Source organism: Arthrobacter sp. B6 (assembly GCF_001663775.1).
Lineage (GTDB): Bacteria > Actinomycetota > Actinomycetes > Actinomycetales > Micrococcaceae > Arthrobacter.
This window is the reverse complement of record NZ_KV467169.1, coordinates 57,416-114,558: the sequence shown is the minus strand read 5'-3', so window position 1 is coordinate 114,558 and position 57,143 is coordinate 57,416. Positions and strand designations below refer to the sequence as shown.

Here is a 57,143-nt window from a genome sequence, read left to right as displayed (position 1 = left end):
CAGCGCACGGAGCCAGTAAGTCACATCGTTCAGTGACACGTAGAAGTGTGTGGCGATCAGGTCGGAACCTGCTGCCGCCCACATCACGCAGTACCAGACGAAGCCTGCCACACCGATGGCTGTGCGCGTAGGGGCGTTGCGCGGACGGTCCAGCACATGGTGTTCGCGGTTGTCCTTGGTGATCCAGCTTTCGATCCACGGGTACATGAACATCACCGTGAACAGGATGCCCGCGGGCACCAAGGCCGGCAGCAGGACGTTCAGGGACAGCGTGTAGCCGAAGATGACGTACTCAAAATGGAAGTCGCCGATGACACCCGGCATCAGGCGCAGGGCACCGTCAACAAACCCGATGTACCAGTCAGGCTGGGTACCGGCCGACACAGGCGAGGGGTCGTACGGGCCGTAGTTCCAGATCGGGTTGATCGTGAAGAAGGCAGCCATGAGGGCTATGACGCCGAAGACGATGAAGAAGAAGCCGCCGGCCTTTGCTGCGTAGACAGGACCCAGGGGGTAGCCGACGACGTTGCCGTCGTTGCGGCCGGGGCCGGGGTACTGGGTGTGCTTGTGCACAACCACCATGAAGAGGTGCAGCACGATCATCAGCAGGATCAGTGCGGGAACCAGAAGGATGTGGAGCATGTAGAGGCGGCCTATGACGGCGTAGCCCGGGAACTCTCCACCAAAGAAGAAGAAGGAAGCGTAGGTGCCGATGACGGGAATTGACTTCATCACGCCGTCGATGATGCGCAGGCCGTTGCCGGAGAGCAGGTCATCGGGGAGGGAGTATCCGGTGAAGCCTGCAGCCATCGCGAGGATGAGCAGAACGCCGCCGACAACCCAGTTCATTTCACGCGGTTTGCGGAACGCTCCGGTGAAGAAGACCCTCAGCATGTGCACAGCAATCGACGCCACGAACAGCAGTGCTGACCAGTGGTGCACCTGGCGCATGAAAAGGCCGCCGCGGACATCAAACGAGATGTCCAGTGACGAGCTGTAGGCGACGGACATTTCCACGCCCTTCAGGGGAACATACGAACCGTCGTAGTTTGTATGCGCCATCGAGGGATCGAAGAAGAAGGTCAGGAATGTGCCGGAAAGCAGCAGGATAACGAAGGAGTAAAGTGCCACCTCGCCGAACATAAACGACCAGTGGTCCGGGAAGACCTTGCGTCCGAACTCCCGCAGGATTCCAGAGCCTCCAACACGTGCATCCACAAAATCGGTGACGCGTCCGGCTTTAGTCGTGGCGACGAAGGCGGGGGCTTTAGCTGTTGATGATGCGCTCATGCTCATCACGCTCCCAGTAACTCGGTCCAACAGGTTCTTTGAAGTCGCTGGTAGCGACCAGGTAGCCCTCGTCATCAACTGCGATCGGCAGCTGGGGGAGTGGCCGGCTGGCCGGGCCAAAGATCACTTTGCACTCTTGGGTGAGGTCAAAGGTGGACTGGTGGCACGGGCACAGCAGATGGTGCGTCTGCTGCTCGTAAAGAGCGACAGGGCAGCCAACGTGGGTGCAGATCTTGGAATAGGCAACAATTCCGTTGTAACCCCAGTCTTCGCGGCCCTCGGAAGGGTTCAGCGATGCGGGATCGAGGCGCATGAGGAGCACAACGGCCTTGGCCTTTTCGTTGAGCTTTCCCTCATGGAGATCATTGAGGCCCTCGGGAATAACGTGGAAGGCGGAGCCCAGGGTGACATCGGATGCCCTGATGGGTGTTCCGTCGGGGTCCCGGGTAAGGCGCTTGAGTTGACCGTCCACAGGTGCCCACATGGTGTGTGCCAGTTTCCTGTCCGGGCGCGGGCCGAGGTCACCGAAAATGGCCAGGGCAGGAAGGGGGGCCAGTGCCACAGCCCCAAGGAGGGTGTTGCGGATCAGCGGGCGGCGCTTGATGCCCGTCTCGTCAACGATGTCGTCGACAATGCGGACCGCGGCCTGCCGGTCGTCTTCCGTGCGGATCGCGTGGCGTTCCTCGGAGACTTCGTGGTCCGGCATCAAGGCTTTGGCCCAGTGAACGATGCCTGTACCGATGCCCAGCATGGCAAAGGCGGTACCTACGCCCAGCAGTGCATTTTGAAGCCGGATGGTGGCGATGCCGGCGCCTTCACCCAGGTCGATGGCAAAATATGCCACCAGGAAGATCAGTGTGCCAACGACGGAGGTGCCAAAAAGTAGGGCGACCTGCCGTTCTGCACGCTTGGCGGCCTTCGGGTCCGTGTCAGCCAGGCGCAAACGGTGCGGAGGAAGCCCAGGGTCCTGGAACTTCTCCACCTCATTCTGACCAGCCGTAGCTACGGTGCCCGAGTGGTTCGGACTGCCGTCACTATGGTTGCCCATAATTCGCCTCATCCTTCTCTCGTCCCGGCATTTGCCGAGTTAGTTTTTCAATTTCAAACTGCTGACGGATCAGCAGGAGTTCTGTGGTTTTTTGCGACGCGCCTACGACGTGCGGGACGTCAGCCAGATCGTGAACGCGATGATGACGCCAAGTCCTGCAACCCAGACAAACAGGCCCTCAGATACCGGACCGAGGGCCCCGAGGTCCGCCCCGCCCGGGGAGCCATTGGATTCAATCTGCTTGAGGAAGGTGATGATGTCGCGCTTGCCTTCAGGGGAGACGTTGGCGTCACTGAAGACCGGCATGTTCTGCGGGCCGGTGACCATGGCCTCGTAGATGTGCTTTTCTGATACGTCTGCCAGAGCAGGTGCAAACTTGCCACGCGTGAGGGCACCACCGGCTGCGGCGGCGTTGTGGCACATTGCGCAGTTCACACGGAAGAGTTCGCCGCCGACTGCGGCGTCACCCTGGCCATCAAGCAGGCCCTCTTCAGGAATCGCCGGGCCGGCTCCCAGGGAAGCTACGTACGCTGAAAGCTGGTGGGTCTGCTGATCGTTGAACTGGGCCGGCTTCTTGTAGGCCTGCGGTCCGTTCATCTGCATCGGCATACGTCCGGTTCCGACCTGGAAGTCAACCGCTGCAGCGCCCACACCGACGAGCGAAGGTCCGTCCTGAGTGCCGCTAGCGCCCATGCCGTGGCACGTCGCACAGTTAGCTTCGAAGAGCTTCTCGCCCTCGGCGGTGTCATTGGCGCTGTAGCTCGTGGTGGAAGCCTTCGCCTCATTGACGGTGGTGGCAACGGCGTAGAGCCCACCCGTGACGAGTAGCCCCATCAGGAGCAGCGCTATTGCTGCTAGTGGGTGACGCCGCTTTTGCGAGAGTGCCTTCACGTGGTGGTTCCTTTATTCGATCGTGCGCCGGCTCCGTGAGCCGCTTCTTGAAATTCTGCCTCTTGTAGAAAAAGAATCAAAGCTTGACTACTTGAGTACGTAGATGACCAGGAAGAGGCCAATCCACACGACATCCACAAAGTGCCAGTAGTAAGACGTGACAATCGCGGACGTCGCTTCGAAGTGGCCGAACTTCTTCGCCGCGAACGCGCGGCCCATGATGAAGAGGAAAGCAATGAGGCCACCGATGACGTGGAGGCCGTGGAAGCCCGTGGTGATGTAGAAGGCTGAGCCGTAGGCGTTGGACGACAGCGAAACGTGCTCAGAAACCAGCATGGCGTACTCGGTGGCCTGGCCGGCAACGAAGAACGCGCCCATGAGGAAGGTCAGCGTGAACCATTCGTTCATGCCCCACCGGGCGAACTGGAAGGGACCGCCGGTCTTGCGGGGCTGCAGCCGTTCGGCGGCGAAGACACCCATCTGGCATGTAAAGGAACTTGCCACAAGGACGATCGTATTAGCGAGCGCAAACGGGAAGTTGAGCTTGGCCGTCTCTTCCGCCCACATCTGTCCGCTCGTGGAGCGAAGTGTGAAGTACATGGCGAAGAGACCGGCGAAGAACATCAACTCACTGGACAGCCACACTACGGTTCCAACAGAAACCATATTGGGGCGGTTCAGCGTGGGGTGCGCCGGGGTACTGGGGGCATGGGTCGCAGATGTCACATAGACATTATGTCTATAAAAGTCCGTACATCCCAACGCAAACCGCCTTTTGGGAGGACTTTTTCTACAAAGACGCGAAATCACTGGGAAAAGTTCCCGGAGGGGTTCACATTGGTCAGGGCGAGGCGTCGCTCGATAGCATCAGGGAGTGACTTCACTCGCATCCGCACCGGCGGCAGGCAATACCTGGCCGCGGCTCATCTCGGCTCTCATTAGTGGCACGGACCTCACCGCAGACAGTACTGCGTGGGCCATGGACACCATTATGTCGGGGGAAGCGACACCCGCCCAGATTGCCGGGTTCCTGGTTGCGCTCAGCGCCAAGGGTGAGACGGTGGAAGAGCTGTCCGGCCTTGTCGAGGCCATGCTGGGCCGCGCGAATCCCGTCGACATTTCCGGTGAAAAGCTGGACATCGTGGGCACCGGAGGCGACCAGCTGAACACAGTGAACATCTCCACGATGGCCGCGCTGGTGGCGGCCGGGGCAGGCGCCAAAGTAGTCAAACACGGCAACCGCGCGGCATCGTCGTCTTCGGGCTCCGCCGATGTTCTGGAGGCACTGGGCGTCAGGCTGGATCTGCCCATCAGCCGGGTTGCCCGGAACGCCGAGGAGGCGGGAATCACCTTCTGTTTCGCCCAGGTGTTCCACCCTTCCTTCCGCCACACGGCAGTGCCGCGGAGGGAGCTGGCCATTCCCACGGCCTTCAACTTCCTGGGTCCGCTCACCAACCCGGCCGGAGTGCAGTCCTCGGCCGTCGGTGTGGCAAACGCCAGGATGGCACCGCTGGTGGCAGGCGTCCTGGCACGGCGCGGCAGCCGCGGCCTCGTTTTCCGGGGCAATGACGGTCTCGATGAACTGACCACCACCGGGCCGTCCACCGTGTGGGAAATCAGGGACGGCGCGGTCACTGAACTGAAGTTTTCGCCCGGAGATCTGGGTATCCGGCGCGCGACGGTGGAGGAGCTTCGCGGAGGAGACGCGCAGGTGAACGCCGCCGTCGTGCGTGATGTCCTGGCGGGCCATCCCGGAGCGGCGCGTGATGCAGTCCTGCTGAACGCCGCAGCAGGACTGGTGGCGTTTGACCTCTCGGCGGACGGTGACTTCCTGGAGCGTATGGGTTCAGCACTTGAGCGTGCAGAGGCCTCGGTGGACTCGGGCGCAGCGGCCGCAGTTCTTGACCGCTGGGTATCGCTTAGCCAGGGGTAAAGGAACCCTCGCAAGCAGGAGCAGGGCCTGGCTTCCAGCCGGGTCCTGCGTATTTAACGTCCGTTGCTACTGCTCGAAGCCCAGGGCGAAGGCGGCGTCGAGATCATGCTGGGAGTACGCGCGGAAGGCGATGTGCGTGGTGGTATGAACTACTGCAGGAACCTTGGAGAGCCGGTCGGCGATGACATCGGCCAGGTCTTCATGCCTGGCAACCCTGGCTACCGCAATCAGGTCCCATTCTCCGGTTACCGAGTACACCTCGCTGATGCCCTGGATCGCGGAGATCTCCTCGGCGGTTTCAGGAATGCGGGCGGCGTCGGTTTTGATCAGAACGAATGCGGTGATCACTTTCAATCCTTCCGGATCTGTTGCGCCGTAGCAGTGCCCGGCAAGACTGTTTAGTGCTGCCAGCCTATTACACGGACCCGTTGCAGGGCTGCGTTTCCCGCACGCGTCAGGACGTTCGGCTCCGGCGCTTCAATACCAGCAGTGCCCGGTAGCCAAACAGGAACAGTCCCAGGCTCAGCAATGCAACTATCACAAAGGCGACCACCACTGTCTGTCCTGTGAGTGCCCGGAGGATCATGCCTCCGGCAACGGCGCACAGCCACACCACTGCCCCCGCCGAAAGTGACAATGGACGCCGCCGTACCTTGCCCGACAGCCACGCGAGGGCCGCGCCTGCCAGGAAGGGCCAGGCAGTGAGAAACACGCCTGTGACGATGTCACCCCGTTGGTGTGCGTCCCTTCCAATCGCCGCAAAAACCAGGATGAGGACCGCATCGGCCAAGGCTGCGGCAATGACGGACTGGCGACCGCGGGACGTGGAATGCTGCTGGGTCTCGGAAGTCATGGCTTCGAGCCTAGCGTTGCGGCGCCGCCGATGGGGAACCCAGCAAGGACTTTGGAAGTATCAGCGTGATGGCCGGCAGGCTTCTCCGGCCGTTGTGCCGGATATGCCCCCGGACTAGGCTCAAGCCGGGAGGGAGCACCATGCAGAAAATTTCGACTTGCCTGTGGTTCGAGAGCCAGGCTGAAGATGCTGCCGAGTTCTACGTCTCAGTCTTCGATGATTCACGAGTCCTGAACGTCGCGCGCTATGGCGCGGGCGGTCCGGCGCCGGAGGGACAGGCAATCACCGTTGAGTTCGAGATCGAAGGACGCAGGTTCCTGGCGCTAAACGGGGGATCGCCGTCCAACTTCACCGAAGCGATATCTTTTGTTGTTGACTGCCGGGACCAGGAAGAAGTTGACCGTTACTGGGCGGCGTTGACCGACGGCGGCGCCGAGAGCCAGTGCGGCTGGTTGGTGGACCGTTATGGCATCTCCTGGCAGATCGTGCCTTCCGTCCTGGGATCCCTGATCGGCGGGCCTGACCCGGAGGGAGCCCAGCGTGCCATGCAGGCCATGCTCGGAATGCGCAAGCTTGAAATCGCTGTTCTGCAAAGTGCATATGAGGGGTGACGGCGTGCCTGCGGCATGCCCATGTTCAAGCCATTACGGAACTGCATCCTGCTCGGAGCAGCAGCCGGCATAGCTGTGGGCCACCCGAAACCTAAGGAAGTGTTAGGAACCTCGGGAAAGCCTCTCCTGTGCCGCCAGTCACAGGTACTTTGGCTGGAGTCCTCTGTTTGGAGGAGCCACTACATGTCGAGGAGGAGCCATGGGCAACGACGCCATGGACAGCACGATTCCAGGTAAAGAACCTGTGGTGAAGGCGAATCAGCAGCTTCTGTCCGGAGTCAGCCACGCTGACCGTATAGACGACGACGGCGGCCGGCCCGCCAAATGGCGCATCATCGGGCCCGGTTTGGTCGTGGCAGCCACCGGCGTGGGGGCGGCTGACATGGTGGCCACGCTGGTGGCCGGCTCACGGTACGGTTACGGCCTGTTCTGGGCGGTCATCGTTGGTGTGGTCCTGAAGATCATCCTCGTTGAAGGCGCCGGCCGTTACACACTGGCAACTGGAAAGACGATCTTTGAGGGATGGCGGTCCCTCGGCAAATGGACCACCTGGTACTTCGGTCCGTACATCATGATCTGGGGCTTCGTCTACGGAGCCACGGCCATGTCCTCCGCAGCCTTGCCCCTGGCGGCAGTCTTCCCCATCCTGCCGTTGTGGGCGTGGGCCATCCTGATGGGCCTGGCCGGTTTCGTGATGGTGTGGTGGGGTAAATACGCCACATTTGAAAAGATTACCGCCGCGTTGGTGGGCATGATGTTCGTGACTGTCGTGGGCCTGGCCATTATTGCCGCCCCGAATATCCCGGAGATGCTCACCGGTCTGATTCCGATGATCCCATCAACCGACGGAGCCATCTTCTATACGCTCGCGCTGGCCGGGGGAGTGGGCGGAACGATAACGCTCGCCGCTTACGGGTACTGGCTGCGCGAGAAGGGGTGGTACACGCCGAAGTGGATGAAGGTCATGCGGATAGACAACTCCATGGCCTACGTGATGACCGGCATCTTCGTGGTTGCCATGCTCATTGTGGGCGCAGAGGTTGTCCGCTCCGCAGGGGTTTCCCTCAGTGCCAGCGACGAAGGCCTGCTGGATCTCTACGGCGTCCTGAAAGCCGAGTATGGCGACGTCGTCGGGACCGGGTTCCTGGTGGGCTTCTGGGCCGCATCCTTCTCCTCCATCATCGGCGTCTGGAATGGTGTCTCCCTGATGTTCGCCGACTTCTGGGGCAACATGCGGGGCAAGGAATCGGGCCACCCCGACACCCGCGTGGGCGGAAAGTACTTCAGGTTCTACATTTTGTGGCTGACCTTCCCGCCCATGATCCTCTTCGCACTGGGTCAGCCCATCGGTCTCATCCTGGCGTATGGCGCGCTGGGTTCGCTGTTCATGCCCTTCCTGGCGCTGACCCTCCTGGGCCTGCTCAACGGCAAGCGGATCCCCAAGGCCTGGGCAAATAAGCTGCACACCAACATCGCGCTGGGAGCCTGCGCGCTGCTGTTCGTCATTCTGGGTGTCCGGCAGTTCTGGACTTCCCTTTCGCCGCTCTTCGGCGGCTAGGGACTTGCACTCACAAGGGGACGCTTCCTCCGGCGAGGGCACTTCGAACCGACGTCCAGGATTTCAGGACTTCCAGCACCCCGGGGTCGCGCTCAGCGAGGACCGCCTGCTGGTAGGAGTCCTCGAGAAGCGTATCCACGGACACCCTGCGTCCGGTGGCTGCACTCAGGACGGCAGCTTCGACCATGGCCAGGCTCATGATGTTCTCGTGGACTATTCCCATCGGCGTGCATCCCGTGCGGAGAGCTGCCACGAAGTCCCGCAACGATCCGGCGATGTCCTGGCCCGGATCATCGCTGGAGCCCGAATCCGAAGCAAGCGAGGAAGCGGGGGCGTGATCGCCGTCCCACAGGACTGTGCCGTGCTCGCCGCTGATGCGCCACGACGCATTCCACGAGGTTTCCTGGCCCGGACTGCACCAACTGCCGCTGAACACGAAGCGTTGGCCTCCCGTCATTTCGAAGATGGCCGTGGAGCCTGCATCCCCGCGGTACCAGCTCCAGGAAGGGTTGTACTCCTCACAGAACACGGAGACGGGATCGGCGTCGACCAGGAACCGGGCCATGTCGAATTGGTGGATCGCCATGTCCAGCAGCAGCGGATGGTCCATGGCGTCCCGGAAGCCGCCAAAGCGCGGTGCCTTGAAGAACTCCGTGGAAACGATGCCCACACGGCCCAGGGAAGAGGACAGTCGCTTCGCTTCGAATAAGTGCCGGTTATAGCGGCGGGACTGGCTGACCATGAACAGCTGGCCGTGGAGTTCCGCGGCGGCCGCCAGCGAAAGCCCTTGGGCCACCGTGGACGCCACAGGTTTTTCGCCCAGGACGGGCAGTCCAGCGGCGAGTGCCTCGGTGGTGACGGGATGGTGTGCAGCAGGGACGGTGACGTTGATGACCGCCTTGGCGCCGACGTCGGATGCCAACCCTGCTGTACCGGCGCCTATCGGGAGGTCGGGACGCCCCAGCGCGGCTGCAGCCGCTCGGGCGGCGTCAAGATCCAGGTCGACGATGCCGGCGAGCTCTACCGAGGCAGACTCTTCCACGGTCCTAAGCCATGCGCGGCCCATGCCGCCGGCGCCGACGACGACGACGCGAAGCGGAGTGCCGTCGTCGGGGATGGTGGCGAAGGGGGTGCTCACGCGTTGGCCCCCTGGTAGCTCTTGCCGTTGAAGAAGTCGCCCGTCTCGTACCGCAGCAGTTCGGGGACGGCCCGTTCCGGGCGGTCAGTGACCGCCCATTCCACGGCGTTTGCGATGACCCTGCGGATGTCCTTGTGGTGGTAGACGGGGTAGTCCTGGTCGCCGGGGCTGAAAAAGAAGATTTTGCCGTGTCCGCGGCGGAATGTGCAGCCGGAACGGAAGACTTCGCCCCCGCTGAACGAGCTGATGAAAACGAGTTCTTCGGGCGTGGGGATGTCGAAGAATTCGCCGTACATCTCCTGCTGGGGAATTTCGATGGGGTGCGGCACGCCCTTGGCGATGGGGTGGGTGGGGTCCACGGTCCACACAAGTTCCCGGTCCTGCTCGGACCGCCAGCGCAGGGTGCATGACGTTCCCATGAGTTTGGTGAAGATCTTGGACCAGTGCCCGGAGTGCAGCACAATCAGGCCCATGCCTGCCAGGACATGCCGGTGGACGCGCTCTACGATCTCGTCGTCGACGTCCGCATGGGACATGTGCCCCCACCAGGTCAGGACATCAGTGGTGGCGAGCACTTCCTCGCTAAGGCCGTGTTCCGGTTCGTCAAGCGTTGCAGTCCGGATCTCGACGGCGGCCCCCAGGTTCTCCTCGATGCCCGCCTTGACGGCTCCATGCATACCTTCGGGGTAGAGCCGGGCAACCAGTTCGTCGCGCTTTTCGTGCCGGTTCTCGCTCCAGACGGTGACGCGGATGGGGTTGTTGCTTTCGGTCATGGTTCTCTCCGTTTGGGTGTGAAAGCGGTCTATTTGACCGCGCCGCCGGTGGTACCGGCGGCAATGTATTTCTGGGCTGCGACGAGCAGGACGATGGCCGGGATGGAGGCGAGTACCGCCGTCGCCATCACGGAACTCCAGTCGTTCACGTAGGCGCCGATGTACTGGAAGATGCCCAGTGTGACCGGCCGGACGGCCTCGGTGGTGGTCAGGGTCAGGGCGAACAGGAAGTCGCTCCAGGCGAACAGGAACGTGAACAGGCCTGCGGTGATGAGGGAGTTCCGGCTCAGTGGCAGCACGATCGACCAGAACGCCCGGATGTGTCCGGCGCCGTCCACGCGTGCAGCTTCGATGACGGAGGCCGGCATGCCGTTCATGAACGCCCGGATGATAAGGATGGCGAACGGGATGCCGTGCGACGAGTCCGCAAGGATGAGGCCCGGAATGGAGTTGAGCAGGCCGAGATCGTTGTACGCGGTGTAGAGGGCGTTGGCCACTACGATGCCCGGGATCATCTGGCTGATAAGGATGGCAAACAGGACAACGCCTGCGCCACGGACCTTGAAGTAGGCCAGGGCGTAGGCCGCGGGAGCCGCGATGGCCAGGCTCAATGCCACGCTGCCGAGCGAAATGACCAGGCTGGTTCCCAGGTTGCCGCCCTGCTCACTGATGGCAGTGGCGTAGCCGGTGAAATCGGGATTGAGCGGCAGCCATGATGTCTCGAGGGTGGTGCCGTTCGGCTGCAGGGACGCGTTGACCATCCAGTAGACCGGGAACAGCATTACGGCCAGGAAGAAGATTGCCAGTGCCGTGGAACCCCAGTTCCTGCGGTCGTGTGCTGCTGCCGTCGTGCTGCGGGCGGGTGCCTTCAGTTGGGTTGACATTGCTTCCTCACTCATCCACTGCGCGTCGGCTTGCCCGCAGGTACAGGACCGCGAACACCAGGGAAATGATCACCAGCACGTTTCCCAGGGCCGCGCCTTCGCCGAACTGGAACTCGTGGAAGGAAAGGTTGTAGGACTGGGTGGCGATGGTCTGTGTTGAGTTCGCCGGGCCACCGTTGGTAAGGCCCAGGATGATGTCCAGCACTTTGACCGTGTAGACGACGCCGAGCACCAGCACGACGCTGACCACGGGCCGCAACATGGGCCAGGTGATGTGTCGGAAAGCTTTCCACCCGGTGGCCCCGTCCAGGGAGCCGGCCTCATAGAGCTCGTCCGGTATCTCCTGCAGGCCGCCGTAGAGGATGGTCAGGTTGAACGGGATGCCGATCCAGATATTTACCCCTATGACAGCGATCAGCGCCAGCGAGGTGCTGGTCAGCCATGGAATACCGGTATCGATGATGCCCAAGTCGCCCAGGAACCGATTCAACGCACCGCTGTCCTTGTCCAGGATCCAGCGCCACACGGCACTGGAAACGATCAGCGGCAGGAGCCAGGGGAGCAGGAGCAGCGAACGGAGGATTCCGTTAAGCGGGAAGTTGCGCTGGAAGAAGATCGCCAACGCCAGTCCAATGAGGAACTGGCCCAGGATGGACCCCAGGGTAAACATCGCCGTATTCAGCAGCGAGGTTGAAAACAACGATGACGACAATACAGTCACGTAGTTCGCAAACCCCACCCACGGGGCTTCCCCGGTGAAGAACGTGGCGGTGGTGTAGTCCTGGAAGCTCATGACAAGGTTCTTCACCACGGGGTAGCCGAAAAAGAGTGCCATGTAGACCACGGCTGGGACCAGGAAGAGCCACTGAAAGATGCGCTCGCGCCGCCGGCGTGTGTGCCGCTTTGGGCCCTGCGATTCAGCCCCCGAACCGTTGGCGCGGCCGTGCTTGCGGGAGCCCTTTCCCCGGGCCGGCCCCGCCGCCGTATGCGATAAGTCGGTTTTCAATGACATAACAGGCTGCCTACTGGCCCTGGGCTTGCTTGAGGGCATCGGCCGGGGAGGCGTTGCCTGTGAGCGCGGTCTGGATGGCGGTGTAGATCTTTGTGGCCTGGCCCGGCCATTCTTCGCCGAGTTGGCCGGTGCGTGCACGGGCGGCTTTGATCAGCTCGGTGAAAGTGGCGAGCTTGGGGTTCTCCGCCGCAAAGGTTTCCGCAAGCGTGGTCTTGGAAGGAATGGTGTTGCGGACCTTGGCCATCGCCAGCTGGTTTTCGTCATTGTTCAGGCAGGAAACCACTTCGGCTGCCTTGGCCTGGCGGGCCTTGTTGCCAGTCTGCGGCACGGTCCAGACCTCCCCACCGAGCGGAGCCACTGACGTCTGCCCGGCCTGACGCACAGGGATCTTTACGACGCCGTACTGAAGGGCCGGCTGCTTATCCAGAGACGGAATCTGCCACGGGCCGTTGACCATCATGGCTGCCTTCCCGGCAAGGAACTGGTCCTTTACGTCAGCCTGCGTCCAGTTGAGGGCCGAGGATGAGACCGAACCACTCTTGACCAGATCGGTCCACAGCTGCAGGGCTTCTTCGGTCTCTTTGGTGTCAATTTTCTTTTCGTCGCCTCCGTTTGACCACATGACGGGGAGGAACTGCCAGGTCCCTTCGTAGGTGGGGTTGGCATTGAACGCCAGTCCGTACTGGTCCCCGGACGTCAGCGTGGCGGCCGCGGCCTTCAGCTCATCCCACGTGGTGGGCGGCATGATACCGGCCTTAGCCAGGATGTCCTTGTTGTAGAACAGGGCAATCGTGTTGACGGTGGGCGCGAGGCCGTAGACCTTGTCCTTGTATGTGCCTGCACTGAGGACGCCCTCGGCGAAGTTGTCGGTGCTAATTTCGAAGTCAGCCAGGGGAGCCAGCGCGCCGGTGGCGGCGATCTGCTGCAGGTCCGGGTTGTCCAGCATGAGTACGTCGGGCAGCGTCTTTGAGGAGGACTGCTGGAGCACCTTGGAGATCAGCGATTTGCCCGGAACGGTCTCGCGCTTGATGGTGACCCCGGCCTTGGTGCCGCACGCCGTGAGCGCGTCGCCGATAAAGGACTTGTCCGGTTCGTTGTTGTAATAGTCCACCACCGAGATTTCCTTGACGGAGTCGGTTGAAGAGGCCGACGTGCCGGCGGAGCCGCAGCCTGAGATGAACAGCGGAATGCCGACCAAGGAGGCGACGGCCAAAGAGAGCGGACGTGTGGTCCTGGGTGTTGACTTCATTGTCTTCCTTTGTGTTGTGACCGTCCGTCGATGCGTATCGTCGACGCGTATCGACGAGCGATTCTGATTTTTAGCAGGTTGGGGCGATGCGGGGTTCAGGCGCCGGGGGATGGGCGGAGCGTGCTGGAACGGTGTGTGATAGCCGTGGGTACCAACTCCAGGGATTCGGTTGGTCCCCGGGAATCGGATTGGAGGAGGTCGCAGACAATCTTCACGGCGCGTCGTGAAACTTCGGCCGGGCGGAGATCGATGGTGGAAAGCGGAATGGGCTGGAGTTCAGCAAGTGTGGGGGAGGCGCTGCCGATCACCGAAACATCTTTGCCCGGTGTTAGCCCACGGCTGGACAGCGCCCTCCGGAGAACGTCCTGAGCGGTGCCATCCGGTGCGATGAACGCGGGCACTCCGGTGGTTTCGGCCAAGGCCTTGTCCACGGAATCGGCAATGACGTCGCGGTCCGTGCCGCCTGGCAGGTGAACCACCTTTACGCCCAAGCTCTCCGCGGCCTTGTTGGTGCCGGCCATGAAGCGCTCCACGTAGTTTACGTGCCGGTCCACTACCTCGCGCTGCCAGTCGAGGACGGAGATTACGGTGTGGCCCGCCGCCGCGAGGTCCTGAACGCACTGTTCGCCGGCCATTTCAAAGTCGGCATCGATGCAGACCAGCCCGGAAGGATCGCGGGGGATGCCGATCAGAACCACTGGAACATGGAGGTTCCGGACTACGGGGAGCCGTTCGTCGTCGCCTTCCACCTGCATGAGAATCAGCCCGTCACATATTTGCTGGCCCACCACGCGTTGCAGGCCGGGTGCGCCCTCGTCCTCGGTGACCAGCAGGATGTCGTGGTCGTAAAGGCGTGCGGTGCTGGCTATCACGGATACGAATTCCATGATCGACGCCATGTGCAGTTCAGGAATGAACGGGATGACCAACCCGATCACGCGGGTTTTGCGGCTGGCCAGCGCGCGCGCTCCGGCGTTGGGCTGGTAGGTTAGCTGCTGGATAGCGTCCTCCACCTTCTTCCGGGTCTTTTCGGAGATGGGCCGCTTGCCGCTCAGTACATAGGAGACGGTGCTTTGGGCGACGCCGGCGGCCTGGGCAACGTCCTTGCTGGTGGGCACGGCCTGGCCTCCTTATGCTCTCTGCTGAACGGTTTCGGCGAATCGTCGATGCGCTTCGTCGATACGCTTCGACGTTGAGTATGGCATAAGTCACTTAGGGCGCGCAAGACCTCCGGCCTTCCGTGTCTACGGTGAGCCTCCGACGTCGGCGCGATGGAACTGCGCACGATGAGGAACTTGGTCGAGGGACGTCAGCCTACCCAGAGGGGCGCGAACCTTCCCGGCGCGCGTTTGATGGGGGAGAGGGGTCTGTCCGGTCTCAATATTATTGACAACGCTGACACAGGTTGTGCCAAATTCACTGACCGAGACGGCCGCATCTATCTCATTCAAAGTTGGCGGTTCCGTAGAACGCGTGGGTAGGCCATTTCGTCCGACGCGACTGATCGCTCGCCACGGACGGTTGGCAGCAACGTCTTAGTGTCCTTTGTTTGGCTGTTGATCAGATATGCAGCAGTACGATTCGTTCATGACGCGCCACCCTGTTGGGATGCTGTGACCGAGGAACCGGGTGAGACCAGGGTCCGCCCAGCCGTTCATCATGCCGGGCGCGCGGTCGTTTTCACGGTCGTCCTTGTGGTTGCTGGTGGGGTTGCACTGGGACTCCTGCCGCCCTCCTTCGTCGGGACTCTGATCACAGGTTTCATGGTGGGCCGGCTTGCCACTGCTGATCGAAAGGCTCCCTCTGACGTCTCAGGGGGCTTTGCGTGGTGGAAGCGGAGAGCCCGACGCACCTTTTACACAGCTTGGTGCGTGCTTGTCCTCTTGACAGGCTTGCTGGTCAATCACACGTCCGTTGTCGGATTGGGCTGGCAGACGCTTCTGATTCTGGGAATTATGACCGGGCCCATATGGGTTGTTCTACGGAAGCCTCCGCAGAGGCCGTGGGATCCCGGCCGGCTAACCAAATGATCAGAATGCACGCCTTCACGTGACCGGCGGTGCCGCAGTTTATGACGTGCCTTGTTTGCAGGATGGGTGGTTCCCGCTTCCGCGGGCGATCGGAGCTGAAAATCCGTCGGGTTCCGGGCCGGCCATTCGCGCAGTGTCTCCGCAGTTAATGGGAGTTTTCTGCTTCCAGTGACGCGATACCGGGTGGCACTGGGCGGAGGAGGAGTGATCGTCATCAGATGCAATTATCATTGTTCTACTTGACATAATGTAGATTATCGGCGTTATCGGCACGGCCTAGGGAAGTGGTAGCTGAGTTGTCCGGCCGCCTGTCGCCGCGCGTCCCCTAAATTAAGTCGCAAACGGTCGCGCAGATTCAGGGTGTACAGATTCAATGCTGAGTATTCCTGGTGTGAGTGCGCGGAAAACCTGCCGAGTTGCCGACCCAAGAAGTAACTAAGACGAACAGCCGGCAGCAGCCTTCAAAGCGAAAGTGAACCAAGTTGACATAATCCGGTCGCTTTTTTCTCTGATTAGCCGCCGACGTAGGCTGCGAGGTGCTTGCCTGTAAGCGTGGAACGGGCGGCCACAAGCTCGGCGGGCGTGCCCTCGAAAACGATCCTGCCGCCGTCGTGCCCCGCGCCCGGACCGAGGTCGATGATCCAGTCAGCATGCGCCATCACCGCCTGGTGATGCTCGATGACGATCACCGACTTGCCTGAGTCGACCAGCCTGTCCAGCAGGCCCAGCAGATTCTCGACATCGGCGAGATGAAGGCCGGTGGTCGGTTCATCGAGGACATAAACGTCGCCCTTCTCGGCCATCTGGGTGGCCAGCTTAACGCGCTGCCGCTCACCGCCGGACAGCGTGGTGAGCGGCTGGCCGAGCGTCAGGTACCCGAGCCCGACGTCCACGAGCCGGTCGAGGATCTTGTGCGCGGCCGGGGTGCGGGCCTCTCCGTCGCTGAAGAAGGCCTCAGCCTCCGTCATGGACATCGCCAGCACCTCGGAAATGTTCCGCCCGCCCAGTGTGTATTCCAGCACCGAGGCCTGGAACCGACGGCCCTCGCAGTCCTCGCACGTGGACTCCACGGTGGCCATCACTCCGAGTTCGGTGAAGATGACGCCCGCGCCGTTGCACGTGGGACAGGCACCCTCGGAGTTCGAACTGAACAGGGCCGGCTTGACGTTGTTGGCCTTCGCGAACGCCTTGCGGATCGGCTCAAGCAGGCCCGTGTACGTCGCCGGGTTGCTGCGGCGCGAGCCCTTGATGGCGCCCTGGTCGATCACCACAACGCCGTCCTGGTCTGCAACCGAGCCGTGGATCAGTGAGCTTTTCCCGGACCCGGCCACGCCGGTCACAACGCACAGGACACCGAGCGGGACGTCGACGTCCACGCCCTGGAGGTTGTGGGTCGAGGCACCCCTGACCTCGAGTTTGCCCGCCGCCGGACGCACCGAGTCCTTCAGGGCCGCACGGTCGTCGAGGTGGTGCCCGGTGATGGTGTCGCTCCCCCGCAGCCCCTCCAGGCTTCCCTCGTAGCAAACGCTGCCGCCCTTGGTGCCTGCGCCGGGGCCGAGGTCGACGACGTGGTCAGCGATGGCGATGGTCTCGGGTTTGTGCTCAACGACGAGCACGGTGTTGCCCTTGTCCCGCAGCTGCAGCAGGAGCTGGTTCATCCGCTCGATGTCGTGGGGGTGCAGGCCGATGGTGGGCTCGTCAAACACGTAGGTGACGTCGGTGAGGGAGGATCCGAGGTGGCGGATCATCTTGGTGCGCTGGGCCTCTCCCCCGGACAGCGTGCCGGCCGGCCGGTCCAGTGAAAGGTAGCCCAGTCCGATCTCGGCGAACGAATCGAGCAGGTGCCGCAGGCCCTTGAGGAGCGGCGCGACCGACGGTTCGTCGAGGTCGCGGACCCAATCGGCCAGATCACTGATCTGCATCTCGCACAGGTCGGCGATGTTCTTGCCGTGGATCCTCGACGACCTGGCCTCGGGGCTGAGCCGGGTGCCCCCGCACTCGGGGCAGGCCTGGAACGTGATGGCGCTCTCCACGAACCGCCGCACGTGCGGCTGCATCGCCTCGACATCCTTGGACAGCATGGACTTCTGGATCTTGGGGATGATGCCCTCGAACGTGAGGTTGATGCCCTCAACCTTGATCTTGGTGGGCTCGGAGTACAGCATCGTCTCAAGCTGCTTCTTCGTGAACGTGGCAATCGGCTTGTCCATCGGGAGGCCCATGCCTTCGAACAACCGGCCGTACCAGCCGTCCATGCTGTAGCCGGGGACCGTCAGCGCACCCTCGCCGAGCGTCTTGCTGTCGTCGTACAAAGCCGTCAGGTCAAAGTCGGAAACCGAGCCCATGCCCTCGCAGCGCGCACACATGCCGCCCAGGTAGACAACGTTCTGTACGACGGCCTTCTCTACCCGGCCGCCGGCCTTCTCCGTGCTCATCACACCGCTGGCCTTCCGCGTGGGGACGTTGAAGGAAAAAGCGGTGGGCGGGCCGACGTACGGCTGGCCCAGGCGGCTGAAAAGGATCCGGAGCATGGCGTTGGCGTCCGTGGCAGTGCCCACCGTTGAGCGTGGATTGGCGCCCATCCGCTCCTGGTCAACGATGATCGCCGTGGTCAGCCCTTCGAGGTGGTCCACGTCGGGCCGCGCCAGGTTTGGCATAAACCCCTGAACAAAGGCGCTGTAGGTTTCGTTGATCATCCGCTGCGACTCTGCGGCGATGGTGGCGAACACCAGCGAGCTCTTGCCTGAGCCGGACACTCCCGTGAACACCGTCAGGCGGCGCTTGGGGATCTCGATGCTGATGTCCTTGAGGTTGTTCTCCCTGGCACCCTGCACCCGGATCATGTCGTGCGTGTCGGCAGCGTGCAGCGCAGCGGACTGCTGGTCAGAACTCGTGGCGATGCTCATTGATCTCTCCCTGTGTCCGGCGGTTTCACCATGCGGTTTCACCCGGCGGCGCCCCCTGGCGGCCTGCGGCAACGTACCCTGGCTCTATCTAACCAGCTTCCGGCACGCTGTCGAGGGGGGGTATTCCCCCTCTTCAGGCGCGGTTCCGGCGTCCGGGGCCATTGTCTTATCAGCGGAGCTCACCAAGAATAAGCCAATGACGGTATATGTGCGATCCCTGGAAACAGCTGTTCCGCCAACGATGCTGGTGCAATCAGAGGCCCGTGACGTTTTCGCCGCCCAGCCCGGCCTGACGCGGCTGGGTTCAAGGCTGGTCAGCACGTGCTTCGACTCGGCGGCGATCGACACCCGCTACACCGCCGTCGAGGAAATGACGAGGGACTTCCGGGCTGACGATCCGCAGTTCTTCGACCCCGAGACCAGCCTGCTGCTGAACCCCAGCACCAAAGTCCGCAATGAGATATTCGGCCGGGAAGCCACCAAGCTGTTCATCGAGGCCGCACAGGCCGCCCTCGGCGCCTGCCCCGGCCTGGAAGCACAGGACATAACCCACCTCATTACGGTCTCCTGCACAGGGTTCTATAACCCGGGCCCCGACTACAAGATCGTCCGGGCGCTGGGACTGGATCCAGCGGTGCAGCGCTACCACCTCGGGTTCATGGGCTGTTACGCGGCCTTTCCTGCCCTCCGTGCCGCGAAATCCTTCTGCGAGGCTGATCCCGGGGCAATGGTCCTGGTGGTCTGTGCTGAGCTCTGTTCCCTGCATGTCCGGACCTCGAACGACCCGGACACCATAATGGGATCGGCCCTCTTCGCTGACGGAGCGGCTGCCGCCGTCGTCACCGCCCGCGAGGTTCCGGAGGCACCCGCGCTGATGCAGTTGGACCATTTCGAAACCGTACTGACGCCCGTCGGTGAGGAGTCCATGGCCTGGAATATCGGCGACCACGGGTTCGAAATGATCCTCGGAAACTACGTGCCCCACATCATTGATGACCACATCATCGGCGCGCTGGAGCCGCTGCTCGCCCGGGATACGTCAGTGCAGGGCCTCCCCTACCGTGGGATCCAGCACTGGGGCATCCATCCTGGCGGCCGAAGCATCCTGGACAAGGTCCAGTCGAGGCTGGACCTGACCGATGAGCAACTCCGTCCTGCGCGTGAAACGCTGCGGAACTATGGCAACATGAGCAGCGCAACGGTCCTTTTTGTCCTCAAACACATCCTCGACCAGCCGCTCGAAGGCGGTGGCGAACGCATCTGCTCGATGGCCTTCGGCCCGGGACTTACCGTGGAAACCGGGCTGTTCACCAAGCTTCGGCAGGGCACGGGACGAATCCCCTCGCCAGCCCCAGCCGTGCGGGAAGCGGCTGCCCAACCGTCGCCGGCCTGAGGCTCAAAGTGTGGCTGATGCGCAGACGCGCCTTTGACGCTGTTGAAAAAATGGACTTGCCTGACTGTGATCCGGACCGGCTGGACAGGACCTACCGGCAATTCGCGCTGGTCAACGGCGCACTTTCGGGCTGGCGCCGCCTGTACAGACGGGAAATCCGCCCGCTGCTTTCTGCCGGGTCAACCGTCAGCGTGCTGGACGTTGGTTCCGGCGGCGGCGACCTTGCCGTGACGCTCTCCCGGTGGGCTGCCAGGGACCGGTTCCGATTGCGGGTCACCGGTATCGACCCGGACAGCCGGGCCCACAGATTCGCGTCAGGCCGCCCGCCCGTTCCCGGCGTCGAATTCCGGTGTGCGCACACCGCGGAGCTCGTCCGGGAGGGACTCACCTTCGACGTGGTCATTTCCAACCATGTCCTCCACCACCTTCAGCCGGACGAGCTGCGACGCCTCCTTGGAGATTCGCAGGCGCTTGGGCGCAGGAAAGTGCTGCATAATGACCTGCGCCGCAGCCCGGCAGCGTTTGCGCTTTTCTTCGTGGCCGCCCTGCCCTTCAGGGGATCGTATATCCGGGAAGACGGCCTGACGTCGATCCGCCGCAGCTATACGCGGCAGGAACTTCAGGCTTTGGCTCCCCCGGGCTGGCACGCTGAACGGAGCTCCGCTTTCCACCAGTTGCTGGCCTGCCGCAAGGAATGGCCATGATCGACGTGGCAATTGTGGGTGGCGGCCCTGTGGGACTCTATCTGGCTGCGTTGCTGCTGCAGGAAGGCCTGCGTGTCCGTGTGCTGGAACAACGGCTGCAGCGCAACAGCCATTCGCGGGCGATCGGCATCCATCCACCGGCCCTCGCTGCGCTTGACCGCGCGGGGCTGGCCCCGGCGCTGTCCGCCGACGGGGTGGAAATCCGCCGTGGCCAGGCCTACAGCGGCGGCAAACTCGTGGGCACCATGTCATTTGAGTCGGTCTCCCGGCAGTTCCCTTTTGTCCTGTCCCTTCCCCAGTGCCGCACGGAAGCGCACCTTGAGCGCCGGGTGCAGGAACTGGACGCCACGGCGCTGGCCAGGGGCGCCCGCGTCACCGGAATAACGGACGACGGCGGCAGCCTGGCTCTCGCGCTGACTTCCCGTGAGGGTTCCGCACACCTTACGTCCGCCCTCGCCGTGGCTGCGGACGGCGCCCATTCCACGCTGCGCCAATCGCTCGGGGTACCTGTGAGCGTGAAAACCTATCCGGACCATTACGTGATGGGCGATTTCGCCGACACTGGGATCTTTGGCGCGGACGCCGTGCTGTTCCTGGAGGAAGGCGGAATCGTGGAGTCCTTCCCGCTTCCCGGTGGCCTGCGGCGCTGGGTTGTCCGCGTCGCCCGGCCCGACCCTTGCCCCGGTGCCAAGGACCTGGCGCTGCTCGTGCAGACACGGACGGGACTGGTACTCGACGTCGCCAGCAATACGATGCTGAGCGGTTTCAGCGTCCGGTCAGCGGTCCCACGCCGGCTGGTGACCGGCAGGACGGCCCTGATCGGTGACGCCGCCCATGAAATCAGCCCCATCGGCGGCCAGGGGATGAACCTCGGATGGCTCGACGCCGAAGCGTTGGCGCCAATAATGTGTGAGGCCATGGCAGGCAGGCCAGTCGGGCGGCGCCTCCGGGATTATGACGTCCTTCGACGGCGGGCGGCCGGCGTTGCGCGCCGGCAGTCCGAGGTCAACATGCTGCTGGGGCGCCCCCTTCCGGAGCCGTGGCTCCGTCTGCGAAATCGCGCCATAACGGCTCTCGCCTCGGTGCAGCCGGTCAACAGGCTGGTGGCCCGCCGCTTCACCATGCAGTGAGACCTTGCAATGCACCAGGCAGGGGCCCAGCCGTTGAGGCAGGCGTTCAGGACCCCGGAAAGTAGCAGTCGTAGCTGTCCTGGCTCACAATCCGGCCGTCCCGGACCTCAAAAACAGACGACGTCCGTGCCCTGATCGTCTCGCCCGCATCCCAGTACCGCAGATCCATCAGCGACGTCGCCGACCAGTCAGCCTCCAGGACAACGCGCCCGTGTTCACAGGTGGTCCGCCGGATCTCGAACTTCTGGTTGGCTACTACGCCGGCGCTGCGGTCAGCTCCTTCCAGTACCTGCTCGCGGGTCCGCGTTGAGCCTTCGGGCGCCAGCAGGTGCGGCGCCTCAACCAGGACAAACCCGTCCGCCAGGAACGGCTGGATGTCGGCGCCAACGCCTCCCGACTCCAGGGTCCGGACAAAATCGAGAACGAGTTCAAGCGGCGGTTTTTCCGACGACATCTCTTCAGCCATGGGATCGACACTAACCGATGGCTGACCCGGCGGCCGCCTTTGCGCCGCTAGGCTGTTCCCCATGAATCAAGCATCGCCGCCGACTCCCTTCAGTCCGGCCCGCATCCGGGAAACGGTGCAGGAAATCCTTTCGGCAGGATCGTTGCCGCCCATCGTGCAGGCCGGGCATCCGGTGCTCCGGCAACAGGCCGCCGCTTTTGACGGGCAATTGACGGCCACTGAACTGGACCAGCTCATTGACCTGATGCGGCGGGTCATGCATGAAGCCCCTGGGGTGGGGCTTGCCGCCCCGCAGTTGGGTATTCCCCTCCAGGTCGCGGTGCTGGAGGACAAGTTCGACGTCGACCCCGAAGCTGCGGCCGTGCGGAACCGAACACCGCTGGAGTTTCTCGCCGTCCTGAATCCGCAGTACCGCGCCGTGGGCACGCACGCCGCTGCATTTTTTGAAGGCTGTCTCTCGCTGAACGGCCTGCAGGCCGTGGTGGTCCGCCCTGAACGCGTTCGGCTGAAGTTCGATGAGCCTCAGGGCCTGCCGGCTGAAAGGGAATTTACCGGCTGGCAGGCAAGAATTGTCCAGCACGAGACCGATCACCTTCAGGGAACGATGTACGTTGACCGGGCAGAGCTGAGGTCCCTGAGCGGCAATGCCGAATATGCCGCTTACTGGGCAGAGCCCGGCATTGGCAAGGCCCGCGCCGCATTGGGTTTCCTGCCGGGCTTCCCGGACCTGCCCAAGCACTGATCCTTGCGCGGCCGGGAACTCAGGATACGGGCCCGGCCGGATTCGCCGCCGTCGGCAGAAAGCGGGACCACCAGCGAAGGATGTGCTCGAACCGAAGGCGGCGGTGATGCGGCGTTCCTGACCTTGAGAGTTCATGGTCTTCTCCCGGGAACAGGAGCAGCTCGGCCGGAACCCCGTTTCGCTTCAGGGCAGTGAAATAGCGCTGGCCTTGCTCCACCGGGCATCGCAGGTCATCTTCGCTATGGATGACCAGCGTAGGAGTCCGGACCTTTTCAGCGTGTTGCATCGGGCTCTGCGCGTCCACGGCATGGCGCGACCGGCCCATGTACTCGGCGGCGAAGTACCATCCGATGTCCGCCGACCCTTCAAAGCTGACCGGATCGAGGAACCCGCGCTCCACGATGGCAGCCGAGAATCGGTGGTCGCGGGCAATGGTCAACGCCGTGAGGTATCCGCCGTATGACCCGCCCATAATGCCAAGCCTGGCGGCATCCAAGGCCGGAAACTTGTCCAGCGCCCCCTCGAGGAACGCCAGTACATCCTGCATGTCAAAAGTGCCCATGGCTCCCTTGATGGCATGTCCGTGGTCCCGGCCGTAGCCTGCGGACCCCCGCGGATTGCACATCACCACCGCATACCCGGCGCCGGCATAGACCTGGGCTTCGTCATGGAGTGCCACTGTGTACTGGGCGAAGGGCCCGCCGTGAACGGACAGCAGCACCGGATGTGGTCCCTTACCGGCAGGACTGACCAGCCAGCCGTGGACCGGATATCCGTCCGTCGAAACGAAGGTCAGTTCCTGGGGGACAACGACGTCCGCCTGTACGCGAAGCGCTGCGGCAAAATCGGTCAGGAGCCGCAGTTGGCCGTCTTCGAGGACGGCCACATCGCCGGCCGTGGAAGGGTCGCTGAACGTGACAAGCATCGATCCCCCGGCCCAGGCGGCCCCCGTAACCACCCTGTCTCCGTGGACCAGCAGCGCGTGGTCACCGGTGGCGTGCAGTTCCAGGAGTTCCACAGTGCCCTGGGCATTGTTAAGTACAACAGCCCCGGCCGGGCCGCGCAGTTCGAGGCGGTCCCCGGGGCAGGCAACATCCATGATTTCCGGGTCGGTCAGCGCTGCTGCTTCGCCGCCGTCTGTGGGCATGCAGTACAGAACCGCGTTGCGGGCCACGAAATCCGTGCCTGACTCACCAAGCACCCTGGCGATAAAGAACAGCCACCTGCCGTCCTTGGACTGCCTGACGTCCTGGACGGTCTGCCGCGGCGCTCCTTCCGGCTCCACCCGCAACGGCTCCCCTCCTCCGGCTGGGACACGGTAGATGGCCATCTCCAAAGTATCGTCGCTCCCCGGCGGGGCGCAGACGAAGTAGACGAAGGCGCCGTCGGCGCTGAACACTGCGCTCTCATGATCGGTGGTGGCGGACGTCAGTTGCCGGGCCGGGGGAACGTCGCCCGCCGGCGGGTGGTTACGCTGGGCGCGTCCGCGGGGAACCACCCGCGGTTCCTCCCCGAACTCCGGGACGTCCAGCACAAAGAGCCGGGCAGGTTTATCTTTGGTGTACCCCACACCGTTGAGGCGGTACTGGTAGTCGGTGATCAGCCGCGGATCCTCTGCGGCCGGTCCTACATCCTCCCAGGTACCGTAGCGGCCCGGGGCCGGCTCGCGTGAGCTGAAGACAATCCGATGGGAATCCGGAGACCAGGAGAATCCGTCGACGCCCAGGGGCCGTTCCGTCAGCGCCCGGGGTTCACCGCCGCCGGCTTCCACGACAAACAGTTGCGGTTTCGCGGACGGTCCTGTCACGCGAAGAAAGGCCAGTGCAAGGCCGTCCGGAGAGAAGGCAGGTCCGGAATCCTTGAAGCCGCGCGTGAACCGGCGCGGCAGCTGCCCTGGGTCCAAGGGAACGTTCCATAGCTGGCCTACATAGGCGTCCGCATCGAAATCGGGTCTGATGACTGAAACCACGGCCCGGCTTCCGTCGGGATGGACAGCTGGCGCGGACACGGAGTTCAACAGCGGGAGGTGTTCTGGCTTCACCCACGTGAGCCTAACGTGCACCCCTCCCCGGGAGGAACATGGCAACTGGTGCGGGAGGTGCCTTCCGGCCAGCCGCCCTAAGATGGTGGACATGCCTTCCTCCCCTGCCCTGGCGCTGCGCTGCCCCGTTTGCCGCTCGCCACTCGGTACGGCCGACGCCGGAAGGGCAGTTCCGCCAAAGGTCCTGGTGTGCGCGTCCGGACACAGTTTCGATGCCGCCAAGCAGGGATACTTCAATCTCCTTGTCGGGAAAGGCACCTCATTCGAGGCGGACACCGCCGAAATGGTCGCCGCCCGGGTCAGATTCCTGGAAAGCGGTCACTACCGCCCCCTGGCTGACGCCGTTGCTGCCGCCGTCGTTCCTCTCTTTCCTGCGGAAGCAGCCACCCTGCTGGATTCGGGCACAGGCACGGGCCACTACCTGCGTGTACTGCTTGATACCGCCGGGGCAGCGCCCGCCCGCGTCACGGCCATCGGCCTGGACATCTCAAAGTTCGCCATGCGGCGGGCGGCCCGCCTCAATCCCGAAGTCACCAATTTGGTCTGCGATGTGTGGCAGCCGCTGCCTGTAGGCGACGATTCCGTCGACGTAGTGACGGTGATCTTCGCGCCTCGAAACCCGTCGGAATTTGCACGTGTCCTCCGGCCTGGCGGGCGGCTGGTGGTCGTGACGCCCAGGGCAGGCCACCTGGCCGCAATTGCTGAGCAGACAGGCATGCTGGGGATCGAAGCAGGCAAGGACGACAGGCTCATTGATGCGATGTCTGCGCAGTTCCGGGTCGAAACCGTTCGCGACCTCGACGTTCCGTTAACGCTGGCACCCCGGGAAGTTGCCGACCTCGCCTACATGGGTCCGGCGGGCCATCATCTGGACCGCGACGAACTCGCCGCACGGCTGGCCGGCCTCACGTCCAGCTCAGCCGTGGAGGCGCGCTTCCGCATTACCGTATTTTGTTTGGCCGGCCGGCCGCGGTAACGACTTGGCCACTATCCCGGCGAAAGTCCCGGCAGCCTGCCGCCCCGCTGCCCTTCGGACTACGATTGGAGGACAGTACAGAGCCTGCCGTCGTTGCCCGCAGCGCGACTAGGGCTGTCGAAGGGGGACGGAATGTTTGAATGGCTTGGCGAGAACTGGTGGGCACTGTGGCTCACCGCCTTCCTCGCATTTGCCGTGGTCGAAATGATCACACTGGACCTGTTCTTCATCATGCTCGGCGGGGGTACACTCGCTGCGCTCGTCGCTGACTTTGCCGGCGCCGACCTCTGGCTGCAGATCGTTGTCTTCTGTGTCGTGTCGCTGCTGATGATTGCCTTCGTGCGGCCAGTTGCACTCACCCACCTGAAAAAGGGGCCCAATGAGCAGCGGACCAACGTTGACCGCCTCATCGGAGTGCAGGCGCTGGTGATGGAACCCGTCAGTTCTACCGGGGGCCTGGTAAAGATCGGCGGCGACGTCTGGACCGCCCGTTCTGCCGCCGGAGTCCTGCCGGCCGGCCAGAAGGTGGTGGTTTCCGCCATCGACGGCGCTACCGCGGTGGTCGCGGCACAACCGGAAACGGCCAGCCCGGCCTAGATACAGCTTCAATAACAACTGGGGATAAGAGGAAATGTATGGATAACGCCGGAGGAGCCGCTGTAGCGATTGTGCTGCTGGTCCTGATCGTGTTCGTGATTATTGTTCTGGTCCGGGCGGTGCGCATCATCCCGCAGGCACGGGCCGGCGTTGTGGAACGGCTCGGCAAGTACCAGCGGACGCTAAACCCTGGTCTGACCATCCTGATCCCCTTCGTGGACCGCCTCCTGCCGCTCCTTGACCTGAGGGAACAGGTGGTGTCGTTCCCGCCGCAGCCGGTCATCACCGAGGACAACCTGGTGGTATCCATCGATACCGTGGTCTATTTCCAGGTCACCGATCCGCGCGCTGCCACGTACGAGATCGCCAACTACATCCAGGCCGTGGAGCAATTGACCACCACCACCCTGCGTAACGTTGTTGGCGGGCTGAACCTGGAAGAGGCACTTACTTCCCGTGACCAGATCAACGGCCAACTGCGCGGAGTGCTCGATGAGGCAACGGGCCGATGGGGCATCCGCGTCTCGCGCGTTGAGCTGAAAGCCATTGATCCGCCGCACTCCATCCAGGACTCGATGGAAAAGCAGATGCGCGCCGAACGTGACCGCCGCGCTGCCATCCTCACTGCGGAAGGCACCAAGCAGTCCGCGATCCTCACCGCCGAAGGCCAGCGGCAGGCATCCATCCTGGCTGCAGAGGGTGATGCCAAGGCGGCCATCCTTCGTGCCGACGGTGAAGCTCAGGCCATCCAGAAGGTGTTCGACGCCATCCATAAGGGCAACCCCGACCAGAAGCTTCTGGCCTATCAATACCTCCAGACACTGCCCAAGCTGGCCGAGGGCAGCTCCAACAAACTGTGGATCATCCCCAGTGAAGTCGGCGAGGCATTGAAGGGAATCGGCAACGCCCTCGGCGGCACCAATCCTGACCCGGAGGCAAGCGGCGGATTGTTCGACGAGGTGGCGGCCAAGCAGTCTGGGTCCTGACCCGGAAACGCCCAACCAGGAGGGGATTCGCACCTTGGTGCGGATCCCCTCTGTTTTGTTTACCGGGCCCGGCGCCCGTATAATTGGATATTTGTCCGGTCCGGTGAGAACCGACGGAACAAGAAAGCTTCGCAATGCGTTGAATCTATTGATGCAGCACAGTGCACACAGTAGTCCGGCGGCGCTAAAACCGCCCCGGCTAGCGTGGGGCCTTGCTCCGCGAACCGACCAGAGGGAGAAAACATGAGCGATCGCAGCCTGCGGGGTATGCGCCTTGGCGCGCAGAGCATGGAGACCGAGTCCGGTGTTGAGCCGGCTCCGCGTCAGCGTGTCGAATACAGGTGCGAGGATGGCGAGCAGGTTTTTGTCACCTTCTCTTCCGAGGCGGAAATTCCCCCGGTTTGGGTTTCCAAAACCGGCAAGGAAGCGCTCCTGGTTGACGGCGAGCGTCCCGACACCAGCAACGAAAAGGCCGTCCGCACCCACTGGGACATGTTGCTTGAACGGCGGACCCTCCCCGAGCTGGAGCAGATTCTTGAAGACCGCCTGACCATCCTGCGCGAACGCCGTGGCGAACGGCGCACTGCGTAGCTCCGCAGACCAGGAAGAGCCGCCTCGCGCTGGCTCGCAAAAAGGGGCCCGTCCCACACCGTGAGGTGTGGGACGGGCCCCTTTTAGGCTCGGCCAGGACCGGCGGCGACGCCCGGCCGGAGGCTACGCCGGGTGAGAATCCTTCTTGCCGGTCAGCTTGTTCCACCGGGCCTGCAGGCCCCACTTGGTGACGTTGATCATCGCTTCCACAACGATGTTTCCGCTCATCTTCGACGCACCCAGCTCCCGTTCGACGAAGGTGATGGGCCGCTCCTCGATCCTCAGCCCCATCTTCGCGACGCGCCACGCGAGGTCCACCTGGAAGCCGTAACCCACCGAGTCGATCTGGTCGAGGTTCAGCTTTTCCAGGGTGGTCCTGCGGAAGGCACGGTAGCCGCCCGTGACATCCTTGATCTTCAGGCCCAGCATGACCCGGGCATAGGTGCTGCCAATCCGTGAAATGGCCTGCCGGTACAACGGCCAGTTGACCACGCTGCCGCCAGCCACCCACCGTGAACCCATCGCCAAGTCAGCGCCCTGGTCGATGGCGTCCAGCAGCAGCGGAAGCTGTTCAGGCTTGTGGGAGCCGTCGGCGTCCATTTCCACCAGGACGTCGTAACCGGCGTCGAGGCCCCATCTGAAGCCCGCGATGTAAGCGGCGCCAAGGCCTTCCTTGCCCTTGCGGTGCAGGACGTGGACCTGGGAGTCCGCGGCAGCGATGCTGTCGGCCAACTGCCCCGTCCCGTCAGGGCTGTTGTCGTCCACCACCAGCACATCGGATGCCGGCACCGCGTCCCGCAGGCGCTGGAGAGTCTTGGGCAGCGATTCCAGCTCGTTGTAAGTAGGGATGATGGTGAGGACGCGCACAGAGAGCCTTTCCTGGATGAAAGTTGTCAGGGCACCTGGTGCACAGTGGAGGCACTGGCAGGCGCAACTTCCCATTATAGGGTGATGCCCGGCGGGCCGGGTTTAGGAGCGGAGGGCCGGATGGCAATACAGCTCCGACCCGTCACGGACGGTCTGGAGGCACACAGGGTCGGTTCCCGTGTCGAGGGCGGGAAGGAGGGGGGTACGGGCGCGTGGATCGGTGCTCCAGGACTGAACCCTGCCGTCCGCGACCTGGACCATAAGTTCTTCAACGTCCCACACCGCAAAACTTGCCGGTGCACCGGGGACGAGCTGCCCGGCCATGGGGTTGTGGTGCTTGGCAGCCCGCCAGCCTGCGCGCGTGTGGCCAAGGAAGGCGGCGCGTGCCGAGATCCGCTGGTCGTGGCTGTGGTGTTCCAGGCATGCCCGGACACTGGCCCAGGGGCGCAGGGGCGTCACGGGGCTGTCACTTCCGAAAGTGATCGGCACGCCGGCGGAGTATAAGGATGCAAAGGCGTTCATGCTCGTGCTGCGGCTGCCGAGGCGCTGCTCGTAGAGGCTGCCCGCCGCGCCCCACGCCGCATCGAACCCCGGCTGAGCGCTTACGGTGACCGAGTAATGCGCCAGCCGTTCCACGGCCTTGGAATCTGCGATCTCGACGTGCTCAAACCGGTGGCCCGCAGAACGGATCCGTTGTTCACCCACTTCGGCGGCGGCAAGATCAAGGGCGGCCAGGGCCGTGTCCAGTCCGGCGTCACCGATGACATGGAAACCACCCTGGATTCCAAGCAGGGAGCACGCGGCAAGGTGGGCAGCGGCCTGGTCCACCGAAAGGTAGAGGCTGCCCCGCTCCCCCGCCGCGTCGCTGTAGTCTGACCGGAGCGCTGCAGTCCTGGAACCGATCGAACCATCGATATTCAAGTCACCCGCCAGGCCCCTGACAGGTACGCCCAGTTCCGCCAGGATTGTCTGCGCTTGTTTTTGGGTCAGCGCGAGCTCTCCCCAATAGGGCAGGACCTCCGGGAAAGCTTCGGTGCCGGGCTCACCGGTGTTCCACGACGCAGCAAGCCGCAGGTCATCAATCCCACCGATGTGGGGTGCCCCCATTTCCGCTGCTGCGACGTAGCCATTGGCTGCCGCCTCAGCCAGTGCGCGCCGCTGGTAGCCGCGCAAGGCCTCCTCCGGCAGGTCCCGGGTGGCCCGCCTGGCGGCGCTGTGCGCTGTCCGCTTCAGGTGGCCTTCCGGCGAAAATCCGTCAAGCTGGGTGAGGCCGGCAGCGGCCGTGAGGGAACGCGATACCAGGGCCGAGTGAACGTCCGCCCTGGACAGGTACACGTGCCTGCCTCCCGCTGCCCGATCGAGTTCGTCGGCGGTGGGCAGCGACGGATCCTCCCAGGCGGATTCGTCCCAGCCATGTCCTATCACCGGCCCGTTGCCGGGCGCGGACCGGACAGCGTCCAGAAGCTGCCTGGCCGACTTCAGCTGGCCCAGCTGGAGGGAGTCGAGTGCGATCCCCGTTTCGGTCAAATGGACGTGGGAATCGACGAATCCCGGCGCAATCAGGCCGCCCCGAAGATCAATGATCTCCATGGTCCCGTCGGCGATGGACGACGCGGCCTGTTCCGAACCCACCCAGGCCACCGTGTCGCCGTCCACGAGCATTGCGGTGGCAAAGGGATCGGCGGCCGTATACACGGATCCGTTCCGGTAGAGCACCACCCTGCGCTGGTTCGGGGATGGCACTGCGAACGTGGCTTCGGTCATGGCTGTTAGGGCTCCTAGGAATGGTGCGGCCGCGGGTATGCGGCGCGGCGGCAGCGGGAAGGTCAGATGACGGAAGAGTAAGCCACCACGCCACGGCGTACCAGGGAGATGGCTTCAGTGCAGAGCCGTGCGAGGCGGGGTTCCAGCCCGGGGATCTTGGCGAGCTGGTCGAGCAGGTCGATGACCTGTTTGACCCAACGCACAAAGTCGCCCGCTGCCAGGTCAGTGCCGTTGAGAACGTCCTGCAGGTGCCGGCCCCTTGCCCACTTGTACATCGGCCAGACGAGTCCAAGTTCCGGCTCTCCGGTGAGGGGAAGTTTGTTTTGCTCCTCCACGTCTTCCAGGGCCGACCATTCGCGGACCACTATGTCCACGGACGTCTCAAGCGAGATGCTGGGCATCCGCGGCCGTAGCCCCCTGTCCTCGCGCTTGGCCTGGTAGACCAGGACGCTGGCGAGGGCAGCAACCTCAACGGCGTCGAGGTCATCGAAAGCGCCAAGCCGAAGTGACTGCGAAATCAGCAGGTCCTTTTCACCGTAAATGCGCCGCAGCCGCTGGCCGTCCGGGCTGATGGACTGCCGTCCGTCGGCCCCGGCCTCCAGGTAGCCGTATGCGGAGAGTACATCGCAGACGCGGTCGAACGTCTTGGCAATAGTGTTGGTCCTGCCCTGGATCTGCCGGACCAAGGAATCCGTTTCCCGGCGCAACTTCCACCAGCGTTCCGACCATCGGGCGTGGTCTTCACGTTCGCTGCAGCCGTGGCACGGGTGGGCACGAAGCGCCCGCCGCAGGTCAGCAATGCGTTTTTCCTGGTTTGGCAGTGCCGAGGCGAGGCCGAAGTCATTGTTCCGGCTGCTGGTGGCCGCAGGCGGCCGGTTCTCCCGGAGGGCGTTTCGTGCTGACGATGCAAGATCACGCCGGGACTTGGGCACCTTGGCATTAAAGGACTTCGGGATCCGTATCCGTGTCATGGGCGCTATGGGCCCTTCCAGATCCTCTGTCCCGATCCTGCGGAGCTGGTTGTCCAGCGTCAGGACGGCGGGACGCGGTTCCCGGCTGCTGTGATCGGTGCTCAGCACGATGGCCGGACCCGGCGCCCGGCCTCCGGGCACGTCCACGACATCCCCGGGCAGCAACCGCGCCAGGGAGTCGTCACTCAGTGATTTTCGTGCCCGTGACTTGCTCCGGGAGGTCATGTTTTCCGCGTCCGAAAGCTCCCGGCGCAGTCTTGCGTATTCGGTGAAGTCACCGAGGTGGCAGGTCATCGACTTGGCGTAACCGGCCAGGGATTCCTCCCTGCTGCGCACTTGCCTGGCGAGGCCCACCACGGAGCGGTCCGCCTGGAACTGCGCGAAGGAGGATTCCAGGATTTCGCGTGCCCGGGCCCGGCCGAACTGTGCCAGCAGGTTGATGCTCATGTTGTACGTCGGACGGAAACTGGAGTTGAGCGGATAGGTACGGCGCGACGCGAGGCCGGCCACCGCCGTGGGATCTGTTCCCGGCTGCCAAAGCACCACGGCATGGCCTTCGACGTCGATCCCCCGCCGGCCTGCACGGCCCGTCAACTGGGTGTACTCCCCCGCCGTGATGTCCACATGGGCTTCGCCGTTGAATTTGTCCAGTTTCTCCAAGACTACGGAGCGGGCCGGCATGTTCACCCCCAGGGCGAGGGTTTCGGTGGCGAAGACAGCTTTGACCAGACCCTCGACAAAGAGCTTCTCCACCACCTCCTTGAACGTAGGGAGCATTCCCGCGTGGTGGGCGGCGAAGCCCCTGAGCAGGCCGTCGCGCCAGGTCCAGAAGCCGAGGACGTCCAGGTCCTCGGAGGGGATGTCCTGCCCGGCCTCGTCGACGCGCTGGGCAATGATGCGTTGTTCCTTCTCCGTAGTCAGCCACAGTCCCGAGGACACGCACTGCGCAACCGCTGCATCGCAGCCGGCACGGGAAAAGATGAAGGTGATGGACGGCAGCAGGTCCTGCCGGTCCAGGCTGGCGATTACTTGGGGGCGGCTGGCTTTCCGGACCCCCACGGGCTGGGCGCCCTGGCCGGGGCGGTCGTCCCCCCGCTGCCTGTGCTGACGACGCTGGCTGCGGCCACCATGGCCAAAGCGCCCGCGGAAGCTCTGTTGGCTCTCGCTCCTGGCCATGGCCAACAGGTCCGGGTTTACCTCGAATCCACGGCCGGGCGACTCCTCCGGTACCGCGACAGGGGCCGGGACTCCGGTTTCCGCATCGGCAGGCGGGGCGATCTCATCGAAGGTGGTCTCGCCGGCGAAGAGGTCCACAATTTCCTTGCCCACCATGACGTGCTGCCACAGCGGGACGGGCCTGTGTTCCGAGACGATCACGTCGGTGTCGCCCCGGACGGTGTCCAGCCAGGCGCCGAATTCTTCGGCATTGGACACCGTGGCGCTCAGCGAAGCAACCTGGACTTCACTGGGCAGGTGGATGATGACCTCTTCCCACACGGCGCCACGGAAGCGGTCCGCGAGGTAGTGCACTTCATCCATGACCACAAAGCCAAGGTCATCCAGCGAAGCGGAATCGGCGTACAGCATGTTGCGGAGGACTTCGGTGGTCATCACCACCACGGGCGCCTCACCGTTGATGCTGGTGTCTCCCGTCAGCAGGCCGACGTTTTCCGGTCCATACTTCGCTGCGAGTTCGGCGAACTTCTGGTTGCTGAGCGCTTTAATCGGAGTGGTGTAAAAGGCCTTGAGGTTCCGCTCGAGGGCGAGGTAAATCGCGAACTCCCCCACAATGGTCTTGCCGGCGCCGGTGGGTGCTGCGACCAGCACGCCCCTGCCTTCCTGGAGGGACCTGCACGCCTGGCGCTGGAAGTCGTCCAGCTCAAAATCGAGCGTTCGGACAAAGCTCCCCAGATAGCTGGCGGCCTCGGCTGTCCGTTCTTTGCTGGCCTGGTAGCTTTCGGACGGCGACAGCTGCTCTGGAACGGTAGGCCGGGAGAAGACCGGCCCCGAAGGGGGCGGCCCGGAAATAGAGGACATGACTCCAGCCTAATGGGCGCAGGGCTACAGGTTCTTCAGTTCGTTTCCGGGCGTCGCGACGTCGGCATTGGCCTCAGTCTCCGCTTCACGCTTGGCCATCCGCCGCGCGCGGCGCTTGTCATTGAGTAGGCAGATGCCAATTGCTGCGAAAAAGAGCACCAGCAAAGGTCCTGCCAGCATAAACATCGAAATTGCATCGGCACCCGGGGCAGCGATGGCCGCCAGGACGAAGACCAGGAATACGGTAATGCGCCAGGACTTGAGGATTGTTTGGCCACTGATGATGCCCGCCATGTTGATCCCCACGAGGACCACCGGGACCAGGAAGGCAAACCCCAGGACAAGGACCATCCGCGTGACGAACTCAATGTACGTCCGGGCGTCGATGACGCTCGAGGAACCGTCAGGAGTGAACTGGGTCAGTGCACGGACGACCTGGGGAACCACAAGCCATCCGGCCCAGATGCCCGCAAGGAAAAGGGGCACCGCAGCAGCCATGTAGCCAAGTGTGTAGTGACGTTCCTTGGAGGTCAGGCCCGGAGTTATAAACGCCCACAGCTGGTAAATCCATATCGGACTGGAAATGACCAGCCCGATCAGGAGTGACATCTGGAGTTTGAAGTCGAATGGAGAGGCTATGGTTCCAAAGTTGATGGCAGAGAGCCCACCGGTTTGCTGCGAAATGCGGTTTACCGGATCTGCCAGGGCCTTGAGCAGCGGATCGTAAAGTATCCAGCCCCCGACGCCACCAATGACGACGCCGATGCCGGATTTGATCAGCCGGTTCTTAAGTTCCTTGAGGTGGTCCCAGAGGGCCATTCGGCCCTCTGGGTTGGCTTTGCGGCCCCTCGTCAGTGCCACCGCGGGTCAGGCGCGGTTCGACGGCGGTACGTCAGTGCCGTCCGTCGGCTCACCGGGCTTTGCCTGCGGGTGGTTAACGATCTTGCCTTCCACCGGTCCGGTCGGGTCGGCAGGAGTTTCGGTCTTGCCGTCGTTCTTCATCTCCTTGACCTCGGACTTAATGATCCTCATGGACTGGCCAAGGCTGCGCGCCATGGCAGGAAGCTTGGGTGCAGCAAAAAGCAGCAATGCAACAACAATAATAATGACGATCGGCCAGGGGCCATCAAAGAGTCTTCCCACGGGAATTCCTTTCCTTTAGAAACATCCTACGTCTAAGTGAAGTCCAGATCGCCAAGCGACTGCCGCTGGCCACGGTCAGTCCTGCGCTGGACCCGCCTCTTGCGGCGGTCCTCCCTGCGGGCTGATTTGGATGTGTGGTAATCATGTCGCATCTGCACAGGAGAGGCAAAAACCGCTGAACCTTGCGGCGTCGCCGACTTGGCCCGCGGCATCGGCGGAACGGCGGGGCTGAAATGCCCCAGCTTCTCACCGGCCGCTCCCAGGTCCTTGAGCGTCGCCATGAACTGGCGAAACAGCCGGATACCCAACAGGACATAAAACAGCAGGGACACCGCAACAAGCGCTATCCAGATCAGGATCCAAGACCACCAAGGCATGCTGAGAAGTCTAGCCTCCGTAACGGGCCAACGATGCCTCGACCCAGGCGCGCGACTGGTCGGCAAGCTCTCGGGGTTCCAGGATGCGCGCTGCGCCGCCGTGCTGTGCCACGAACATCGGCAGCCAGGCCGTGTTGCCAAAACGGATCTCCGCCAGCAGGCCGCCGTCGGGCAAGGCTGAAGTCCGCTCGGCGTAGTAGTCGTCCGCCAGGCCGGCGCCCTGCCGGGTGAGCTGGACTGTCACAGTCGTGTCGTCGTCGTTCGGTGTGAACAGCTTGGCCGGGAAGCCTTCATTGGGCTGAGGGGTCGCCGACGCGCGGTTTCCGTTTGGGTTCAGTTCCTGCACACGGTCAAGACGGAAGTTCCGCAGGCCCTGGGCCATGTGGCAGTAAGCCTCGAAGTACCACGTATTGTCGAGCGAATAGAGCCGGAGGGGGTCCACGTCGCGCTCGGAAACACGGTCCCGCAGCGGCGACAGGTAGACCAGGTGAAGCTGGGATCGGGAAGCGACGGCCTGGCGGACAAGGTCCAGGGTGGCAGAATCTGCGGGACCGACTGCCGGTCCGGCCAGCGATCCCGCGCGCAGCCCTTCCTCGCCGGCCGCGGCCATCAGTTTCAGGGTGACGGATTCCAGCGCGCCGCCTTCAGCGAGTTCCGGCAGCCCGTTCAGCGTTTCCAGGCCGGTGAGCAGGGCGCAGGCCTCCTCCACGGTGAACCTGACCGGCCTTTTCAGGTCCAGGTCCTGCGTTATGTACACGTGGCCGTCCTCCCACTGGATATCCAGGAGGTCGTCCGGATATCCCTCAGGCAGCCCCGAACAGATAAGGATCTGCAGGTCCTCCTCGAGTTCCTTGCGCGTGACGCCGAAGCGTTCAGCCACCTCCTGGATATGGAGTCCCTGGTTGTGGACCAGGAATGGAACCAGTTGAAGCATGCGCTTGAGCTGTTCCTCGGATGTCCGTTTGCGGACGCTGCCCGCCCGTGGCTGGCTGGGGAAAACAATGGCCGGAACGGGGGCCGCACAGAAATCCGCGGCGGCCCGCAGCCTGCGCCGTACGGCCGTGACAAGTTCGCCGGGTGCCACCGCAACGGCATCCGGACCGTAGGAGGCGAGTTCCTCCGCAAGCACCTCGACGTCCCTGTACTCGACGCTCAGGCGGTCATAGCCGGCGTCGGGCTGGTCCCCCTGCCCGCCGCTGCCGGGCAGGGCCCGCTGGCGCAGCCCAAGCAGCCGGCCGTCACGGACATCCACCTCAGCGCTCCGGAGCGGAAGTTCCGGCAGGCGGTCCAACTCTGCGCGGATATTGAAGTCCTTGGGCGGCGAATAGCTCTCCTTGTCCAGGACAGTGACAGCGCTGGTGAAGCGGGACAGCCGGAAGTGCCGGGGAGCCTGGCGGATCCGGTCGTATCCGGCGAGGTACCACTGGCCGAACCGGCTGCCCAGGCCCCATGGTTCAACGCTGCGCTGTTCTTCCTTCCCGGTACTGCCGGCGAGGTAGGAAAAGGAAACAGGGTGCTGGGCATGCATGGCAGCGACGAGGTCGTCGAAGGCCTGGCCGGCAGGCTTGATCCGGGGCTGGACCCCGACAGGAAGTTCGACGTCGGTGAGGCGGCTCGAAGCCTGCAGCTTGCGGAGGGCGTTCGCCGCGGCGGTGCCAAGGGCTGCACGCTCCCAGAGCTGTGAGGCCAACAGAATGACGGTCCACTCCCCGGGGCTGAGTTCGACGTCGGGAAGCCTGTTGGACTCCTTGCCGATGCGGTAGCGAGTTGTCGCGGGGTCGTCCTCGCTCCAGCCAAGGTCGGTGACGGTCTCGACGTCAAAGCCGAAGTTGCGCAGGTCAGTCTTGTCCCGCTCGAACATCCGGCCGAATGATACGTCGTTGCCGGCAACGTCGCGGTAGACCGTTTCCCGCAACTCGCTGCGGTGCAGGCCGTACCTGGTGTTCAGGAGGGCTATCAGGAGATTAAGCAGGCGTTCTGTACGGGATGCGGACACCCTCGCTACGTTACTAAACTCGGCCGGGGAAAGCAGAAGGCGCGGTAACGATCGGGTCAGGTCATCCCGATCGTTACCGCGCCTTCGAGCCTTAGGAGGTCCGGGTCAGCGGACGCCCACGAGGTCAACAACAAAGATCAGGGCCTCGTTGGGCTTGATCGCTCCACCTGCGCCGCGGGATCCGTAAGCCAGCTCAGAGGGGATCTCCAGCCGGCGGCGGCCGCCGACCTTCATGCCGAGAAGGCCCTGGTCCCAGCCCTGGATGACCTGGCCGACGCCGACACGGAAGTCCAGCGGCGCGCCACGGCCCCATGAGGCGTCGAATTCTTCCCCGGTGGACCAGGCGACACCTACGTAGTGAGTGGACACGGTATCGCCGGCTTTCGCTTCGGCACCGTCGCCCTCGATCAGGTCGGTGATGACCAGTTCCTTGGGGACATCGCCTTCCGGGAAGTCAATTTCCGGCTTCTGGCGGTCGAATTCGCGCTGACCAAATGACATGCTTGCTCCTTTGATTGTTGGGTGGGGAGGTGTTGCTTGGAGTCTTGCCGGGCCCGGTCCGGGCCCGCGATGCGGCTATTTGGCGCCGAGGATGTCCACAACAAAGACAAGGTCGCCCTTGGCTTCGCCCTGGCCTGCATCACCATACGCGAGGTCCTTGGGGATGACCAGGAGGACCCGTGAGCCCACCGTCTTGCCTGCAAGTCCTTGGGTCCAGCCCGGAATGACGCCGGTCAGCGCAAAGCTGGCCGTCTCACCACGGTCATAGCTGGAGTCGAACTTGGTGCCGCCAACCAGGTTGACGCCCACATAGTTGACCGTCAGCGTGTCGGTTTCCTTAACTTCCGCGCCGTTACCCTTGATCAGGTCCTGGGAGACGAGGGCTGTGGGAGCTTCGACGCCTTCAACGGAGATTTCCGGAACGCCCTTGTCGTTGTCCTTGACGGTGGGCAGACCGGCCGGCGGGGTTACTGCTTCGCCCTCGGGCTTTTCGAGCACCGGAGCCACATCGGTGGCGGAGAGGACCTTGATCAGCAGAAGCTGGGTGGGCTGCGCTTCGGCACCTCCAGCGGCTGCTGCCTGGCCCGGAATAGCAAGGGCCAACGTCGAACCGATCTTGGAACCGACGAAGGCGTTGTAAATGACGGCGCTTCCGGTCTTGAGTTCCTCGTTCAGTTCCAGGGGCTCGGGTTCGCCCGCAAAGGTATCTTCGAGCGTGGCGCCGTCTGCGCCGTTCAGGGCGAGGATGGAGATGTTGGCCACCTGGTTCGCCTTGACGGGATCGCCGGTGCCCTCTGCGACGACCTTGACGGTCGGTTCGGTGACGTCCAGCGGTTTGGTGAACTCCACACCGGGAGCTTTTTTGTCCCCGTTGTCCGTCAGTTTCAGGGAGTCGAACTTGGCAGTATCACCTGCGGACTGGCTGGTGGGCTCCGGTGCTGCGGGCGTCCCGCCTCCACAGGCGGTAAGCAGCAGCAGACCGGGGATAAGGATTGCTAGTAGTCGGCGCACGTAAGAACTTTCGTCGGGGCAGGATGGACGCTGCCCCGGTAATGTCGCTCGGCGCAGCTCAGGACCGAAGAACGGCCCTATCCAGAATAGCCCCTGAAGCTGGGTGTCAGCCCATAGAGTCCAGGAGCGCATCCACACGGTCGTCCACGCTCCGGAACGGATCCTTGCACAGTATGGTCTGATGGGCGCGGTCATTGAGCTTCAGGTGGACCCAGTCAACCGTGTAGTCCCGGCCGAGCTCCTGGGCGCGGCGGACGAAGTCGCCCCGCAGTTTGGCGCGGGTGGTCTGCGGCGGGACATCCACCGCGTCCTTGACTACGGTGTCGTCCACCACGCGGCGTACGGCTCCCCTGGACTGAAGGAGGTAGTACAGCCCCCGCGTCCGGGAGATGTCGTGGTAGGTGAGGTCCAGCTGCGCTATCCGCGGTGCGTCCAGGCCCAGCCCGTGCCGGTCCCTGTAGTTGTCCATCAGCTTCTTCTTGATGGCCCAGTCGATCTCGGTGTCAATTGAACTGGTGTCGCCGCTCTCAATGGCCCGCAAGGTCCTTTCCCACAAGTCCAGGATCAGGGGCACGTGCGGGTTGTGCGCCCCGTGCTCCTGCACGAATGCCGTGACCTTCGTCAGGTACTCCTGCTGGATTTCCAGGGCCGTGAGTTGGCGGCCGTTGGCCAGCCGGACCAGGGCCCGGCCACTGAGGTCATGGGAAATCTCCCGGATGCTGCGGATGGGGTTCTCCATCCGCATGTCGCGCATGATCACGCCCGCCTCGATCATGCGGAGGATCAGGTCCACCGTTCCGACTTTGAGAAGGGCTGTGGTCTCGGACATGTTCGAATCGCCCACGATGACATGGAGCCTGCGGAAGAATTCGGCATCGGCATGTGGCTCGTCGCGGGTGTTGATGATGGGACGGGACCTGGTGGTGGCCGATGACACACCCTCCCAGATATGGTCCGCGCGCTGAGAAAACGCGTAGGTGGCACCGTGCGGCGTTTTGAGGATTTTCCCGGCGCCGGCAATCAGTTGGCGCGTCACTAGGAACGGGATGAGGATTTCTGCGAGCCGGGAGAATTCCCCGCGCCGTGGAATCAGGTAGTTTTCGTGGCTGCCGTAGGAGTTGCCGGCGGAATCCGTGTTGTTCTTGAACAGGTAGACGGTACCGTTGAAGCCTTCTGCCGCCAGCCGGGACTGGGCTTCGTCGACGAGGTCGTCGAGGATCAGTTCGCCGGCCCGGTCATGGGCGATCAGCTGGGCGAGGTCGTCGCATTCCGCGGTGGCGTATTCGGGGTGCGATCCGACGTCGAGGTAGAGGCGTGAGCCGTTGGTCAGGAAGACGTTGGACGAACGTCCCCAGCTGACCACCTTGCGGAAGAGGTAGCGGGCCACTTCTTCCGGGGCCAGCGGCCGCGAATCGGGGCTCGAATACGAGATGCCGAATTCGGTCTCGATACCGAAGATCCTCTTGTCCATTTCAGTCCTCCTCAGCCAGCAGCGCCGTGATATCGGCGTCGTTCAATCGCCGGAATGCCCGCCGGGATCCGCGCGAACTTTCCGAAAGCCGGTCCAGGACAGCCACTTCCACCGCTGTGGCCGGCAGCGCACCGGCTTCGGTGTCAGTGACAAGACCTCCCATGGCCAGGCGGACCGCCCCGGGAAAGCGCATCGAACTTCGCCAGCCGTCGGCGATGGCCGATGACACCCGGTCGGCCTGGCCGCCCATCACGATGAACCCGTGTTCATCGGCGATGGACCCGTCGAAGGTCAGCCGGTAGAGGTGGTCCTCCTCCTGGGTCCGGGCCACTTCGGCGACGGCCAGCTCCACCTCGAAGGGTTTCTGTTCAGCTGTGAACACTGCGCCCAGGCTTTGGGCGTAGACACTGGCAAGGCCGCGGGCGGTAACGTCCTCCCGGTCATAGGAGTAGCCACGCACATCGGCATACCTCACCCCCGCCTGGCGGAGGCTCTCGAATTCGTTGTACTTGCCGACGGCGGCGAAAGCGATCTTGTCGTAGATCTCGCCGATCTTGTGCAGGGATGGCGAGGGGTTTTCAGCCACCAGCGCGATGCCGTCCTGGCAACTGACCACTACTACGGATCTGCCGCGGGCGATGCCTTTCCGTGCGAAGTCCGCACGGTCCTTCATCAGCTGCTCGGGGGAAACATAAAACTGCTGGGTCATTTTCAGGCCTCCCGCCGGGCAATGGTCCGGGCTTCGATGATGCTGCCTGCCACGGCAGCAAGCTCGGACTCAGGTATACGCCGGGCTCCGCTGCGGCTGACCGTGTAAACCACGGGCCACAGCTGGCGGACGGGGTCGGGACCGCCAGTGGCGGAGTCGTCGTCGGCGGCGTCATAGAGGGACTCCACGGCGACGGCAACGGCTTCGGGTTCGGTCAGGTTGGGCCGCCACAGCTTCTTCAGTGCGCCGCGCGCAAACACGGAACCGGAACCGACCGTGTGATGTTCGCGTTCCTCGTACCGTCCGCCGGTCACATCGTAGGAAAACAGCCTGCCAACCCCGGCGGCCGTATCGAATCCGGCAAAGAGCGGCACGACGGCCAGCCCCTGCAGGGCCATGGGCAGGTTCCCGCGGATCATGGCACCCAGCCGGTTGGCCTTGCCTTCCAGGCTCAGCAGCGTGCCCTCAATTTTTTCGTAGTGCTCAAGTTCAACCTGGAACAACCTGGTGAGGTCGATCGCTATTCCGGCCGTGCCCGCAATTCCAAGCACAGAGTAGTGGTCGGCGGGAAAGACCTTTTCGATGTGGCGGCTGGCAATGACGTTGCCCATGGTCGCCCGCCGGTCCCCGGCCATCAGGACGCCGCCGTCGTAGCTCAGGGCCACGATGGTGGTGGCGTGCGGCACCTGCAGCGGCGTGGCAGCTGCCCCGGCCGGCAGGTCCCGGTTGTAGGGAAGCAGTTCCGGCCGGTCCCGCTGCAGATGCTCGGTGAACGACGACGTCGCGTTGGCGGCTACCTGGTGGGCGGTCGATTCCTGCACTGATTGCACTCCTTCAACGTAGTAAGTCAACGTCTTGCCAGATCTGCGGCCGTCCGCGGCTCCCGCCGCCGTCCTGGACCGGTTACTGACCGCCCTTTTGGACAAACGCCCGGACGAATTCCTCGGCGTTGGATTCCAGCACGCCGTCGATTTCGTCCAGGAGGTCATCTACGCCTTGGGTCGCTGCCGAGGCCTGACCTTCGGGCGGCGCGGGAGGGGCCTCCGGCACGTCCTCTTCGACCTGGCTGTCGCGCGACTGTGGCTGCTGCTGCTCCTGGCCTGCCATTGTTATCTCCTCTGTGAAAACTCGGGTCCGGGTGGAACATCCGATACGCCCATATTGCCACGCTCTGCGGCTGCCGGGGCGGTTTACGCCCCCGGCGGACTGGTGTTATGTCCCAGCAGTTCAGCCAGGAAAGGACCTGCCTCACGGTGCCGGGCAAACAGGCCACCTGTCAGCGCTTTGGTCCCCCGCAAGGGCTCGCGGGTGGGCACGCGCTGAAGCCGACCATAGCCGGGCACATCGAAGATCACGGAGTCCCAGCTGGCCCCCACTACGTCCTTGCCGAAGCTGCTGACACAGCGCCCACGGAAATAGGCCCTCGTGTCCGACGGCGGTTCCGTTACCGCGGCGGCGATGGCACTGTCCTCGACAATCCGCTGCATCCGGTTCCTCGCGAGGAGCCGGTAGTAGAGGCCTTTCTCGGGCCGGATGTCCGCCCACTGCAGGTCCACGAGGCCCAGCCGGGCGTCATCCCAGGCCAGCCCGTCCCGGTCCCGGTATCCCTCGAGGAGGGAGAGCTTGGCGAGCCATTCAACCGAGGAGGCCGCCGCCGGCCTGTCGCTGTCCAGCTGGCTCAGGGTGGTGGCCCAGCGCTCCAGGACCTCATGCGTATGGCCGTCGCCGTCAACGGCGTCCGCAACCCCGGTGTCCTGTGCGAGCTTGGCTGCCGCTTCGTGGTAGATCCACTGCAGGTCCAGCGCTGTCACCCGGCGCCCGTCCAGCAACCGGATTTTGGTGGTCAGGGACGTGTCATGGCTGATGGCCTGCAGGGCTGCGACCGGCTCATGCACTTCCAGCTTTGGCGCCAGGCCTGCCTCGATCAGGCTGAGGACCATGGCCGTGCTGCCAAACTTGAGGAAGTTGGATGCCTGGCTCAGGTTGGCGTCCCCGATGATGACGTGCAGCCGGCGGTACTTGTCCGCCGTGGCGTGCGGTTCATCGCGGGTGTTGATGATCGGCCGCCGGATGGTGGTTTCCAGGCCAACCTCGGCCTCGAAAAAGTCCGCCCGCTGGCTGATCTGGTACCCGGGAGTGGAACTGTCCTGGCCGAGGCCTACCCTGCCCGCCCCGCAGAGAATCTGCCGGGTGACGAAGAAAGGTGTCAGTCCCCGCACGATGTCACTGAACGGCACGGACCGCGGCATAAGGTAGTTTTCGTGCGACCCGTAGGACACGGACTTGTTGTCGGTGTTGTTTTTGTAGAGGTTGACCGCAGGAAGTTCGGGGTCCATGGCGAGCCGCCGGACCGTGGCCAGTGCAACCAGGTCGCCGGCAGCGTCCCATGTCACGGCGTCGCGTGGATTGGTCACCTCGGGGCTTGAATACTCCGGGTGGGCGTGGTCAACGTACAGGCGGGCGCCGTTGCCGAGCACCATGTTCATCAGCAGGGTGCCGGACTCGTCCTGGCCGTCCAGTTCCAGTTCCTCCCGGCCGTAGGCGAGGGCCACGGCTTCGGCGTCGAGGACAGGCGGCTGGTCCGTGAGTTGGCTTGGGTGTGCCGAGGCCCGGTCCAGGGTCCAGCCGCGGGCGTCGTGCAGCGGCTCCTCGTCCGTGTAGTCCCAGCGCGTTTCGGCGCCGCCGGCTGCACGCTGCCGCGTCACCTGGGCGTATGCCTGCACCACCCGGGCCGACATCATGGTGGCGTTGGCTGAAGGGGCAGCCGGAGCGTGGATCCCGTATTCCGTCTCCGCGCCCATGACGCGCATGGCCCCGCCGACCGGCAGTGATCCTCCGACGACGGGTTCCGGGGCAGCCGTCACAGGTACTGCCCTGTGCTGGGCATCGTTTCGATGGACTTTCCGGGTTCCTGTCCGGCCTTGCCCTGGACGATGGTCCGGATGTAGGTGATCCGCTCGCCCTTCTTGCCGGAGATGCGGGCCCAGTCATCCGGATTGGTGGTGTTCGGCATGTCCTCATGCTCCCGGAATTCGTCCACCACGGCCCGGAGCAGGTGCTCGATCCGGAGGCCCTTCTGGTGAAGGGTCAGCAGGTCCTTGATGGCATACTTCTTGGCCCGGTCAACAACGTTTTGGACGACGGCCCCGGAGTTGAAGTCCTTGAAGTAGAGCATCTCGGTGTCGCCGTTGGCGTAGGTGACCTCCAGGTATTCGTTGGATTTCTCCGTGGAGTACATGGCTTCCACGGTGCGCTGCACCATGGCGTCCACGGTGGCTTGGACGTCGCCGTCGTATTCGGCGAGGTCGGACTCGTGGAACGGCAGGTCCGTGGTGATGTACTTGTTGAAGATGTCCGCGGCGGCTTCGGCATCCGGCCGATGGATCTTGACCTTGACGTCCAGGCGTCCCGGACGGAGGATCGCGGGGTCGATCATGTCTTCCCGGTTGGACGCACCAATGACGATGACGTTGTCCAGCCGTTCCACGCCGTCGATCTCGCTGAGCAGCTGGGGCACAATCGTTGTTTCGACGTCGGAGGAGATACCGGTGCCGCGTGTGCGGAAGAGGGAGTCCATTTCGTCGAAGAAAACCACAACCGGACTGCCGTCAGAGGCCTTTTCGCGGGCGCGGGAGAAGATCAGCCGGATGTGGCGTTCGGTTTCGCCGACGTACTTGTCCAGAAGTTCCGGGCCCTTAATGTTCAGGAAGTAGCTCTTCAGGTCCACATTGCCGGACCGCTCGGCCGCGCGGGCGGCCAGCGAGTTGGCCACGGCTTTCGCGATCAGGGTCTTGCCGCAGCCCGGAGGGCCGTACAGCAGGATGCCCTTCGGCGCCTTGAGTCCGTGCTCGCGGTACAGGTCCGGGTGCAGGAACGGCAGTTCAACGGCGTCACGGATCTGTTCAATCTGCGGGCCCAGTCCACCGATGTCCTCGTACGTGATGTCGGGAACCTCCTCCAGGACGAGGTTCTCAACCTCGGACCGGGGAACTTTCTCCAGTGCATAGCCCGTCCGCGAATCAATGGACAGTGCGTCGCCGACCCGCAGCTTTTCGCCCAGCAGGGCGCCGGAAAGCCGGATGACCCGCTCTTCGTCGGCGCGCCCTACGACGAGGGCACGGTCCGTCCCCAGCATTTCCTTCAGCGTGGCCAGCTCGCCGGCGCGTTCATAGCCGAGGCCGGCAACAACCAGCAATGCCTCGTTGAGCAGGACTTCCTGGCCAACGGCCAGTTGGCTGATGTTCACGAGGGGGCTGACCCCCACCCGCATCTTCCGCCCGGCGTTGAAAATATCTACGGACTCCTCCGTGGCGGCCTGCCCGCTGCTGCCGGCGGACGGCTGGCGCTTCGGGTTCAGTTGGAGAATGGTGCCGAAGCTGTACGGTGGCTGCCCCTCCTGGTCCAGGGCGTTCTTGAGCCGCAGGATCTCCGCTTTTGCGGCTTCCAGCATGGTGACAAGCTTGGCATTGTTCTGCGTTGCAGCCGCCAGCTGGCGGTCAATGTGCCTGAGCTTGTCCCGGAGGATGTTGACCTGCCTGTCAGCAACAGACAAATCATTAACGGCAGACTGCTCTGCCGGTGTACGTCCGGAGTCCTGGTTCGGAGTCTCCATGATGTATCAGCCCCTTCCTGCGCTTCTCTTAAGACCTTAGCCCCAAGTTGGCAGGTAGAGCTGAAGACTCCCAAAATCTGGACTAGTTCGTGATCTCCGGATCATCCTTGACGTTGGTGCCGGCGATGGCGTCGCGGGCAGCACGGCGGAGTTTCTTATCAGAGACCAGCCGCTCCCCTACCGCCCCGGGAGTCCAGGCATTCACGTCCGCTTCGTCGAAGTCGGTCTTCGACGGGCGCCGCTTGACGGAAATCCCGGTCACACCGTCGGCCAGGCGCCTGGTAACCAGCAGGAACCCGGTGTGGGCCACCATCCGGTGGTCGGGACGTACCGCCAGGCCTTCAAGATGCCAGCCGCGGACCATGGACTCCCAGGCATCGGGCTCGGTGAACCGGCCGTCGGCACGGATGGCCTCGGCAGTGCGCGAGAGCTGGGTCACGGTAGCCACATAGTTGATCCAGACGCCGCCGGGAGCAAGCACGGTGGCTACGGCGTCGAGGCATTCCCAGGGGGCCAGCATGTCCAACACGACGCGGTCGACGGATCCGGGGGCCTCGCTGGTGACAACTTCCTCCTGGAAGTCACCCAGCGAAACCTTCCACGCCGGGTGCGGCCCGCCGAAGATGGTCTCCACGTTGCCGCGGGCAATATCGGCGAATTCTTCGCGCCGTTCAAAGGAGTGCAGGTAGCCGTTGTCGCCCACGGCCCGCAGCAGGGAGATGGACAGCGCTCCGGAGCCAACCCCGGCCTCAACCACCCTGGCACCGGGGAAGATGTCCGCCATGGTGACAATCTGGCCGGCGTCCTTGGGGTACACAACGGCGGCGCCGCGGGGCATCGAGAGGACAAAGTCGGAGAGCAGCGGGCGCAACGTCTGGTACTGCTGTCCAACGTTGTTGACCACCACGGAGCCGTCAACTTTGCCGATGATCTCATCGTGGTTGAGGAATCCGCGGTGGGTGTGGAAGGCACCACCCACTTCAAGGGTGATCGTGTTCATACGGCCACGCTCATCGGTGAGCTGGACTCGTTCGCCTTCACGGAAGGGACCCCGGCGCCGCGCAGCCCCCACCGGCTGGGCTCCGTTGGCGGACACTCCGCCCTGGGGTGTTGCTGCGGCTTCGGTGGCGGCAGATTCGCTGCTCATGAAAATTCCTCGCTCCTGTAAAACTGTGGGGCTGCGCATTTGGTGGGGCTGTCCTGTCAGGCCTTGCCCCCGACGGAAACCATGTGGCAGCTAAATGAGACCGGCAGGTAACTCTACCGGTTCTGGCGCTGCGGATACCTATTGGGGCGCACACTCTTGCCGGTGATGGCTGCCACCACCACATCCTGCGCCAACAGGCCGGTCACTATGCCGCGATGGTCAACCACCGCGTATTCCTGGCCTTCCAGCTGGCCGAGGTATTGGATGAGTTCCTGTCCTTTTGACCACTCCGGCACGTAGGCGCCTGCGCCGAGGCGGTAGGACACCGCCGTCACTGGCGTGGAACCTGCGGCGGGCGGCGGCACCGCGGCGACGGCGGAGGCGTCCACCACGCCCTGCGGGCGCCCGTCAGGCCCGCACACCACCACGGCCGGAATTCCGGACGGCGCCAGCCGCAGGATGTCCGCCACCGTGGCCGTGAGCGGAACTCCGACGGCGGGCCGCGACAGCGCGGCGGCGTTAACGAGGTGCAGCCGTCCGCGCATCGTTCCTTGCTGGATAGATGCCGATGCCCCCACCCAGAGGAATCCACCGACCAGGATCGTGATCATGAGCAGACTGAGTTCGGGCGGCTCTCCGGCCAGCAAGGGAAGGGCGATGAACCAGAAGCCCAGTGCGGCGACAATGAGGCGTCCGGCCCAGCCGGCCGCGACCGTGCCTTTGGCCTGGCTGCCCGTGGCTTTCCAGACGACGGATTCGACGATCCTCCCGCCGTCGAGGGGCAGGCCCGGAAGCACGTTGAAAATGCCGATCAGCAGGTTGGCCCACATAAAGATATTGGTGAGGAGTTCCGCAACAGTGGGAAGGCTGGCGCCGGAAAGCACCAGCCACGCCCCCCCGGCCAGCGCAAAGTTGGCAGCAGGCCCTGCGAGGGCCACCAGTACGGAACGTCCAGGCGTGGCGGTGAAGTTTTCGAACTGCGTGTGTCCGCCCCACAGGTTCAGGACGATCTTTTGTGTCGGCCAGCCATAGATCTTGGCGGTGAGAGCATGGGCGAGTTCGTGGACCAGCACGGAAATCAGGAGCAGGATGGCATACGCAAAGGCCACCGTGTACGCAGCGACGCCGAGGGCAGGGTTGTTCTCACGCAGTACCGGCCCATAGACAATCACGGTGAAGGCGGCGATGACGAACCACGAGTAGGCCAGGATGACGGGGATGCCGGCGATTCTCCCGAGAGGGATTCCTTCGCGCCGGGCCGAAGCAGATTTCTCACCCATCTGCAGGACCCCCCAGCGCCGCTTCCAGCCGACGGTCCGCACCGGCGACGCCGTTCCGGTCCGCGGCAATGGCGACGAGTTCGGAAACCGTCCGGCCGGCCAGCGTGTCCCAGGTTGTGTGGCGGGGATCATCAGGGAGGGGAACGATGTGGGGAATCGCCACCGTCGACACGCCCGAGGCAACCGCGGCGGCGACGCCGGGTGCGGAGTCTTCCAAGGCGACGCAGTGATCGATGGTCAGGGCGGGATCAGAACCCTGGAGCAGCTTCACCGCGGTCAGATAGGCCTCCGGGTGCGGCTTGCCCTGGGCGACGGTGTCCCCCGTTACTACGAACTCGAAGTACGGCCTGGGGAGGCTCGCCACAATTTCACGGGCCAGGGGGCCCTCGGACATCGTGACGAGGGCACACCGGACACCTGCCTGGTGGAGCTCGTCCAGGAGTTCGCGCGCGCCCGGCCGCCAAGGCACACGGCGCCGCACGCCACAGATGACTTCCGCAGTGAGGGTGTCGATGATTTCCCTGATTTCCAGGTCCACGCCAGCATTTTGAAGGATGCCGGCGGAGTAGGTCAGTGATTGCCCGACGAGCTGCATGGCCTGTTCATGTGACCAGGTGCCGCCATGGGCTTCAACCAGCCCATGTTCGGCCGCGATCCAGTACGGCTCGGTGTCCACAATAGTGCCGTCCATGTCCCAGAGGACTGCTTTGAGGGGGGAAATTGTGGCTGGGGATCGCATGTGTTCAGTCTACGGTGCCCGGCTGGACGCAGGCTGTGGGCTACGCCCTCGGCGAATACCAGGCAACGCGCTCCCAGGAGTTCGCGCCACCGATGATTTTTTCGGCGCTTCATTCAATGCGGGACGCGGGTTCTTGGACGTAGGGTGATGGGATGAATAGCTTCGACGGAGACACCACCGAACCGGGTGCCGAGGCCGGGCCGGAGCGGTTCCTGCAGCCAGTGGCTGAGGGTGAACGCATCACCGTAATGCTCGCCGCCTTCGAGGGCTGGAATGACGCGGGGGAAGCGGCCAGCGATTCGCTGCGCTTCCTGAACAAGCTCTGGGGCGGCAAGAAGGTTGCGTCCATCGACGCCGACGAATACTACGACTTCCAATTCACGCGGCCCACTGTGCGGCGCAACGCGGCCGGCGAACGCAAGATCAAATGGCCGTCCACGAGGATCTACAAGGCCAGTGCCCCCGATTCCAACGTGGACGTAATTTTTGTCCAGGGCACCGAGCCGTCCTATAAGTGGCGGGCCTACACCGCAGAACTGCTGGTGCACGCGGAGGCGTTGAACGTGGACTACGTTGTGCTCGTTGGTGCCCTGCTCGCGGACGTGCCCCACAGCCGGCCCATCCCGGTCAGCACATCCTCCGACGACGCGCCCCTGCGGGAACGGTTGAATCTCGAAGCCTCCCAGTACGAGGGGCCGGTAGGCATTGTGGGAGTCTTGTCCGAAGTTTCGCTGCTGGCCGGGATACCCACGGTCTCGCTGTGGGCTGCCGTGCCGCACTACGTGGCCCAGGCGCCGTCGCCCAAGGCGCAGTTGGCGCTCCTGCACCGTATCGAGGAACTGCTCCAGGTTCCGCTGGACACCCATGAACTGGCCGAAGAAGCAGACGCCTGGGAACGCGGCGTGGACGAGCTCGCCACCGAGGACCCTGAGATCGCCGCCTACGTCCGCCAGCTTGAAGAGGCGAAGGACACCGCTGACCTGCCCGAGGCCAGTGGAGAGTCCATAGCCCGCGAGTTTGAGCGCTACCTGAAGCGCCGGGGCAAAGACAAACCCTGACAGGACAATCCATCAAGCCGCCCGCCCGCCGCGGCGGGCAGGCGGTTTCTCTGGGGACTGCCTGCTAAAGCACGACGCCGAGCAGGGCTTCCACGGCGTCACGGACCAGCGCCCCGTCCTGCCGGCTGCCCGCTACCGCGGCTGATGCCGCTCCGGCAGCCCAGCGGTCAACCGCGTCCAGCGCCGCCGGCGCGTCCAGGTCCGAAGCCAGGGCAGCCCGCATTTCCGCGATCAGGCCGGCGGCAGACCCTGCCGGTGCTGCCGAAAGTGCACTGCGCCACGCAGCGAGCCGGCCCTTCGCGTCCGCGAACCCGTCTTCGGTCCATGACCAGTCCGACCGGTAATGGTGGGCCAGGATCGCAAGCCTGATGGCAGCGGGCTCCTCGCCTGATGCCCGGAGCCTTGAGACGAGCACCAGGTTGCCCTTGGACTTGCTCATTTTTTCGCCGTCCAGTCCCACCATGCCGGCGTGCGCATAATGGTGGGCCAACGGCACGCCTGCCAAGGAGTATGCGTGGCCGGCGCCCATCTCATGGTGCGGGAAGATGAGGTCCGAGCCTCCGCCCTGCACCGTAAACGGGGCAGGAAGGTATTCCTGGGCGATGACAGTACATTCGATGTGCCAGCCGGGCCGGCCGTCTCCGAGCTCCCCTCCCGGCCAGCTGGGCTCGCCCTCCCTGGCGACGCGCCACAGGAGGGGGTCCAGCGCCTGCCGCTTGCCGGCACGTCCGGGATCGCCGCCCCGCTCAGCGAACAGTTCCAGCATCTCGGCTTCCGCAAGGCCGGAGATGACGCCCAATGACCAGGCGTCGGTGGCTGCGGACTGCTTTCCTGCTGCCTCGACGTCGTAATACACGTCCCCGTCCGGCTCTCCCGGTGCGCCGGGTACGCGGTACGCGAGGCCGTTGCGGAGGAGTCGCTCAATGGCGGGAACGATCAGCGGGACGGATTCCACGGCGCCGACGTAATGGTCCGGCGCGAGGACGTTCAGGGCCACCATGTCCGTCCGGAAGAGCTCGATCTGGCTCGCAGCGAGGTCCCGCCAATCGACGCCGGTCGCCGTAGCGCGCTCCAGCAGGGGGTCGTCGACGTCGGTGACGTTCTGGACGTAGGCCACGCGCTGGCCGGCGTCACGCCAGGCCCTGTTCAGCAGGTCAAACGCAACATAGCTGGCCGCATGGCCCATGTGGGTGGCGTCGTACGGCGTGATCCCGCAGACGTACAGTGACTGGTCGCCGAGGCCCCGCAGCTCAACTTCCCTGCCTGCGGCGGTATCAAAAAGCCGGATGGCGGGCATGCTGCCGGGCAGGTCAGGAACAGGGCGGGATATCCAGGATTTCACAGGCCAAGCCTAGTGCTAGGCGCTGATCACATTGAAACCGAGCAACAGATACAAGGCCAGGCCAAGGAGGATCCGGTACCAGACAAAGAGCCGGTAACTGCGGGTGGAGACGAACTTCAGGAACCAGCCAATAATGATGTAGCCCACAACGAAAGCGATCGCGGTGGCCATTGCTGTCTCCGGCAGGCCGTACGGACCAGTGATGCCTTCCTTCGATACCGTCTTGTAGAGCTGGAACAGGCCGCTGCCGAAGACCGCGGGGATGGCAAGAAGGAAGGAATAGCGGGCCGCGGCCTCACGGGTGTACCCCATCAGCAGGCCCGCAGTGATGGTGCCGCCGGAACGGGAAACCCCGGGGATCAGCGCCATTGCCTGGGCAAAGCCGTAATAGATGCCGTGTTTGTAGGTCAATCGGGTCAGGTCGCGTTCCTGTTTGCCCACCGCGTCCGCCACTGCGAGTATCAGGCCGAACACGATCAAGGTAGTGGCCACAATCCACATGCTGCGGAGTACTGACTCGATCTGGTCCTGGAACAGGAGGCCCAGGACGATGATGGGCAGGCTGCCGAGGATCACGAGCCAGCCCATGCGCGCATCAGGGTCCTGCCGGGAGACTTTTCCCCTGAGGGAGCCCAGCCATGCTTTGACGATGCGGACGATGTCGCCCCAGAAATAGACAAGTACTGCTGTCTCGGTACCCAGCTGTGTGATGGCGGTGAAGGCGGCGCCGGGGTCGGAGGCGTTGGGCAGGAATTGCCCTACGATCCGCAGATGCGCGCTTGATGAAATCGGTAGAAATTCGGTCAGTCCCTGCACTAGGCCCAGCAGGGCCGCCTCAAACCAGTTCACGCTAAGACCCTACGTCATGGACCCTGCTGATTCCCCGTAAGCTTGCTGCTATGCAGCAGCGTTACGTCGGCAACAGTGGATTGCGTGTTTCCACCCTCTCCCTCGGCACCATGTCGTGGGCCGGCGAAACGGACGAGCAGGACGCCACTGAATTGCTGCGGACGTTTGTGGATGCTGGTGGCAGGCACCTCGATACTGCGGCGTCCTACGCCGACGGCAGGTCGGAGGCCCTGATCGGCTCACTGCTGGGCGACGTCGTCGCCCGCACCGAAGTCTCAATCTCCACCAAAGCCGGAATCTCGACGCCGGACGGCCGGCGGACCGTGGACACGTCGCGTACGGCGATGCTGTCCGGGCTTGATGCGAGCCTCGCACGTCTGGGCACTGATTACGTCGACGTCTGGTTTGCCCAGGCCTGGGACGCGAACGTCCCGTTGGACGAAACCTTGTCCGCGCTCGAGTTCGCCCTACGGACCGGCCGAGCGCGCTACGCCGGCGTCTCAAATTTCAATGGCTGGCAGAGCGCCAAAGCGGCCGCCATCGCGGGTTTCCCGCTGGTTGCCGCCCAGGCAGAGTATTCCCTGCTGCAGCGGAAACCCGAAGGTGAGCTCATTCCTGCGGTGGAAGATGCCGGGCTCGGTCTCCTGGCGTGGGCCCCGCTGGGGCGGGGCGCACTGACCGGCAAATACAGGGGCAGCATCCCCGGCGATTCGCGGGCCGCGAACCCCGGGCTTGCCGCCTATATAGAGCCATATCTCGGCCAGCAGGCCTCCCGCGTGGTGGAGGCGGTCTCGATGGCCGCCAAGGGTCTGGGGCGTACGCCACTGGACGTGTCACTTAGCTGGCTGCTCTCACAACATGGAGTTGCTTCGGCGATTGTGGGACCCCGGACTCCCGTTCAGCTCAAGGAAATCCTCAATGCCCAGCTGACTCCGTTACCGCCGGAGATCTCGCGGGCCCTGGAGGACGTTTCAGAGCAGGCCTAGTCCTCGAGGATTTCCAGATCCTCTTCGTCATCGACATCGCTGGCTTCGTCTTCGTCCTCTTCGTCGTCAAAGACCTGAAGGGGCGTCACTTCGGTGTAGGCCTCATAGAGCGCGTCCTCATAGACCTCGAACGCATCCGCGACGGCAAAAAAAGCCGCCTCTACGGCGGGGTCCCCATCACCGCGGCGGTTGGACGCTGCTATAAGGTGTTCTTCCAAGGCGGAAGTCAAGGACTGAAGCGCGACACGCGGATCGATGCTCATGACTTCACGTTAGCCGGAAAAGGACGAAAATGGAGAGCAATGAAGGAACAATTTCTCACCAGCTCGGTCCAGCGGGAACGGGACTATCTAAGGCAGTACGAGTACCTCGTACTGACGCTCAGCCCCGACGATTCCCTGCCTGAAGCCCGGCGCAGGCTTGTGGAACACTCCGAGTACGGCAAGTGGGAACTGGAACGGAGCAAGCTGTACGTGGGCGGAGGCCGGCGCTTCTGGCTCCGCCGCCGGGTGATGCAGGTCCAGCGGACCGTCTAGCAGTGAACAGGTCCGGCGGAGTTATGCGTCGAGCGGGCCGAGCCAGGCGTTGGCCACGGTGTTGTGCGCCGATTCGTCATCGGACGGGTGGAACATGCCGGCCAGCACGTCGCGGTAGAGCCGTTCCAGTTCCGAGCCACGGAAATAGCTAGAACCGCCGCTTACCCTGATAGCCACGTCCACCACCCGCCGCGCGGTTTCTGTTGCGTTGACTTTCAAGCCAACAAGCTTCGGGAACCACCGCTGGCCATGGTCAACCAGGGCATCCACGTCACGGGCCACCAGCGTCAGCTGCGGATAGAGGTTGTCCATGGCCATAGCGGCGCCAGCCACCTTCCAGCGGATATCAGGGTCCTGGGTGTAGCTCCGGCCGCCGTTCTTGAAGGACGTCCGCCGTTTCACGGCCTCCACTCCCAAATGCAGCGCGCGTTCTCCGATGCCTGTGTAGACGGCCGCCAGCAGTGTTTCGAAGCACGCAAAGATGGCGAAAATCAGAGGATCGGCATTCGGACCGACGGGCAGTTTCCGGAAGATCCGGTCCGCCGGGACTGCGGCGCCGTCCAGCACTGTGGTGTTGGACTGGCTGGCGCGCATCCCCAGTGTGTCCCAGTCGTCCAGAATCCGGTAGCCGGCCGTGTCCCGGCGGATGAACCCGTGGACGAGTTCCCCTTCACCGTCCCGGGCGTGGGTGTCCTTGCCGAAGATCCCCAGCCTTGTCCAGGCCGGCGAGAGGCTTGTGAAGATCTTTGTGCCGGTAAAGCTGTAGCCACCGCCTGGCAGTGGCGCGGCCATGGTGCGGGAATCAAAAAGCACGGAGTCATTGCCCGCCTCGGAGTTGCCGAAGGCGAAGACCTCGCCCGCAGCAGCCTCCTGCAGGACAAAATCCATGGAGTGATCGCCCCTGGCAGAAAGCACCTGCGCGACGCCGGTCCAGACCAGGTGCATGTTCACGGCCAGGGCGGTGGCCGGCGCCGCCGTTGCCAGCCGCCGCTGGCACTGTGCGGCCGCTTCGAGCCCAAGCCCCAGGCCGCCGTCGGACGACGGAACACAGAGCTTGAGGTAACCGACCGCAGTGAGTTCCTGGAGGTCCTCGTGGAAAAAGGCATTGTCGCGGTCGTAGGCGCCCGCACGTCCCCGGATCCGTTCCAGCAAAGCGTCGGGCAACACGTCCTCGGGCGTCATGTCCGCAGCCAGGCTCAGTAGTTTGTGAGCAGCGTGTCGAGGACCCGGGCGCCGAATTTCAGCGAGTCCGCCGGGACGCGTTCGTCCACACCGTGGAACATGCCGGTGAAGTCCAGATCGTCCGGAAGCTGCAGCGGTGCGAAGCCGTAGCCAGTGATGCCCAGACGGCTCAGGGACTTGTTGTCCGTACCCCCGGAGAGGGTGTACGGCAGCACCTTTGCTCCAGGGTCTTCGGCATGCAAAGCGTCAATCATGGAGTCAACCAGGTTGCCCGCGAACGGGACCTCGAGTGAGACGTCGTTATGCACGTAGCTGACGTCCACACCGTTTCCTGCGAGCTCACGCACAATTTCCAGGACGTGGTCCTGCTGGCCAGGCAGCGTGCGGCAGTCCACGAGGGCTTCTGCCGACTCCGGAATGACGTTGTGCTTGTAGCCGCCCTTCAAGAGCGTGGGGTTGGTCGTGTTCTGCAGTGTCGCCCCGACGAACCGCGCCACCGTTCCGAGCTGGCTCAGCAGGACGTCGGGGTTATCAGGATCGAATTCAACTCCCGTGAGTTCCGTGACCCCGTCCAGGAACTGGCGCGTGGTGGGAGTCAGCTCAATAGGCCACTGGTATTCCCCGATCCGGGTCACCGCCGCTGCCAGTCGTGTGATGGCGTTGTCGGTGTTGATCTGGGAGCCGTGCCCGGCCCGCCCGTGCGCAACGAGGCGTAGCCAGGAGATCCCCTTTTCAGCCGTCTGCAGGAGGTAGGTGCGCTGACCGCCAATGGTTGCCGAGAAACCGCCAACCTCCGAGATGGCTTCCGTCGCGCCCTCGAATAGTTCGGGGCGCTTGTCCACGGCGTACCGCGCACCGTACTCGCCGCCGGCCTCCTCGTCGGCGAAGAAGGCGAAAATGATGTCCCGATTCGGTTTGCGCCCCGTCCTGGCGAAGCCACGCAGCACAGACAGGATCATGGCATCCATGTCCTTCATGTCCACTGCACCGCGCCCCCAGATGAGACCGTCTTTGAGCTCCGCTCCGAACGGGTCCACGGACCACTGCTCCCTGAGCGCTGGAACAACGTCGAGGTGGCCGTGCACTACTAGGGCACTCGCGCCCGGGTCTTCGCCGGCCATCCTGGTTACGACGCTGGCCCGGCCGGGGGCTGACTCAAAGATTTCGGCCGGGAGGCCGACCTCCTCGATCAGGCCGGCCGTGTACTCGGCCGCGGCGCGCTCCCCGGGCCCGGAGCCGTCGCCGTAGTTTGAGGTGTCTATGCGGATGAGCTCCTGGCAGATCCGGACGACTTCATCTTCGGGACGGATATCGGGCATTGAGCACTCCTTATGAAGGTGGGCGGCTGCTGGAGACAGTGCGGAATCGCGTGCCTTCAGCCTACCCATTTGGCCCGATTCCATGTTTCAGGAAAGTTCATGTTAGAGTTTTTCTCGCTGCTTCGGAGAAACGCGAAACGCTGAAAGGCGGAAACGTTGTCCGAAATACCACCTGCGCGGGTGGCGGAATGGCAGACGCGCTAGCTTGAGGTGCTAGTCCTCGAAAGGGGGTGGGGGTTCAAGTCCCCCTCCGCGCACAGAAGGGAAAGCCCCTGGAATCCAAGGATTCCAGGGGCTTTTTTCTATGGCTGCAACCGACGATCCGGCTGCGGCCGCCGTCGGTCTTGTGCTGGCTGCACGTTCCGTGCTTTAGTAGCCCGCAGCAGTGCCGTTGGTCACATTCGGACCGAAAAGCGCCCGCCCCACGCGTAGTGGGGCGTTAGCCCGTTGGGGAATACCAGCGCCATGCTGTACGTTGCATACGCGACAGACTGAACCAAAGAAAAGAGAAACACCTAAGTGGCAACCGATTACGACGAACTCCGCTCCGACGTCAAGGAATCGCAGGACAACTCGCTCGAGGCGCTCCAGTCCGCGAACGCACCCGACGCCCGCAGTGTTGTGCTGGAACTCGACGAGGCAGATGGACTGGACGGCGCAGGCGTTCCGGGCGGCGAATTCGTTGCCGAGGAACTGATCGTCCAGGTCATCCCCCAGGCCGAAGACGAGTTCACGTGCTACTCCTGCTTCCTGGTCCGGCACCGCTCGCAGATCGCGCGGCAGAAGGATGGACACAGCTACTGCACGGACTGCGAAGGCTGATACCGCACAAAGAACAAACCCACCGGCGCCCGCTTCGGCAGGCGCACCTGGATACGATGAGGCGCGCCCACGCAAACCGTGGACGTGCCTTTCGTCTTTAACCGAGCCGGCTGCGGACCATCTGGCTGACGGCCTTCCCGTCAAATCGGCCGGCGACCTTAGCCGTCACGGGCTTCATCACGTCGCCCATCTGGCGCATACCCGGCGCCTGGCCCTGGGCGCTGAGTTCGGCGATGACGCCATCCACGATCGCTTCGACCTCTGCTTCCGTCAGCGGTTTAGGCAAGTAGGCCTCAATGACCTCGGCCTCGGCGATTTCGGCGGCAGCGCGGTCCGGTTCTCCTGCCTCGGAGTAGATCCGGGCGGTGTCACGGCGCTTCGCCGCTTCTTTCTGCAGCAGGGACGTCACCTGGGCGTCGTCCAGCACGACGGGCGTCTTGCCGGACTTTTCGCGGGTTTCGATCTCCCCCCGTACATTGCGTACCGTCGTTAGCGCTGTTTTGTTGCGCCCTTTCATGTGCACAACCACATCAGCGTGCAGTCGTTCCTTCAAAGTGGACACGGTATTCCTCGATTCGTAGCGCGCCCCAGGCAGGGGCGCGGGCAGGTCCAACTGCCCTCT

At 63.7% G+C, this 57,143-nt stretch carries 54 protein-coding genes and 1 tRNA gene (1 of these 55 cut by a window edge); 16 read left to right on the top strand and 39 right to left on the bottom strand.

Annotated elements, in window-relative coordinates; genetic code table 11:
- The 4 genes from qcrB to ctaE all read right to left on the bottom strand — a co-directional run.
- A protein-coding gene (qcrB, locus tag AU175_RS15180) for a cytochrome bc1 complex cytochrome b subunit (RefSeq protein ID WP_066291457.1) crosses the window boundary here: on the bottom strand, window positions 1–1,290 show its 5' portion. Its footprint begins 387 nt before the window's first position; only the first 1,290 of its 1,677 coding nucleotides appear in the window; its start codon is at window positions 1,288–1,290; the stop codon falls past the left edge of the window.
- Window positions 1,268–2,338 (bottom strand): cytochrome bc1 complex Rieske iron-sulfur subunit, encoded by a 1,071-nt coding sequence (gene qcrA, locus AU175_RS15175; RefSeq protein WP_066291454.1) that lies wholly within the window; start codon window positions 2,336–2,338, stop codon window positions 1,268–1,270. The genes qcrB and qcrA overlap by 23 nt, the downstream gene beginning before the upstream one ends.
- A 102-nt stretch (window positions 2,339–2,440) precedes the next feature.
- Complete coding sequence (gene qcrC / locus AU175_RS15170) at window positions 2,441–3,229, bottom strand: cytochrome bc1 complex diheme cytochrome c subunit (protein WP_066291452.1); 789 nt, start codon at window positions 3,227–3,229, stop codon at window positions 2,441–2,443.
- An 87-nt stretch (window positions 3,230–3,316) separates the two neighbouring features.
- Window positions 3,317–3,955, bottom strand: coding sequence for an aa3-type cytochrome oxidase subunit III (ctaE, locus tag AU175_RS15165; protein ID WP_197497153.1), 639 nt, complete (start codon window positions 3,953–3,955; stop codon window positions 3,317–3,319).
- Between the two features lie 148 nt (window positions 3,956–4,103).
- On the opposite strand from ctaE, the gene trpD reads away from it, so the two are divergent.
- A complete protein-coding gene (gene trpD / locus AU175_RS15160) occupies window positions 4,104–5,162 on the top strand; it encodes an anthranilate phosphoribosyltransferase (RefSeq protein WP_066291444.1) in 1,059 nt (352 codons plus the stop codon).
- Between the two features lie 66 nt (window positions 5,163–5,228).
- Here trpD and AU175_RS15155 read toward each other — a convergent pair whose 3' ends face one another.
- Both AU175_RS15155 and AU175_RS15150 read right to left on the bottom strand, forming a co-directional pair.
- Complete coding sequence (locus AU175_RS15155; RefSeq protein ID WP_066291441.1) at window positions 5,229–5,510, bottom strand: Lrp/AsnC family transcriptional regulator; 282 nt, start codon at window positions 5,508–5,510, stop codon at window positions 5,229–5,231.
- A 106-nt stretch (window positions 5,511–5,616) separates the two neighbouring features.
- Complete coding sequence (locus tag AU175_RS15150) at window positions 5,617–6,015, bottom strand: DUF3054 domain-containing protein (protein ID WP_066291439.1); 399 nt, start codon at window positions 6,013–6,015, stop codon at window positions 5,617–5,619.
- Window positions 6,016–6,155: 140 nt separating this feature from the next.
- Here AU175_RS15150 and AU175_RS15145 point away from each other — a divergent pair, with 140 nt between their 5' ends.
- Together AU175_RS15145 and AU175_RS15140 are read left to right on the top strand one after the other, a co-directional pair.
- Window positions 6,156–6,626, top strand: coding sequence for a VOC family protein (locus AU175_RS15145; protein WP_066291436.1), 471 nt, complete (start codon window positions 6,156–6,158; stop codon window positions 6,624–6,626).
- A 199-nt stretch (window positions 6,627–6,825) separates the two neighbouring features.
- On the top strand, window positions 6,826–8,184 hold the full coding sequence (locus tag AU175_RS15140; RefSeq protein ID WP_231938627.1) for an Nramp family divalent metal transporter: 1,359 nt from the start codon (window positions 6,826–6,828) through the stop codon (window positions 8,182–8,184).
- Between the two features lie 10 nt (window positions 8,185–8,194).
- On the opposite strand, the gene AU175_RS15135 is transcribed toward AU175_RS15140, so the two are convergent.
- The 7 genes from AU175_RS15135 to AU175_RS15105 form a co-directional block, all read right to left on the bottom strand.
- Window positions 8,195–9,322: a Gfo/Idh/MocA family protein gene (locus tag AU175_RS15135; RefSeq protein WP_066291434.1), complete on the bottom strand. Its 1,128-nt coding sequence runs from the start codon at window positions 9,320–9,322 to the stop codon at window positions 8,195–8,197.
- Window positions 9,319–10,095 carry a ThuA domain-containing protein gene (locus AU175_RS15130; protein WP_066291432.1) on the bottom strand — a complete coding sequence of 259 codons (777 nt, stop codon included), beginning with the start codon at window positions 10,093–10,095 and terminating at the stop codon, window positions 9,319–9,321. The genes AU175_RS15135 and AU175_RS15130 overlap by 4 nt, the downstream gene beginning before the upstream one ends.
- A 29-nt stretch (window positions 10,096–10,124) precedes the next feature.
- Window positions 10,125–10,979, bottom strand: coding sequence for a carbohydrate ABC transporter permease (locus AU175_RS15125; protein ID WP_066291430.1), 855 nt, complete (start codon window positions 10,977–10,979; stop codon window positions 10,125–10,127).
- Between the two features lie 7 nt (window positions 10,980–10,986).
- Complete coding sequence (locus AU175_RS15120; protein ID WP_066291428.1) at window positions 10,987–11,991, bottom strand: carbohydrate ABC transporter permease; 1,005 nt, start codon at window positions 11,989–11,991, stop codon at window positions 10,987–10,989.
- 10 nt (window positions 11,992–12,001) lie between these two features.
- Window positions 12,002–13,240 (bottom strand): sugar ABC transporter substrate-binding protein, encoded by a 1,239-nt coding sequence (locus AU175_RS15115; RefSeq protein ID WP_066291426.1) that lies wholly within the window; start codon window positions 13,238–13,240, stop codon window positions 12,002–12,004.
- Window positions 13,241–13,335: 95 nt separating this feature from the next.
- The gene (locus AU175_RS15110) at window positions 13,336–14,358 is read right to left on the bottom strand and encodes a LacI family DNA-binding transcriptional regulator (RefSeq protein WP_066291424.1); all 1,023 of its coding nucleotides are present in this window, start codon (window positions 14,356–14,358) and stop codon (window positions 13,336–13,338) included.
- A gap of 1,424 nt (window positions 14,359–15,782) precedes the next feature.
- A complete protein-coding gene (locus tag AU175_RS15105) occupies window positions 15,783–18,176 on the bottom strand; it encodes an ATP-binding cassette domain-containing protein (protein ID WP_066291422.1) in 2,394 nt (797 codons plus the stop codon).
- Window positions 18,177–18,372: 196 nt separating this feature from the next.
- Here AU175_RS15105 and AU175_RS15100 point away from each other — a divergent pair, with 196 nt between their 5' ends.
- From AU175_RS15100 to AU175_RS15090, 3 genes are read left to right on the top strand one after another with little or no spacing between them, the layout of a single operon-like run.
- Entirely contained in the window at window positions 18,373–19,569 is a 1,197-nt protein-coding gene (locus tag AU175_RS15100) for a type III polyketide synthase (RefSeq protein ID WP_066291420.1), read from the top strand.
- Window positions 19,570–19,586: 17 nt separating this feature from the next.
- Entirely contained in the window at window positions 19,587–20,273 is a 687-nt protein-coding gene (locus AU175_RS15095) for a class I SAM-dependent methyltransferase (RefSeq protein WP_066294205.1), read from the top strand.
- Window positions 20,270–21,403 (top strand): FAD-dependent oxidoreductase, encoded by a 1,134-nt coding sequence (locus AU175_RS15090; protein ID WP_066291417.1) that lies wholly within the window; start codon window positions 20,270–20,272, stop codon window positions 21,401–21,403. Before AU175_RS15095 ends, AU175_RS15090 begins: the two co-directional genes overlap by 4 nt.
- A gap of 46 nt (window positions 21,404–21,449) precedes the next feature.
- Here AU175_RS15090 and AU175_RS15085 read toward each other — a convergent pair whose 3' ends face one another.
- Window positions 21,450–21,869 carry a nuclear transport factor 2 family protein gene (locus AU175_RS15085; protein ID WP_066291415.1) on the bottom strand — a complete coding sequence of 140 codons (420 nt, stop codon included), beginning with the start codon at window positions 21,867–21,869 and terminating at the stop codon, window positions 21,450–21,452.
- A 61-nt stretch (window positions 21,870–21,930) separates the two neighbouring features.
- Between AU175_RS15085 and AU175_RS15080 the strand changes: the two genes are divergently transcribed.
- A complete protein-coding gene (locus AU175_RS15080) occupies window positions 21,931–22,611 on the top strand; it encodes a peptide deformylase (protein ID WP_066291413.1) in 681 nt (226 codons plus the stop codon).
- 19 nt (window positions 22,612–22,630) lie between these two features.
- Here AU175_RS15080 and AU175_RS15075 read toward each other — a convergent pair whose 3' ends face one another.
- On the bottom strand, window positions 22,631–24,652 hold the full coding sequence (locus tag AU175_RS15075; RefSeq protein WP_066291409.1) for a S9 family peptidase: 2,022 nt from the start codon (window positions 24,650–24,652) through the stop codon (window positions 22,631–22,633).
- Window positions 24,653–24,743: 91 nt separating this feature from the next.
- Here AU175_RS15075 and AU175_RS15070 point away from each other — a divergent pair, with 91 nt between their 5' ends.
- The 4 genes from AU175_RS15070 to AU175_RS15055 all read left to right on the top strand — a co-directional run bounded on the left by AU175_RS15070 (window position 24,744) and on the right by AU175_RS15055 (window position 27,802).
- Entirely contained in the window at window positions 24,744–25,628 is an 885-nt protein-coding gene (locus AU175_RS15070; RefSeq protein WP_066294203.1) for a putative RNA methyltransferase, read from the top strand.
- Between the two features lie 132 nt (window positions 25,629–25,760).
- A complete protein-coding gene (locus tag AU175_RS15065; protein ID WP_066291406.1) occupies window positions 25,761–26,225 on the top strand; it encodes an NfeD family protein in 465 nt (154 codons plus the stop codon).
- Window positions 26,226–26,263: 38 nt separating this feature from the next.
- Window positions 26,264–27,211 (top strand): SPFH domain-containing protein, encoded by a 948-nt coding sequence (locus tag AU175_RS15060; protein WP_066291403.1) that lies wholly within the window; start codon window positions 26,264–26,266, stop codon window positions 27,209–27,211.
- A 243-nt stretch (window positions 27,212–27,454) separates the two neighbouring features.
- The gene (locus tag AU175_RS15055) at window positions 27,455–27,802 is read left to right on the top strand and encodes an RNA polymerase-binding protein RbpA (protein ID WP_066291394.1); all 348 of its coding nucleotides are present in this window, start codon (window positions 27,455–27,457) and stop codon (window positions 27,800–27,802) included.
- 123 nt (window positions 27,803–27,925) lie between these two features.
- On the opposite strand, the gene AU175_RS15050 is transcribed toward AU175_RS15055, so the two are convergent.
- The 18 genes from AU175_RS15050 to AU175_RS14965 all read right to left on the bottom strand — a co-directional run bounded on the left by AU175_RS15050 (window position 27,926) and on the right by AU175_RS14965 (window position 48,427).
- Window positions 27,926–28,669, bottom strand: coding sequence for a polyprenol monophosphomannose synthase (locus tag AU175_RS15050; RefSeq protein ID WP_066291386.1), 744 nt, complete (start codon window positions 28,667–28,669; stop codon window positions 27,926–27,928).
- A 102-nt stretch (window positions 28,670–28,771) separates the two neighbouring features.
- The gene (locus tag AU175_RS15045) at window positions 28,772–30,433 is read right to left on the bottom strand and encodes an amidohydrolase (RefSeq protein WP_066291384.1); all 1,662 of its coding nucleotides are present in this window, start codon (window positions 30,431–30,433) and stop codon (window positions 28,772–28,774) included.
- Window positions 30,434–30,495: 62 nt separating this feature from the next.
- Complete coding sequence (locus AU175_RS15040) at window positions 30,496–33,441, bottom strand: DEAD/DEAH box helicase (protein WP_066291382.1); 2,946 nt, start codon at window positions 33,439–33,441, stop codon at window positions 30,496–30,498.
- Window positions 33,442–33,465: 24 nt separating this feature from the next.
- Complete coding sequence (tatC, locus tag AU175_RS15035; protein WP_066291380.1) at window positions 33,466–34,260, bottom strand: twin-arginine translocase subunit TatC; 795 nt, start codon at window positions 34,258–34,260, stop codon at window positions 33,466–33,468.
- A 48-nt stretch (window positions 34,261–34,308) separates the two neighbouring features.
- A complete protein-coding gene (gene tatA, locus AU175_RS15030) occupies window positions 34,309–34,584 on the bottom strand; it encodes a Sec-independent protein translocase subunit TatA (protein ID WP_066291379.1) in 276 nt (91 codons plus the stop codon).
- A 32-nt stretch (window positions 34,585–34,616) separates the two neighbouring features.
- Window positions 34,617–34,961, bottom strand: coding sequence for a hypothetical protein (locus tag AU175_RS15025; RefSeq protein WP_066291377.1), 345 nt, complete (start codon window positions 34,959–34,961; stop codon window positions 34,617–34,619).
- A gap of 10 nt (window positions 34,962–34,971) precedes the next feature.
- Window positions 34,972–36,957, bottom strand: coding sequence for a helix-turn-helix transcriptional regulator (locus AU175_RS15020; RefSeq protein ID WP_066291375.1), 1,986 nt, complete (start codon window positions 36,955–36,957; stop codon window positions 34,972–34,974).
- Window positions 36,958–37,062: 105 nt separating this feature from the next.
- Window positions 37,063–37,458 (bottom strand): FKBP-type peptidyl-prolyl cis-trans isomerase, encoded by a 396-nt coding sequence (locus tag AU175_RS15015; RefSeq protein WP_066291372.1) that lies wholly within the window; start codon window positions 37,456–37,458, stop codon window positions 37,063–37,065.
- Window positions 37,459–37,533: 75 nt separating this feature from the next.
- Window positions 37,534–38,469: an FKBP-type peptidyl-prolyl cis-trans isomerase gene (locus tag AU175_RS15010; RefSeq protein WP_066291367.1), complete on the bottom strand. Its 936-nt coding sequence runs from the start codon at window positions 38,467–38,469 to the stop codon at window positions 37,534–37,536.
- Between the two features lie 106 nt (window positions 38,470–38,575).
- The gene (gene pafA / locus AU175_RS15005) at window positions 38,576–39,940 is read right to left on the bottom strand and encodes a Pup--protein ligase (RefSeq protein WP_066291363.1); all 1,365 of its coding nucleotides are present in this window, start codon (window positions 39,938–39,940) and stop codon (window positions 38,576–38,578) included.
- Window position 39,941: 1 nt separating this feature from the next.
- Complete coding sequence (prcA, locus tag AU175_RS15000) at window positions 39,942–40,649, bottom strand: proteasome subunit alpha (RefSeq protein ID WP_066291361.1); 708 nt, start codon at window positions 40,647–40,649, stop codon at window positions 39,942–39,944.
- A 2-nt stretch (window positions 40,650–40,651) separates the two neighbouring features.
- A complete protein-coding gene (prcB, locus tag AU175_RS14995) occupies window positions 40,652–41,470 on the bottom strand; it encodes a proteasome subunit beta (protein ID WP_066291359.1) in 819 nt (272 codons plus the stop codon).
- 82 nt (window positions 41,471–41,552) lie between these two features.
- Window positions 41,553–41,756, bottom strand: coding sequence for a ubiquitin-like protein Pup (locus AU175_RS14990; RefSeq protein ID WP_066291350.1), 204 nt, complete (start codon window positions 41,754–41,756; stop codon window positions 41,553–41,555).
- Between the two features lie 83 nt (window positions 41,757–41,839).
- Window positions 41,840–43,459 (bottom strand): depupylase/deamidase Dop, encoded by a 1,620-nt coding sequence (gene dop, locus AU175_RS14985; protein WP_156642510.1) that lies wholly within the window; start codon window positions 43,457–43,459, stop codon window positions 41,840–41,842.
- A 50-nt stretch (window positions 43,460–43,509) separates the two neighbouring features.
- Entirely contained in the window at window positions 43,510–45,261 is a 1,752-nt protein-coding gene (gene arc / locus AU175_RS14980) for a proteasome ATPase (protein WP_066291346.1), read from the bottom strand.
- An 82-nt stretch (window positions 45,262–45,343) separates the two neighbouring features.
- Window positions 45,344–46,408, bottom strand: coding sequence for a tRNA (adenine-N1)-methyltransferase (locus tag AU175_RS14975; RefSeq protein ID WP_066291344.1), 1,065 nt, complete (start codon window positions 46,406–46,408; stop codon window positions 45,344–45,346).
- 113 nt (window positions 46,409–46,521) lie between these two features.
- Window positions 46,522–47,688, bottom strand: a complete 1,167-nt coding sequence (locus AU175_RS14970) for a site-2 protease family protein (RefSeq protein WP_066294200.1) — start codon at window positions 47,686–47,688, stop codon at window positions 46,522–46,524.
- Window positions 47,681–48,427 carry an HAD family hydrolase gene (locus tag AU175_RS14965; protein WP_066291341.1) on the bottom strand — a complete coding sequence of 249 codons (747 nt, stop codon included), beginning with the start codon at window positions 48,425–48,427 and terminating at the stop codon, window positions 47,681–47,683. The genes AU175_RS14970 and AU175_RS14965 overlap by 8 nt, the downstream gene beginning before the upstream one ends.
- Window positions 48,428–48,579: 152 nt before the next feature.
- On the opposite strand from AU175_RS14965, the gene AU175_RS14960 reads away from it, so the two are divergent.
- A complete protein-coding gene (locus AU175_RS14960) occupies window positions 48,580–49,485 on the top strand; it encodes a PAC2 family protein (RefSeq protein WP_066291339.1) in 906 nt (301 codons plus the stop codon).
- A gap of 64 nt (window positions 49,486–49,549) precedes the next feature.
- On the opposite strand, the gene mshC is transcribed toward AU175_RS14960, so the two are convergent.
- Window positions 49,550–50,827: a cysteine--1-D-myo-inosityl 2-amino-2-deoxy-alpha-D-glucopyranoside ligase gene (mshC, locus tag AU175_RS14955; RefSeq protein ID WP_066291337.1), complete on the bottom strand. Its 1,278-nt coding sequence runs from the start codon at window positions 50,825–50,827 to the stop codon at window positions 49,550–49,552.
- A gap of 15 nt (window positions 50,828–50,842) precedes the next feature.
- Window positions 50,843–51,676 carry an undecaprenyl-diphosphate phosphatase gene (locus AU175_RS14950; RefSeq protein WP_066291333.1) on the bottom strand — a complete coding sequence of 278 codons (834 nt, stop codon included), beginning with the start codon at window positions 51,674–51,676 and terminating at the stop codon, window positions 50,843–50,845.
- 50 nt (window positions 51,677–51,726) lie between these two features.
- Here AU175_RS14950 and AU175_RS14945 point away from each other — a divergent pair, with 50 nt between their 5' ends.
- Complete coding sequence (locus tag AU175_RS14945) at window positions 51,727–52,662, top strand: aldo/keto reductase (protein ID WP_066291331.1); 936 nt, start codon at window positions 51,727–51,729, stop codon at window positions 52,660–52,662.
- Here the strand turns inward: AU175_RS14945 and AU175_RS14940 are convergent.
- Window positions 52,659–52,925 carry a hypothetical protein gene (locus AU175_RS14940; protein WP_066291329.1) on the bottom strand — a complete coding sequence of 89 codons (267 nt, stop codon included), beginning with the start codon at window positions 52,923–52,925 and terminating at the stop codon, window positions 52,659–52,661. The genes AU175_RS14945 and AU175_RS14940 overlap by 4 nt on opposite strands.
- A 39-nt stretch (window positions 52,926–52,964) precedes the next feature.
- On the opposite strand from AU175_RS14940, the gene AU175_RS14935 reads away from it, so the two are divergent.
- Entirely contained in the window at window positions 52,965–53,198 is a 234-nt protein-coding gene (locus AU175_RS14935) for a DUF5703 family protein (RefSeq protein ID WP_066291326.1), read from the top strand.
- Window positions 53,199–53,219: 21 nt separating this feature from the next.
- On the opposite strand, the gene AU175_RS14930 is transcribed toward AU175_RS14935, so the two are convergent.
- Window positions 53,220–54,380: an acyl-CoA dehydrogenase family protein gene (locus AU175_RS14930; protein ID WP_066291323.1), complete on the bottom strand. Its 1,161-nt coding sequence runs from the start codon at window positions 54,378–54,380 to the stop codon at window positions 53,220–53,222.
- Between the two features lie 14 nt (window positions 54,381–54,394).
- Window positions 54,395–55,699, bottom strand: coding sequence for a M20/M25/M40 family metallo-hydrolase (locus AU175_RS14925; protein ID WP_066291317.1), 1,305 nt, complete (start codon window positions 55,697–55,699; stop codon window positions 54,395–54,397).
- A 174-nt stretch (window positions 55,700–55,873) separates the two neighbouring features.
- Here AU175_RS14925 and AU175_RS14920 point away from each other — a divergent pair.
- Window positions 55,874–55,956, top strand: a tRNA-Leu gene (locus AU175_RS14920).
- Window positions 55,957–56,218: 262 nt separating this feature from the next.
- A complete protein-coding gene (locus tag AU175_RS14915; protein WP_066291315.1) occupies window positions 56,219–56,521 on the top strand; it encodes a DUF4193 domain-containing protein in 303 nt (100 codons plus the stop codon).
- Window positions 56,522–56,618: 97 nt separating this feature from the next.
- Here AU175_RS14915 and AU175_RS14910 read toward each other — a convergent pair whose 3' ends face one another.
- Window positions 56,619–57,083, bottom strand: a complete 465-nt coding sequence (locus AU175_RS14910; protein ID WP_066291313.1) for a GatB/YqeY domain-containing protein — start codon at window positions 57,081–57,083, stop codon at window positions 56,619–56,621.
- Window positions 57,084–57,143: the final 60 nt, after the last annotated feature.

Coding starts and splice junctions, on each gene's coding strand:
- dop (WP_156642510.1), bottom strand. CDS start 43,459: ATGCGCGTCATGGGCGCGGAGACGGAATACGGGATCCACGCTCCGGCT.
- AU175_RS15070 (WP_066294203.1), top strand. CDS start 24,744: ATGCCTTCCTCCCCTGCCCTGGCGCTGCGCTGCCCCGTTTGCCGCTCG.
- AU175_RS14960 (WP_066291339.1), top strand. CDS start 48,580: ATGAATAGCTTCGACGGAGACACCACCGAACCGGGTGCCGAGGCCGGG.
- AU175_RS15065 (WP_066291406.1), top strand. CDS start 25,761: ATGTTTGAATGGCTTGGCGAGAACTGGTGGGCACTGTGGCTCACCGCC.
- AU175_RS14935 (WP_066291326.1), top strand. CDS start 52,965: ATGAAGGAACAATTTCTCACCAGCTCGGTCCAGCGGGAACGGGACTAT.
- AU175_RS15125 (WP_066291430.1), bottom strand. CDS start 10,979: ATGTCAACCCAACTGAAGGCACCCGCCCGCAGCACGACGGCAGCAGCA.
- AU175_RS15100 (WP_066291420.1), top strand. CDS start 18,373: ATGACGGTATATGTGCGATCCCTGGAAACAGCTGTTCCGCCAACGATG.
- AU175_RS15040 (WP_066291382.1), bottom strand. CDS start 33,441: ATGTCCTCTATTTCCGGGCCGCCCCCTTCGGGGCCGGTCTTCTCCCGG.
- AU175_RS15120 (WP_066291428.1), bottom strand. CDS start 11,991: ATGTCATTGAAAACCGACTTATCGCATACGGCGGCGGGGCCGGCCCGG.
- AU175_RS15145 (WP_066291436.1), top strand. CDS start 6,156: ATGCAGAAAATTTCGACTTGCCTGTGGTTCGAGAGCCAGGCTGAAGAT.
- AU175_RS15055 (WP_066291394.1), top strand. CDS start 27,455: ATGAGCGATCGCAGCCTGCGGGGTATGCGCCTTGGCGCGCAGAGCATG.
- AU175_RS14930 (WP_066291323.1), bottom strand. CDS start 54,380: ATGACGCCCGAGGACGTGTTGCCCGACGCTTTGCTGGAACGGATCCGG.
- AU175_RS14970 (WP_066294200.1), bottom strand. CDS start 47,688: ATGGGTGAGAAATCTGCTTCGGCCCGGCGCGAAGGAATCCCTCTCGGG.
- AU175_RS15085 (WP_066291415.1), bottom strand. CDS start 21,869: ATGGCTGAAGAGATGTCGTCGGAAAAACCGCCGCTTGAACTCGTTCTC.
- AU175_RS15150 (WP_066291439.1), bottom strand. CDS start 6,015: ATGACTTCCGAGACCCAGCAGCATTCCACGTCCCGCGGTCGCCAGTCC.
- AU175_RS15080 (WP_066291413.1), top strand. CDS start 21,931: ATGAATCAAGCATCGCCGCCGACTCCCTTCAGTCCGGCCCGCATCCGG.
- tatC (WP_066291380.1), bottom strand. CDS start 34,260: ATGGCCCTCTGGGACCACCTCAAGGAACTTAAGAACCGGCTGATCAAA.
- AU175_RS14945 (WP_066291331.1), top strand. CDS start 51,727: ATGCAGCAGCGTTACGTCGGCAACAGTGGATTGCGTGTTTCCACCCTC.
- AU175_RS15015 (WP_066291372.1), bottom strand. CDS start 37,458: ATGTCATTTGGTCAGCGCGAATTCGACCGCCAGAAGCCGGAAATTGAC.
- arc (WP_066291346.1), bottom strand. CDS start 45,261: ATGGAGACTCCGAACCAGGACTCCGGACGTACACCGGCAGAGCAGTCT.
- AU175_RS15115 (WP_066291426.1), bottom strand. CDS start 13,240: ATGAAGTCAACACCCAGGACCACACGTCCGCTCTCTTTGGCCGTCGCC.
- pafA (WP_066291363.1), bottom strand. CDS start 39,940: ATGGACAAGAGGATCTTCGGTATCGAGACCGAATTCGGCATCTCGTAT.
- AU175_RS15045 (WP_066291384.1), bottom strand. CDS start 30,433: ATGACCGAAGCCACGTTCGCAGTGCCATCCCCGAACCAGCGCAGGGTG.
- prcA (WP_066291361.1), bottom strand. CDS start 40,649: ATGACCCAGCAGTTTTATGTTTCCCCCGAGCAGCTGATGAAGGACCGT.
- qcrA (WP_066291454.1), bottom strand. CDS start 2,338: ATGGGCAACCATAGTGACGGCAGTCCGAACCACTCGGGCACCGTAGCT.
- AU175_RS15060 (WP_066291403.1), top strand. CDS start 26,264: ATGGATAACGCCGGAGGAGCCGCTGTAGCGATTGTGCTGCTGGTCCTG.
- AU175_RS15095 (WP_066294205.1), top strand. CDS start 19,587: ATGCGCAGACGCGCCTTTGACGCTGTTGAAAAAATGGACTTGCCTGAC.
- AU175_RS15025 (WP_066291377.1), bottom strand. CDS start 34,961: ATGCCTTGGTGGTCTTGGATCCTGATCTGGATAGCGCTTGTTGCGGTG.
- AU175_RS14965 (WP_066291341.1), bottom strand. CDS start 48,427: ATGCGATCCCCAGCCACAATTTCCCCCCTCAAAGCAGTCCTCTGGGAC.
- AU175_RS15105 (WP_066291422.1), bottom strand. CDS start 18,176: ATGAGCATCGCCACGAGTTCTGACCAGCAGTCCGCTGCGCTGCACGCT.
- AU175_RS15130 (WP_066291432.1), bottom strand. CDS start 10,095: ATGACCGAAAGCAACAACCCCATCCGCGTCACCGTCTGGAGCGAGAAC.
- AU175_RS14990 (WP_066291350.1), bottom strand. CDS start 41,756: ATGGCAGGCCAGGAGCAGCAGCAGCCACAGTCGCGCGACAGCCAGGTC.
- AU175_RS14925 (WP_066291317.1), bottom strand. CDS start 55,699: ATGCCCGATATCCGTCCCGAAGATGAAGTCGTCCGGATCTGCCAGGAG.
- AU175_RS14975 (WP_066291344.1), bottom strand. CDS start 46,408: ATGAGCAGCGAATCTGCCGCCACCGAAGCCGCAGCAACACCCCAGGGC.
- AU175_RS14940 (WP_066291329.1), bottom strand. CDS start 52,925: ATGAGCATCGATCCGCGTGTCGCGCTTCAGTCCTTGACTTCCGCCTTG.
- AU175_RS15090 (WP_066291417.1), top strand. CDS start 20,270: ATGATCGACGTGGCAATTGTGGGTGGCGGCCCTGTGGGACTCTATCTG.
- AU175_RS15140 (WP_231938627.1), top strand. CDS start 6,826: ATGGGCAACGACGCCATGGACAGCACGATTCCAGGTAAAGAACCTGTG.